The organism is Klebsiella sp. w6 (genome assembly GCF_033100215.1).
GTDB lineage: Bacteria > Pseudomonadota > Gammaproteobacteria > Enterobacterales > Enterobacteriaceae > Klebsiella > Klebsiella variicola.
In genome coordinates this window covers 1,719,321-1,776,991 of the sequence record NZ_CP136907.1, presented here as the reverse complement: position 1 = coordinate 1,776,991, position 57,671 = coordinate 1,719,321, and the positions used below count along the sequence as shown (strand labels likewise).

The window sequence follows — 57,671 nt, the reverse complement described above, 5'->3', positions numbered from 1 at the left end:
TTCAGCGTCTCCACCACCTCCTGGACGGTGTCGCACACTGAGCCCATGGCGATAATCACCCGCTCGGCATCCGGCGCGCCGTGGTAATTAAACAGGTGATATTCCCGCCCGGTCAGCGCGGTGATCTTCGCCATATAGCTTTCCACCAGATCGGGCAGCGCGAGGTAGAAGCGGTTACCCGCCTCCCGCTCCTGGAAGTAGATATCCGGATTTTGCGCGGTGCCGCGGATCACCGGATGATCCGGGTGCAGCGCCTGCCGACGAAAGCGCTCCAGCGCCGGGCGGTCCAGCAGCGTCGCCAGTTGCTCATACGCCAGCACCTCAATCTTCTGTATTTCGTGCGAGGTGCGAAAGCCGTCGAAAAAGTTGATAAACGGGATCCGCCCGGCGATCGCCGCCAGGTGCGCCACCGCCGACAGGTCCATCACCTGCTGAACGTTATTCTCCACCAGCATGGCGCAGCCGGTCTGGCGTACCGCCATCACGTCCTGATGGTCGCCAAAAATATTCAGCGAATTGGTCGCCAGCGCCCGCGCGCTGACGTGAAAAACACCCGGCAGCAGTTCACCGGCAATTTTGTACAAATTGGGGATCATCAGCAGCAGCCCCTGCGACGCGGTGTAGGTGGTGGTGAGCGCTCCCGCCTGCAGCGCGCCGTGCACCGCCCCGGCGGCACCGGCTTCGGATTGCATTTCCATCAGGCGCACCGGCTGGCCAAACAGATTCTTTTTCCCCTTAGCGGCCCATTCATCGACATTTTCCGCCATCGGCGTGGAGGGGGTGATGGGGTAGATGGCCGCCACGTCGGTAAAGGCGTAGGAGATCCAGGCCGCCGCCGTGTTGCCATCCATTGTTTTCATGTTTCCGGACATCGTTCAATCCTCAAAGGTGAGCGTTCTCTTTACCGCGGCAGCCCGCGGCAAACCCTGTCACCTCTCCAAGCACAGCCTGTGCCAGCTCGCGAATTGCCGCCTGTCACTCATCAATTCAACAGGTTAAGGGAAGAAACGCGCAGGCCCGTCCGGCGGGATTGCGGGGAATAAGACACTGTGCGCGACAAGCTGTTGAACAGGTGACAAAGCGCCGCGCCGGGCCCGTGGCGGGAAATTGTTCTGTTTCGCACATTTGGTAGCGTTATTGTGCCGTTTGCTCAGCCTCCCGGCGCGGCTGCTTTACAAAAAACCATTATTTATCAAATAACTGAGCAAAAATTCGCAGCTGGTACGTTCCCTGCACTTCTCTGCTGGCAAACACTCAACAACAGGAGAAGTCACCATGACCATGCGTCAATGCGCTATCTACGGTAAAGGCGGTATCGGTAAATCCACCACCACCCAGAATCTCGTCGCGGCCCTCGCCGAGATGGGTAAGAAAGTGATGATCGTCGGCTGCGATCCGAAAGCGGATTCCACCCGTCTGATCCTCCACGCTAAAGCCCAGAACACCATCATGGAGATGGCGGCGGAAGTGGGCTCGGTCGAGGATCTGGAGCTCGAAGACGTTCTGCAAATCGGCTATGGCGATGTCCGTTGCGCCGAATCCGGCGGCCCGGAGCCAGGCGTCGGCTGCGCCGGACGCGGGGTGATCACCGCCATCAACTTCCTCGAGGAAGAAGGCGCCTATGAAGAAGATTTGGATTTCGTCTTCTATGACGTCCTCGGCGACGTGGTCTGCGGCGGCTTCGCTATGCCGATCCGCGAAAACAAAGCCCAGGAGATCTACATCGTCTGCTCCGGCGAGATGATGGCGATGTATGCCGCCAACAATATCTCCAAAGGGATCGTGAAGTACGCCAAATCCGGCAAGGTGCGCCTCGGCGGCCTGATCTGTAACTCGCGCAAAACCGACCGGGAAGACGAACTGATCATCGCCCTGGCGGAGAAGCTTGGCACGCAGATGATCCACTTCGTTCCCCGCGACAACATTGTGCAGCGCGCGGAGATCCGCCGGATGACGGTGATCGAGTACGACCCGACCTGTCAGCAGGCGAATGAATATCGTCAACTGGCGCAGAAGATCGTCAATAACACCAAAAAAGTGGTGCCGACGCCGTGCACCATGGACGAGCTGGAATCGCTGCTGATGGAGTTCGGCATCATGGAAGAAGAAGACACCAGCATCATTGGTAAAACCGCCGCTGAAGAAAACGCGGCCTGAGCACAGGATCCTCACCATGACCAACGCAACAGGCGAACGTAACCTTGCGCTCATCCAGGAAGTCCTGGAGGTGTTTCCCGAAACCGCGCGCAAAGAGCGCAGAAAGCACATGATGATCAGCGATCCGCAGATGGAGAGCGTCGGCAAGTGCATTATCTCGAACCGTAAATCGCAGCCCGGGGTGATGACCGTGCGCGGCTGCGCCTATGCGGGCTCGAAAGGGGTGGTGTTTGGGCCAATCAAAGACATGGCCCATATCTCGCACGGCCCCATCGGCTGCGGCCAGTATTCGCGCGCCGGACGGCGCAACTACTATACCGGCGTCAGCGGTGTCGACAGCTTCGGCACCCTGAACTTCACCTCTGATTTTCAGGAGCGCGATATTGTTTTCGGCGGCGATAAAAAGCTGACCAAACTGATCGAAGAGATGGAGCTGCTGTTCCCGCTGACCAAAGGGATCACCATCCAGTCGGAGTGCCCGGTGGGCCTGATCGGCGATGACATCAGCGCCGTAGCCAACGCCAGCAGCAAGGCGCTGGATAAACCGGTGATCCCGGTGCGCTGCGAAGGCTTTCGCGGCGTATCGCAATCGCTGGGCCACCATATCGCCAACGACGTGGTGCGCGACTGGGTGCTGAACAATCGCGAAGGGCAGCCGTTTGCCAGTACCCCGTACGATGTTGCCATCATTGGCGATTACAACATCGGCGGCGACGCCTGGGCCTCGCGCATTCTGCTGGAAGAGATGGGGCTGCGCGTAGTGGCGCAGTGGTCCGGCGACGGCACCCTGGTGGAGATGGAGAACACCCCATTCGTTAAGCTTAACCTCGTCCACTGCTACCGTTCGATGAACTATATCGCCCGCCATATGGAGGAGAAACATCAGATCCCATGGATGGAATATAACTTCTTCGGCCCGACCAAAATCGCCGAATCGCTGCGCAAGATCGCCGATCAATTTGATGACACCATTCGCGCCAATGCGGAAGCGGTGATCGCCAAATATGAGGGGCAGATGGCGGCCATCATCGCCAAATATCGCCCGCGGCTGGAGGGGCGCAAAGTGCTGCTGTACATGGGGGGGCTGCGACCGCGCCACGTCATCGGCGCCTATGAGGATCTCGGGATGGAGATCATCGCCGCCGGCTACGAGTTTGCCCATAACGATGATTACGACCGCACCCTGCCGGACCTGAAAGAGGGCACCCTGCTGTTTGACGATGCCAGCAGCTATGAGCTGGAGGCCTTCGTCAAAGCGCTGAAACCTGACCTCATCGGCTCCGGGATCAAAGAGAAATATATCTTCCAGAAAATGGGGGTGCCGTTCCGCCAGATGCACTCCTGGGACTATTCCGGCCCCTATCACGGCTATGACGGCTTCGCCATCTTTGCCCGCGATATGGATATGACCCTGAACAATCCGGCGTGGAACGAACTGACTGCCCCGTGGCTGAAGTCTGCGTGATTGCCCCTTCACTGTCCCGTCAGTCCACCGATTTGTGGCGCGGGAGGAGAACACCATGAGCCAAACGATCGATAAAATTCACAGCTGTTATCCGCTGTTTGAACAGGATGAATACCAGACCCTGTTCCAGAATAAAAAGACCCTTGAAGAGGCGCACGACGCGCAGCGTGTGCAGGAGGTTTTTGCCTGGACCACCACCGCCGAGTATGAAGCGCTGAACTTCCAGCGCGAGGCGCTGACCGTCGACCCGGCCAAAGCCTGCCAGCCGCTCGGCGCCGTACTCTGCGCGCTGGGGTTCGCCGGCACCCTGCCCTACGTGCACGGCTCCCAGGGCTGCGTCGCCTATTTTCGCACCTACTTTAACCGCCATTTTAAAGAGCCGGTCGCCTGCGTCTCCGACTCCATGACCGAGGACGCGGCGGTGTTCGGCGGCAACAACAACATGAATCTGGGCCTGCAGAATGCCAGCGCGCTGTATAAACCCGAGATTATCGCCGTCTCCACCACCTGCATGGCCGAGGTGATCGGCGACGATCTGCAGGCGTTTATCGCCAACGCCAAAAAAGAGGGATTTGTTGACGACAGCATCGCCATTCCTTACGCCCATACCCCCAGCTTTATCGGCAGCCATGTCACCGGCTGGGACAATATGTTCGAAGGGTTCGCGAAGACCTTTACCGCTGACTACGCCGGGCAGCCGGGCAAACAGCAAAAGCTCAATCTGGTGACCGGATTTGAGACCTATCTCGGCAACTTCCGCGTGCTGAAGCGGATGATGGCGCAGATGGATGTCCCGTGCAGCCTGCTCTCCGACCCATCAGAGGTGCTCGACACCCCCGCCGACGGCCATTACCGGATGTACGCCGGCGGCACCAGCCAGCAGGAGATCAAAACCGCGCCGGACGCCATTGACACCCTGCTGCTGCAGCCGTGGCAGCTGGTGAAAAGCAAAAAGGTGGTTCAGGAGATGTGGAACCAGCCCGCCACCGAGGTGGCCGTTCCGCTGGGCCTGGCCGCCACCGACGCCCTGCTAATGACCGTCAGTCAGCTGACCGGCAAACCGATCGCCGACGCTCTGACCCTGGAGCGCGGCCGGCTGGTCGACATGATGCTGGATTCCCACACCTGGCTGCATGGCAAAAAATTCGGCCTCTACGGCGATCCGGATTTCGTGATGGGGCTGACGCGCTTCCTGCTGGAGCTGGGCTGCGAGCCGACGGTGATCCTCAGTCATAACGCCAATAAACGCTGGCAAAAAGCGATGAAGAAAATGCTCGATGCCTCGCCGTACGGTCAGGAAAGCGAAGTGTTCATCAACTGCGACCTGTGGCACTTCCGGTCGCTGATGTTCACCCGTCAGCCGGACTTTATGATCGGTAACTCCTACGGCAAGTTTATCCAGCGCGATACCCTGGCAAAGGGCAAAGCCTTCGAAGTGCCGCTGATCCGTCTGGGCTTTCCGCTGTTCGACCGCCATCATCTGCACCGCCAGACCACCTGGGGCTATGAAGGCGCAATGAACATCGTCACGACGCTGGTGAACGCCGTGCTGGAAAAACTGGACCACGACACCAGCCAGTTGGGCAAAACCGATTACAGCTTCGACCTCGTTCGTTAACCATCAGGCGCCCCGCCGCAGGCGGGGCCAGGAGGGAGTATGCCCATCGTGATTTTCCGTGAGCGCGGCGAGGCGCTGTATGCCTATATCGCCAAACAGGATCTGGAGGCCCGGGTGCTCCAGGTCGAACATGACGAGACGGACCGCTGGGGCGGCGCGATTGCCCTCGAAGGGGGACGTCGCTACTACGTCAATCCGCAGCCGGGGCGACCCGTCTTCCCGATAAGCCTGCGCGCCACCCGCAGCACGCTGCTATAAGGAGCTGGAAATGTCCGACAACGATACCCTTTTCTGGCGTCTGCTGGCGCTGTTCCAGACGCTGCCGGAGCTGCAGCCGGTGCAAGTCGTCGACTGGCTGGCGCAGGAGTGCGGCGAAACGTTGACCCCGGCACGGTTAACCACCCTGACGCAGCCTCAGCTGGCCGCCAGCTTTCCTTCGGCGACGGCGGTGATGTCCCCGGCCCGCTGGGCGCGGGTCATCGCCTGCCTGCAGGGGGTGCTGCCCGGCCATTTGCGCATCGCCCGCCCCCCTCAGCGAACGCCGCAGCTGCGGGTCGCATTTTGCTCGCAGGATGGCCTGGCCATCAATGGTCATTTTGGCCAGAACCGGCTGTTTTTTATCTATGCCTTCGATGACCAGGGCGGCTGGCTGGCGGATCTGCGCCGCTATGCGTCTTCTTCTGCGGCGTCGGACGCCAGCGAGATGCGCGCCAGGCTGCTGGAGGATTGCCATCTGCTGTTTTGTCAGGAGATTGGCGGGCCTGCCGCCGCGAGGTTGATCCGCCATCAGATCCATCCGATGAAAGCGCCGCCGGGCACGACGATTCAGGCTCAGTGCGACGCGGTAAGCGCGATGTTGGCCGGTCGGCTGCCGCCGTGGCTGGCGAAGCGCCTCAACCGGGATAACCCTCTGGAGGAACGTGTTTTTTAATCGTTGCGTTTTGCTTGTTGCCCGCCGACCCCGCGGGCCTTTTTTTGCCCCCGCAGGGAACATTCTTTCAGCAAGGCAAGCGCCGCAGGACAGGGACAAAAGTAACAGCCGGGGGTTGGGCGCATCAGGAAAATTGGCGAGAACGCAGGCGCGCATCCAGGACTGGCCGCCAGGACGGCGGCCAGAGGGCGGTCGAGACAAGGATGTCGAGTCCGCCCGTTCCGCCAGATGAAGCCGGAGTGGAGCGGACCGCGCAGCGGCAATTTTCAGCGCCATGCTGGGGGTCATGGGGGGCGGGCGAAACGCCCCCCATGCCGTTCACCCGCAGAGGGCGCAATGAAATAGTGAGGAAGGTCGGTGAACGGAATATTCCACCTTATCGACCCTTCCCGTCATTCGCCAATATGCGGCAATACTGTCGCGGTAAATCCAGTTATCAGCGCGATAAATCATGCCTTCCCCCTGTTTGATTGTTGCCTTTGTCGCAAAACCCACAACCCTTTTCCCTTAAAAATCAACCTCCCTCTCCCTGGAGCGCGAATTGCATCACCTCTCCGGTCTCCCACCGTCAACGAGGTCACTATGAAGGGAAAGGAAATTCTGGCGCTGCTGGACGAACCCGCCTGCGAGCACAACCAGAAGCAAAAATCCGGCTGCAGCGCCCCTAAGCCCGGCGCTACCGCCGGCGGTTGCGCCTTCGACGGCGCGCAGATAACGCTCCTGCCCATCGCCGACGTCGCGCACCTGGTGCACGGCCCCATCGGCTGCGCGGGCAGCTCGTGGGATAACCGCGGCAGCGTCAGCGCCGGCCCGGCCCTCAACCGGCTCGGCTTTACCACCGATCTTAACGAACAGGATGTGATTATGGGCCGCGGCGAGCGCCGCCTGTTCCACGCCGTCCGTCACATCGTCGACCGCTATCATCCGGCGGCGGTCTTTATCTACAACACCTGCGTACCGGCGATGGAGGGGGATGACCTGGAGGCCGTCTGCCAGGCCGCACAGACCGCCACCGGCGTCCCGGTCATCGCCATTGACGCCGCCGGTTTCTACGGCAGTAAAAATCTTGGCAACCGAATGGCGGGCGACGTGATGCTCAGGCAGGTGATTGGCCAGCGCGAACCGGCCCCGTGGCCAGACAACACGCCCTTTGCCCCGGCCCAGCGCCACGATATCGGCCTGATTGGCGAATTCAATATCGCCGGCGAGTTCTGGCAGGTCCAGCCGCTGCTCGACGAGCTGGGGATCCGCGTCCTCGGCAGCCTCTCCGGCGACGGCCGCTTTGCCGAGATCCAAACCCTGCACCGGGCGCAGGCCAATATGCTGGTGTGCTCGCGCGCGCTGATCAACGTCGCCCGGGGGCTGGAGCTGCGCTACGGCACGCCGTGGTTTGAAGGCAGCTTCTACGGGATCCGCGCCACCTCCGACGCCTTGCGCCAGCTGGCGGCGCTGCTGGGGGATGACGACCTGCGCCGCCGCACCGACGCGCTAATCGCCCGCGAAGAGCAGGCGGTGGAGCAGGAGCTGGCGCCGTGGCGCGAGCAGCTCCGTGGGCGCAAAGTGTTGCTCTACACCGGCGGCGTGAAATCCTGGTCGGTGGTCTCGGCCCTGCAGGATCTCGGCATGACCGTGGTGGCCACCGGCACGCGGAAATCCACCGAGGAGGACAAACAGCGGATCCGTGAGCTGATGGGCGACGAGGCGGTGATGCTTGAGGAGGGCAATGCCCGCACCCTGCTCGACGTGGTGTACCGCTATCAGGCCGACCTGATGATCGCCGGCGGACGCAATATGTACACCGCCTGGAAAGCCCGGCTGCCGTTTCTCGATATCAATCAGGAGCGCGAGCACGCCTACGCCGGCTATCAGGGCATCATCACCCTCGCCCGCCAGCTCTGTCTGACCCTCGCCAGCCCCGTCTGGCCGCAAACGCATACCCGCGCCCCGTGGCGCTAGGAGAACACCATGGCAGATATTATCCGCAGTGAAAAACCGCTGGCGGTGAGCCCGATTAAAACCGGGCAACCGCTCGGGGCAATCCTCGCCAGCCTTGGGCTGGCCCAGGCCATCCCGCTGGTCCACGGCGCCCAGGGCTGCAGCGCCTTCGCCAAAGTTTTCTTTATTCAGCATTTCCATGACCCGGTGCCGCTGCAGTCGACGGCCATGGATCCGACCGCCACGATCATGGGGGCCGACGGCAATATCTTCACCGCGCTCGACACCCTCTGCCAGCGCCACAGCCCGCAGGCCATCGTGCTGCTCAGCACCGGTCTGGCGGAAGCGCAGGGCAGCGATATCGCCCGGGTGGTGCGCCAGTTTCGCGAGGCGCATCCGCGCCATAACGGCGTGGCGATCCTCACCGTCAATACCCCGGATTTTTTTGGCTCTATGGAAAACGGCTACAGCGCGGTGATCGAGAGCGTGATCGAGCAGTGGGTCGCGCCGACGCCGCGTCCGGGGCAGCGGCCCCGGCGGGTCAACCTGCTGGTCAGCCACCTCTGTTCGCCAGGGGATATCGAATGGCTGGGCCGCTGCGTGGAGGCCTTTGGCCTGCAGCCGGTGATCCTGCCGGACCTCTCGCAGTCAATGGATGGCCACCTCGGTGAAGGGGATTTTACGCCCCTGACCCAGGGCGGCGCCTCGCTGCGCCAGATTGCCCAGATGGGCCAGAGTCTGGGCAGCTTCGCCATTGGCGTGTCGCTCCAGCGGGCGGCATCGCTCCTGACCCAACGCAGCCGCGGCGACGTGATCGCCCTGCCGCATCTGATGACCCTCGACCATTGCGATGCCTTTATCCATCAGCTGGCGAAGATGTCCGGACGCCGCGTACCGGCCTGGATTGAGCGCCAGCGCGGCCAGCTGCAGGATGCGATGATCGACTGCCATATGTGGCTTCAGGGCCAGCGCATGGCGATGGCGGCGGAGGGCGACCTGCTGGCGGCGTGGTGTGATTTCGCCCGCAGCCAGGGGATGCAGCCCGGCCCGCTGGTCGCCCCCACCAGCCACCCCAGCCTGCGCCAGCTGCCGGTCGAGCAAGTCGTGCCGGGGGATCTTGAGGATCTGCAGCAGCTGCTGAGCCACCAACCCGCCGATCTGCTGGTGGCTAACTCTCACGCCCGCGATCTGGCGGAGCAGTTTGCCCTGCCGCTGATCCGCGTCGGTTTTCCCCTCTTCGACCGGCTCGGTGAGTTTCGTCGGGTCCGCCAGGGGTACGCCGGCATGCGAGATACGCTGTTTGAGCTGGCCAATCTGCTGCGCGACCGCCATCACCACACCGCCCTCTACCGCTCGCCGCTTCGCCAGGGCGCCGCTCCCCAGCCGGCTTCAGGAGACGCTTATGCCGCCCATTAACCGTCAGTTTGATATGGTCCACGCCGACGAGTGGTCGATGAAAGTCGCCTTCGCCAGCTCCGATTACCGCCACGTCGATCAGCATTTCGGCGCCACGCCGCGGCTGGTGGTCTACGGCGTCAAAGCCGACCGGGTCACCCTGCTGCGGGTGGTGGAGTTCCCGGTCGCCAGCGGTCACCAGACCGAGAAGATAGCCGAGCGCATCCACGCCCTTGAGGATTGCGTCACCCTGTTCTGCGTGGCGATTGGCGAGGCGGTTTTTCGCCAGCTGCTGCAGGTGGGCGTCCGCGCCGAACGCGTCCCAGACCAGACCACCATCCTCGGCTTGCTGCAGGAGATCCAACTCTCCTGGTATGAAAAAGCGCAGCGCCGCAGCGCGCGGCAACGCGATCCGCAGCGCTTTAACCGCCTGCTGGAGGAGCCGGCGTGGCGGGAGGAGCCCGACCCGCTCCCCTGATCCTGTCGTTTATGTGACAAAGCCCACAAAACGCCACAACAGTGTCGGCCCTGTCGGGGGCGCTTAACCCGCCAGGTCATTAACAAATAAGGTTTTTATGCGTTGGTATCGCAATTGCTTGGGGGTCAGTACCACCGCCAGTCTGCGGTGTACCGCGCCCCGGCGTTTTCGTCATCATCCCTGGAGCTGACAGCATGTGGAACTACTCCGAGAAAGTGAAAGACCATTTTTTTCATCCCCGCAACGCGCGCGTGGTCGACAACGCCAACGCGGTGGGCGATGTGGGTTCATTAAGCTGCGGCGATGCGCTGCGCCTGATGCTGCGGGTTGATCCGCAGACCGAGATCATCGAGGAGGCGGGCTTCCAGACCTTCGGCTGCGGCAGCGCCATCGCCTCCTCTTCCGCGCTGACGGAGCTGATTATCGGCCACACCCTGACCGAAGCCGGGCAGATCACCAACCAGCAGATCGCCGACTACCTCGACGGTCTGCCGCCGGAAAAAATGCACTGCTCGGTGATGGGCCAGGAAGCGCTGCGTGCGGCCATCGCCCATTTTCGCGGCGAAAGCCTTGAGGAGGAGCATGAGGAGGGCAAGCTGATCTGTAAATGCTTCGGCGTCGACGAAGGGCATATTCGCCGGGCCGTGGTGAACAACGGCCTGACCACCCTCGAAGAAGTGATCAACTACACCAAAGCCGGCGGCGGCTGCACGGCCTGCCATGAAAAAATTGAGCTGGCGCTGGCGGCGATCCTCGCCCAACAGCCGCCAGCGCCCCTGCCAGCGGAGACGGCCCACGATGCGCACTGGCAAAGCGTGGTCGATACCATCAACGAACTGCGCCCGCACATTCAGGCCGACGGCGGCGACATGACGTTGCTCAACGTCACCCCGCGTCAGGTGACCGTCAGCCTCTCCGGCAGCTGCAGCGGCTGCATGATGACCGACATGACCCTCGCCTGGCTGCAGCAAAAGCTGATGGAGCGTACCGGAACTTACATGGACGTGGTGGCGGCCCCGGCCGCGGTTAACTAACCCAAGGGGGATACGATGAAACCTGTTTATCTCGATAACAACGCCACCACCCGTCTCGACCCGATGGTTCTCGACGCGATGATGCCCTTTTTAACCGACTTTTACGGCAACCCTTCATCGATACACGATTTTGGTCTGCCGGCGCAGGCGGCCCTTGAACGGGCGCACCAGCAGGTGGCCGTCCTGCTCGGGGCCGACTACCCCAGCGAGATCATCTTTACCTCCTGCGCCACCGAGGCCACCACCACCGCCATCGCCTCGGCGGTGGCCCTGATGCCGGAGCGGCGCGAGATCATCACCAGCGCGGTCGAACATCCCGCCACTCTGGCGGTGTGTGAGCAGCTGGAGCGCCAGGGATACCTGATCCACCGTATCGCCGTGGATCAGCAGGGCGCCCTGGATATGGCGCAATTTCGGGCGGCGCTTAGCCCGCGCGTGGCGCTGGTCAGCATCATGTGGGCCAATAACGAAACCGGCGTCATGTTCCCGGTGCCCGAACTGGCGGAGCTGGCTCATGAGCAGGGCGCGCTGTTTCACTGCGACGCGGTGCAGGTGGTGGGCAAAATCCCGATGGCGCTCAGCCAGACGCGGATCGATATGCTCTCCTGCTCGGCGCATAAATTCCACGGTCCCAAAGGGGTGGGCTGCCTCTGGCTGCGGCGGGGAACGCGTTTTCGCCCGCTGCTGCGCGGCGGCCACCAGGCGCATGGCCGGCGGGCCGGTACAGAAAATATCAGCGGCATTGTCGGGATGGGCGCCGCCAGCGAGCTGGCGCAGGTTCATTTGCCGGGCATGGCGCAGATTAGCCAGCTGCGCGATCGTCTTGAACAGCATCTCCAGGCCACTATCCCGGCGGTGACGGTGATGGGCGGCAGCCAGCCGCGGGTGCCCGGCACCCTCAATCTGGCCTTCGAGTGTATCGAGGGTGAGGCAATCCTGCTGCTGATGAATCAGGCCGGGATCGCCGCCTCCAGCGGCAGCGCCTGCACCTCCGGCTCGCTGGAGCCGTCGCACGTCATGCGGGCAATGAATATCCCCTACACTGCGGCCCACGGCACCATCCGCTTCTCCCTCTCACGCTATACCCGGGAAAAAGAGATCGACTACGTCATCGCCACCCTGCCGTCGGTTATCGACCGGCTGCGCGCCCTGTCGCCCTACTGGCGACAGGGTCAGCCGCACCTGCAGGATGGCGCCTTCACGCCGGTCTACGGCTAAGGCGGGGAGACAATGATGGGACGCGTACTGATTAACGACACTACCCTGCGCGATGGTGAACAGAGTCCCGGCGTGGCCTTTCAGGCCAGCGAAAAGATCGCCATCGCCGAGGCGCTGTACGCGGCGGGGATCGAGGCCATGGAGGTCGGCACCCCGGCGATGGGCGAGGAGGAGTGCGCCCGCATCCGGCAGGTGCGCCGTCAGCTCCCGGGCGCCACGCTGATGACCTGGTGCCGGATGCAGGCGGGAGAAATTCGCCAGAGCGCCGACCTGGGCATGGACTGGGTGGATATCTCCATCCCCGCCTCCGACAAGCTGCGGCAGTACAAACTGCGCGAAGGCTTACCGCTGCTGCTGGAGCGGCTGGCGGCCCTGATCCACCTCGCCCACACCCTTGGCCTGAAGGTCTGCATTGGCTGTGAGGACGCCTCGCGAGCCAGCGACGCGACGCTGCAGGACATTGCCCGCCTGGCCCGGGAGGCGGGAGCCACCCGTCTGCGCTATGCCGATACCGTCGGTATCCTCGACCCGTTCACTACCGCGGCGCAGATCGCCGCCCTGCGCCGCGTCTGGCCCGGCGAACTCGAGATGCACGCCCATAACGATCTGGGCCTGGCTACCGCCAACACCCTGGCGGCGGTGCGCGCCGGGGCCACCAGCGTGAACACCACCGTGCTGGGCCTGGGCGAACGCGCGGGCAACGCGGCGCTGGAGACCGTGGCGCTCGGACTAGAGCGCTGCCTGGAGGTCAAGACCGGCGTGCGTTTCACCGCCCTGCCGGCGCTGTGCGAACAGGTGGCCCTCGCCACCCGCCGCCCGGTGGACCCCCAGCAGCCGCTGGTGGGCGAGCTGGTCTTTACCCACGAATCCGGCGTGCACGTTGCGGCGCTGCTGCGCGACAGCGAGAGCTATCAGGCGATCGACCCCGCCCTGCTGGGCCGCGGCTATCGGCTGGTGCTGGGCAAACACTCCGGTCGCCAGGCGGTTAACGGCGTCTTCGATCGGATGGGTTATCACCTGACATCAGCGCAAATTGACCAGCTGCTGCCAGCGCTCCGTCGCTTTGCCGAAAACGGCAAACGCAGCCCGCGGGATGATGAGCTGGCGGCAATCTACCACGCGCTCTGCGGCGCCGAAACGCTGCAGGCCAGGGGGTGAGTATGGAGTGGTTTTATCAGATCCCCGGCGTGGGCGACCTGCGCTCCGCCGATGCGTTCTTTCAGTTTTTCGCCGTTCCCTATCAGCCCGAGCGCCTGGCGCACTGCAGCCTGCCGGTGCTGGCCACCTTTCACCGCAAGCTGAAGGCGGAAGTGCCTCTGCTCAACCAGCTGGAGGATAACCCGCGCGCGCACTGGCTGCTGGCGCGCCGACTGCTGGCGGAGAGTTATCAGCAACAGTTCGAGGAGAACACGCCATGAGACCCCGATTTACCTTTAGCGAAGCGGTCCGCGTCGTGCGCGCCATCCGTAACGATGGCACCTATGCGGGCCTGCCGTCCGGCGCCCTGCTGGTGCGCCGGGGCAGCATCGGCTATGTCCGCGACTGGGGAGTATTCTTGCAGGACCAGATCATCTACCAGATCCACTTCCCGGACTGCGACCGGGTGGTCGGCTGTCGCGAACAGGAGCTGATTGCCGGCGATCGGCCCTGGCTGGCCGGCAATCTGCAGTATGGCGATAGCGTAATCTGTCAGACGGCGCTGGCGATGCAGGGCGAGATGGTGGTCAGCGTAGGTCAGTTGGGGCGCATCGAAGCCACCGACCGGGGCGAGCATGGCGACGGCTATATCGTCGACTTCGGCGGCCGCTGGTTCCAGGTCCCGGTAAGCGCGCTGGCGCTGGCAGAGGAGGAAGAATAATGGAGCCCTGGCAACGATTTGGCCGGCAGCGGCTGGCGCAGAGCCGCTGGAACTGCGAGCCGGCGGCCATCGCCGCGGTCGACCGGCAGGCCTTCGAGGCGGCCTGGCAGCGCCAGGCCCAGATGGAGCAGGTTATTGTCGCCCAGATTGCGCCGGAGGCGATCCCCGCCGCGCTGCAGGAGGGCCTCGCCACTTCGCTGGGCGCCTGGCTGGATGAGGGAGGATTTACGCCAGCGGAGCGGGCGGCGATCGTCCTGCACCACGCCCGGCTGGAAACCGCCTTCGCCGGGATTGCCAGCCAGGCGCCGCGGCCGGATCCCGCCACGGTGCAGGCCTGGTATCTGCGGCATCAGGCGCAGTTTATGCGCCCGGAACAGCGCCTGACCCGCCATCTGCTGCTCACCGTCGATGGCGACGACCAGGCGGTTTACTCGCGTATACGGGAGCTTCATGGGCAAATCGAAGCCTCCCGCGAGGCGTTTGCGCCGCTGGCCCAGCGACACTCCCACTGCCCGAGCGCGCTGGACGGCGGACTGCTGGGCTGGATCGGCCGGGGGCTGCTCTATCCGCAGCTGGAGGAGGCGCTGTTTGCGCTGGCGGAAAATGCGCTGAGCGCGCCGGTGGCCAGCGAGCTCGGCTGGCATCTGGTCTGGTGTGAGGCCATTCGCCCTGCCGCGCCGATGACGCCTGAGCAGGCGCTGGAAAGCGCCCGCGATTACCTCAGTCAACAGAGCCAGCGCCGCCACCAGCGCCAGTGGCTGGCCGAGATGCTAGCGCGCCAGCCGGGGCTGTGCGGGTAGCCGACAGGCTACCCGCCATCGCCTACAGCAGATGCGGTTTAATCTCCTCAAGCCAGGTCGCCAGCCGCGCGTCGGTCTCGTCGAACTGGTTATCCTGGTCCAGCACCAGTCCGACAAAGCGATCCCCCTCCAGCGCCGATGAGGCGCTGAACTCATACCCCTCGTTCGGCCAGCTGCCGATCATCGTCGCCCCGCGGGCACGCAGGGCGTCGTACAGCGGCCGCAGCCCGCTGGCGAAGTTATCCGGATAGCCACGCTGATCGCCGAGGCCAAACAGCGCCACCGTTTTCCCCTGCAGGCTAACGTCGCCGAGGTTGCGGATAAACTCGGCCCACGACTCGCTCTCGCCCCCGGCCTCGAGGCCCGGCAGCTGGCCGTCGCCCAGCGTCGGCGTCCCCAACAGCAGGGCCGGGTAGGCCAGCAGGTCCGCCAGCGTGGCGCGGTTAATATTGACCGGGGCGGCGGCGGCCTCCCCCAGCTGCTTGTGGATCATTTTCGCGATCTTGCGGGTTTTACCGGTATCGGTACCAAAGAAAATGCCAATGTTCGCCATAGTACGCTCCTGTCGGAATGGTGTTGAAAAAAGGAATGACGACAGAGGTATTGCGAAGGCTGTGCCAGGTTGCCCTGCACCGCGACGGCCCATCCCTGCCCCATCAGGATCGCTTCGCCTCACAATGCCGCGCGCCAAAGGCGCACCCGGCGGGGCGAAAGGTAAAAATCCGTGAATTTTCCCCCTGTCGGATCAATGTTTCGCGTGGTCGTTCCGATAAGGGCGCACACTTTGCATGGTTATCCGTGTTCGGCTTACCCCGCCGCGTTTTGCGCACGGTGTCGGACAATTTGTCATAACTGCGACACAGGAGTTTGCGATGACCCTGAATATGATGCTCGATAACGCCGCGCCGGAGGCCATCGCCGGCGCGCTGATTCAACAACATCCGGGGCTGTTTTTTACCATGGTGGAACAGGCCTCGGTGGCCATCTCCCTCACCGATGCCAGCGCCAGGATCATTTACGCCAACCCGGCGTTTTGCCGCCAGACCGGCTATTCGCTGGCGCAATTGTTAAACCAGAACCCGCGCCTGCTGGCCAGCAGCCAGACGCCGCGCGAGATCTATCAGGAGATGTGGCATACCCTGCTCCAGCGTCAGCCCTGGCGCGGCCAGCTGATTAATCAGCGTCGGGACGGCGGCCTGTACCTGGTGGAGATTGACATCACCCCGGTGCTTAGCCCGCAAGGGGAACTGGAGCATTATCTGGCGATGCAGCGGGATATCAGCGTCAGCTACACCCTCGAGCAGCGGCTGCGCAACCATATGACCCTGATGGAGGCGGTGCTGAATAATATCCCCGCCGCCGTGGTGGTGGTGGACGAGCAGGATCGGGTGGTGATGGACAACCTCGCCTACAAAACCTTCTGCGCTGACTGCGGCGGCCGGGAGCTGCTCACCGAGCTGCAGGTCTCCCCTGGCCGGATGACGCCCGGCGTGGAGGCGATCCTGCCGGTAGCGCTGCGCGGGGCCGCGCGCTGGCTGTCGGTAACCTGCTGGCCGTTGCCCGGCGTCAGTGAAGAGGCCAGCCGCTACTTTATCGACAGCGCGCTGGCGCGGACCCTGGTGGTGATCGCCGACTGTACCCAGCAGCGTCAGCAGCAGGAGCAAGGACGCCTTGACCGGCTGAAGCAGCAAATGACCGCCGGCAAGCTGCTGGCGGCGATCCGCGAGTCGCTGGACGCCGCGCTGATCCAGCTGAACTGCCCGATTAATATGCTGGCGGCAGCCCGTCGGCTGAACGGCGAGGGAAGCGGGAATGTGGCGCTGGAGGCCGCCTGGCGTGAAGGGGAAGAGGCGATGGCGCGGCTCCAGCGCTGTCGCCCATCGCTGGAACTCGAAAACCCCGCCGTCTGGCCGCTGCAGCCCTTTTTCGACGATCTGTGCGCCCTCTACCGTACCCGCTTCGATCCCGACGGGCTGCAGGTCGACATGGCCTCACCGCATCTGATCGGCTTTGGCCAGCGCACCCCGCTGCTGGCGTGCTTAAGCCTGTGGCTCGACCGCACCCTGGCCCTCGCCGCCGAACTCCCCTCCGTGCCGCTGGCGATGCAGCTCTATGCCGAGGAGAACGACGGCTGGCTGTCGCTGTACCTGACTGATAACGTACCGCTGCTGCAGGTGCGCTACGCCCACTCCCCCGACGCGCTGAACTCGCCGGGCAAAGGCATGGAGCTGCGGCTGATCCAGACCCTGGTGGCGCATCATCGCGGGGCCATTGAGCTGGCTTCCCGACCGCAGGGCGGCACCTGCCTGACCCTGCGTTTCCCGCTGTTTAACACCCTGACCGGAGGTGAAGCATGATCCCTGAATCCGACCCGGACACCACCGTCAGACGCTTCGACCTCTCTCAGCAGTTCACCGCCATGCAGCGGATAAGCGTGGTGCTGAGCCGGGCCACCGAGGCCAGCAAAACGTTGCAGGAGGTGCTCAGCGTATTGCACAACGATGCCTTTATGCAGCACGGGATGATCTGCCTGTACGACAGCGAGCAGGAGATCCTCAGTATCGAAGCGCTGCAGCAAACCGGCCAGCAGCCCCTCCCCGGCAGCACACAGATCCGCTATCGCCCCGGCGAGGGACTGGTGGGGACCGTGCTGGCCCAGGGGCAGTCGCTGGTGCTGCCCCGGGTCGCCGACGATCAGCGTTTTCTCGACCGCCTGAGCCTCTACGATTACGATCTGCCGTTTATCGCCGTACCGTTGATGGGGCCCAACGCCCGGCCAATAGGGGTGCTGGCAGCCCAGCCGATGGCGCGCCAGGAAGAGCGGCTGCCGGCCTGCACCCGTTTTCTCGAAACCGTCGCCAACCTCGTCGCCCAGACCATCCGGCTGATGATCCTTCCGGCCTCACCCGCCCTGTCGAGCCGCCAGCCGCCGAAGGTGGAACGGCCGCCGGCCTGCTCGTCGTCCCGCGGCGTGGGCCTTGACAATATGGTCGGCAAGAGCCCGGCGATGCGCCAGATCGTGGAGGTGATCCGTCAGGTTTCGCGCTGGGACACCACCGTGCTGGTGCGCGGCGAAAGCGGCACCGGGAAAGAGCTGATCGCCAACGCCATCCATCACCATTCGCCACGGGCTGGCGCCGCCTTCGTCAAATTTAACTGCGCGGCGCTGCCGGACACCCTGCTGGAAAGCGAACTGTTCGGCCATGAGAAAGGCGCCTTTACCGGGGCGGTGCGTCAGCGTAAAGGACGTTTTGAGCTGGCGGATGGCGGCACCCTGTTCCTCGATGAGATTGGTGAAAGCAGCGCCTCGTTCCAGGCCAAGCTGCTGCGTATCCTCCAGGAGGGGGAGATGGAGCGGGTCGGCGGCGATGAGACCCTGCGGGTGAATGTCCGCATCATCGCCGCCACCAACCGTCACCTGGAGGAGGAGGTCCGGCTGGGCCATTTCCGCGAGGATCTCTATTATCGTCTGAACGTGATGCCCATCGCCCTGCCCCCGCTGCGCGAGCGTCAGGAGGACATCGCCGAGCTGGCGCACTTCCTGGTGCGCAAAATCGGCCAGCATCAGGGGCGCACGCTGCGGATCAGCGAGGGCGCGATCCGCCTGCTGATGGAGTACAGCTGGCCGGGTAACGTTCGCGAACTGGAGAACTGCCTCGAACGATCGGCGGTGATGTCGGAGAGTGGCCTGATCGATCGCGACGTGATCCTCTTCACTCACCAGGATCGTCCCGCCAAAGCCCTGCCTGCCAGCGGGCCAGCGGAAGACAGCTGGCTGGACAACAGCCTGGACGAACGTCAGCGACTGATCGCCGCGCTGGAAAAAGCCGGCTGGGTGCAGGCCAAGGCGGCACGGCTACTGGGGATGACGCCGCGCCAGGTCGCTTACCGGATCCAGATCATGGATATCACCCTGCCGCGTCTGTAGGCCGCGGTGTCAGGTTCAGGACATTGTCGTCAGTGCGGCAGGAACGCGACAATGTTGTGCCGCAGGGATGCGGGATAATGCTTTATTTTTCAGCCAGATAAAAAATTCGTCTCTGGTACGTCGTTTGCAGCAGGAAGGTATCGCCCAACCATGAAGGTACGACCATGACTTCCTGCTCTTCTTTTTCCGGCGGTAACGCCTGTCAGTCGGCGGACGCCAGCGCGTTAGCGCCGCGGGTGGCCGACAAGGTCGCCGCGCACCCCTGCTACTCCCGCAGCGGGCACCACCGTTTCGCCCGGATGCATCTTCCGGTCGCCCCGGCCTGCAATCTGCAGTGCAACTACTGCAACCGTAAATTCGACTGCAGCAATGAGTCCCGTCCCGGGGTGTCATCGACGCTGCTGACCCCCGAGCAGGCGGTGTTGAAAGTGCGCCAGGTGGCCCAGGCCATCCCGCAGCTGTCGGTGGTCGGCATAGCCGGGCCCGGCGATCCGCTGGCCAATATGACCCGCACCTTCCGCACCCTGGAGCTGGTCCGCGACCAGCTTCCGGATCTCAAATTATGCCTGTCGACCAATGGGCTGATGCTGCCCGACGCGGTCGAACGCCTGCTGGAGGTCGGCGTGGATCACGTCACGGTGACCATCAATACCCTGGATGCCGATATCGCCGGGCAAATCTATGCCTGGCTGTGGCTCGACGGCGAACGCTACCGCGGCCAGGAAGCCGGGGAGATCCTGATTGCCCGCCAGCTTGAAGGGGTCCGCAGGCTGACCGCCGCGGGGGTGCTGGTCAAGATAAACTCGGTGCTGATCCCGGGGATCAACGACGGCGGCATGGCCGAGGTCGGCCGTCGTTTGCGGGAAAGCGGCGCGTTTATTCACAATATTATGCCGCTGATTGCCAGACCGGAGCACGGCACGGTCTTTGGTCTCAACGGCCAGCCGGAGCCGGACGCCGGGATGCTCGCCGCGATCCGCAGCCAGTGCGGGGAGGTGATGCCGCAGATGACCCACTGCCATCAGTGCCGTGCCGACGCCATCGGCATGCTGGGCGAAGATCGCAGCCAGCAGTTCACCCGGCTGCCGGACCCGGACAGCCTCCCCGACTGGCTGCCCATCCTCCACCAGCGCGCAGAACTTCATGCCAGCCTCGCCACGCAGGGGGAGTCGGACGCGGATGACGCCTGTCTGGTGGCCGTGGCCTCCCGCCACGGCGAGGTCATTGACTGTCATTTTGGCCATGCCGACCGCTTCTCGATCTACAGCCTGTCGGCCGCCGGTATGGTGCTGGTGGGCGAGCGCTTTACACCGAAATATTGCCGCGGCGAAGAGGAGTGTGAGCCACAGGAGAACGAGGCCAGACTGGCGGCGCTGCTGGCGCTGCTCGCCGACGTAAAAGCGGTGTTCTGCGTGCGTATCGGCCATACGCCATGGCAGCAGCTGGAATTGCAGGGCATTGAGCCGCAGGTGGACGGCGCGTGGCGTTCGGTCGCCGAGGTGCTGCCTGCCTGGTGGCAGCGGCGGCGCCAGAGCCTGGCGGCATCGCGTCTGCGTCAGGGGGTCGCCTGATGGCGCCGGTCGACTGGTTGACCCGCCTGTGGCGATTGTATCACGCCGGAAAAGGCTGCTTTCCGCTGCGGATGGGGCTGACTCCCGCGGCATGGCGGTCGCTGCAGCAGCGGCTGGGCGAGGTGGCGACGCCGCTGGACAGCGCGACGCTGAGCCGCCGTCGGCTGATGACCGAGCTGAATGCTACCCGCGACGAAGAGCGTCGGCAGCTGGGGCAGTGGCTGACGGAGTGGATGGCGCCGGGGGCCGAACCGATGGCGCAGATCGTCGCCGAGGTAGCGCTGGCGTTTAACCATCTGTGGGAGGATCTGGGACTCGATTCGCGGGCGGAACTGGGCCGGCTGATGAGCGACTGCTTTCCACTGCTGGTGGTGCAGAACGTCCACCATATGCGCTGGAAAAAGTTCTTTTACCGCCAGCGCTGCCTGCAATCGCAGGGGGAGATTGTCTGCCGATCGCCGAGCTGCGACGAATGCCTGGAGCGCAGCCTCTGCTTCGAACCGCCGCCGCAATAAACAAGCCGCAGCTCCCCCTGCGGCTGACCCAACCACACACGCATTTAACCCCTTTACGCGGGTTTCTGCCGGGTGGCGCTTCGCTTACCCGGCCTACAAAGCCATTTATATATCACAAGGTTAACCATCACCGTAGGCCCGGCAAGCGCCGCGCCGCCGGGCAATATATCAGGCTCCGTGCCCAGCATGTTGCCGGGTGGCGGCTGCGCCTGACCCGGCCTACAACCCCAAATCACCACTGGATCAGGGGCCGCTGAAACTGCCGGTGCTGGCGGCCTCAAAATCGCTGAGACGTTCCCGGCAGGCCGGGGCAGCCCGCATGGATGCGGGCTGAGGGCCGTGTTTTGCAGGGACGCTGCCTCGGCCCGACCCGAAGCCTGCAGGGATAAGTCGAAGGTACCACGCAGTGGCGATTTTGCTGGCCGGAGCCCGGGGGTACAGGGGGCGGCGGCGGCTGGCCGCCCCCTGTGCGCTCCCAGCGCCATGAGAGACATCACGCAGAAGACTAACCGGGAGCGCAATGTGCGCTGAAGCCACTAATAACATAAAGGATCGCACGATGGTACTTCCCCTCACCCTAACCCTCTCCCGGAGGGAAAGGGAACCGTCCGGCCGTCGTTTCCGTGGCCAACATATTGCCGGGTGGCGGCTGCGCCTGACCCGGCCTACAACCCCAAATCACCACTGGATCAGGGGCCGCTGAAACTGCCGGTGCTGGCGGCCTCAAAATCGCTGAGACGTTCCCGGCAGGCCGGGGCAGCCCGCATGGATGCGGGCTGAGGGCCGTGTTTTGCACGGACGCTGCCTCGGCCCGACCCGAAGCCTGCAGGGATAAGTCGAAGGTACCACGCAGTGGCGATTTTGCCGGCCGGAGCCCGGGGGTACAGGGGGCGGCGGCGACTGGCCGCCCCCTGTGCGCTCCCTGCGCCATGAGAGACATCACGCAGAAGACTAACCGGGAGCGCAAACTACGCTGAAGCCACAGATAACATAAACAACCACACTGCAATGCTTCCCCTCACCCTAACCCTCTCCCGGAGGGAGAGGGAACCGTCCGGTCGTCGTTTCCGTGCCCAACATATTGCCGGGTGGCGGCGGCGCCTGACCCGGCCTACAACCCCAAATCACCACTGGATCAGGGGCCACTGAAACTGCCGGTGCTGGCGGCCTCAAAATCGCTGAGACGTTCCCGGCAGGCCGGGGCAGCCCGCATGGATGCGGGCTGAGGGCCGTGTTTTGCAGGGACGCTGCCTCGGCCCGACCCGAAGCCTGCAGGGATAAGTCGAAGGTACCACGAAGTGGCGATTTTGCTGGCCGGAGCCCGGGGGTACAGGGGGCGGCGGCGACTGGCCGCCCCCTGTGCGCTCCCAGCACCATAAGAGACATAACGCAGAAGACTAACCGGGAGCGCAAACTACGCTGAAGCCACAGATAACATAAACAACCACACTGCAGTGCTTCCCCTCACCCTAACCCTCTCCCGGAGGGAGAGGGAACCGTCCGGCCGTCGTTTACGTGGCCAACATATTGCCGGGTGGCGGCTGCGCCTGACCCGGCCTACGGAGTCTGAGAACGTGGCAAACCGATAACCGTCTCCACCGCCGCCGGGCAATACATCAGGCTCCGTGTCCAACATGTTGCCGGGTGGCGCTTCGCTTACCCGGCCTACAAAGCCATTTACATATCAGAAGGTTACTCAACACCGTAGGCCCGGCAAGCGCCGCGCCGCCGGGCAAGGACAGCGGGCGCGGAGCCGCTTTTGTGCCGGGTGGCGCTTCGCTTACCCAGCCTACAACCCCAAATCACCACTGGATCAAGGGCCGCTGAAACTGCCGGTGCTGGCGGCCTCAAAATCGCTGAGACGTTCCCGGCAGGCCGGGGCAGCCCGCATGGATGCGGGCTGAGGGCCGTGTTTTGCAGGGACGCTGCCTCGGCCCGACCCGAAGCCTGCAGGGATAAGTCGAAGGTACCACGCAGTGGCGATTTTGCCGGCCGGAGCCCGGGGGTACAGGGGGCGGCGGCGGCTGGCCGCCCCCTGTGCGCTCCCAGCACCATAAGAGACATAACGCAGAAAACTAACCGGGAGCGCAATGTGCGCTGAAGCCACTAATAACATAAAGGATCGCACGATGGTGCTTCCCCTCACCCTAACCCTCTCCCGGAGGGAGAGGGAACCGTCCGGCCGTCGTTTCCGTGGCCAACATATTGCCGGGTGGCGCTTCGCTTACCCGGCCTACATAACCATTAAATTTCAGAAGGTTAACCATCACCGTAGGCCCGGCAAGCGCAGCGCCGCCGGGCAAAAGGTATCGCACCGGGCCAAACGAAAAAAAGCCGGAGGTTTCCCTCCGGCTTTTCTCATTTACATCACGCTATGCCTTAGGCCACATCTTCATACTGCGGCACCGGGTTGCGGAAGCTTTTGGTCACGCAGGCCAGATAGACCAGACCGATACCGGCCCAGATCAGGCCCAGAATCATCGAGCTCTCTTCCAGGTTGACCCACAGCGCGCCAACGGTCAGGGCGCCGCACATCGGCAGGAACAGATACTGGAAGTGGTCTTTCAGCGTCTTGTTGCGTTTCTCACGGATCCAGAACTGCGAAATCACCGACAGGTTAACGAAGGTAAACGCCACCAGCGCACCAAAGTTAATCAGCGCCGTCGCCATCACCAGGTCGAAGTTAATCGCCAGCAGCGCAATAGCGCCGACCAGGATGATGTTCATCGCCGGGGTGCGCCAGGTCGGGTGAACATAGCCGAAGAAGCTTTTCGGGAACACGCCGTCGCGGCCCATCACGTACATCAGACGCGCCACGCCAGCGTGCGCCGCCATACCGGAAGCCAGCACGGTGATGGTGGAGAAGATCAGCGCGCCAACCTGGAAGGCTTTACCTGCTACGTAGAGCATAATTTCCGGCTGTGACGCATCCGGATCTTTAAAGCGCGAGATGTCCGGGAAGTACAGCTGCAGGAAGTAGGTGGCAAAGATGAAGATCAGGCCGCCAATCAGCGCGGTCAGGAAGATCGCCCGCGGGATGACGCGCTCTGCATCTTTGGTCTCTTCAGACAGGTTGCTGATGCCGTCGAAGCCGGTAAACGAGAAGCACAGGATCGTCGCCCCGGTAATCATCGGGATCACGTGCGCGTCACCGGACCAGAACGGACGGCTGCTGGCCAGCGTACCGGCGCCTTCGCCTTCAAACACGCCATAAATCACCATGCCGAGAATAACGGCAATCAGCACCACCTGCAGCACCACGATCACGGTGTTGAAGTTGGCCACGGATTTAATACTGCGCAGGTTAAAGGCGGTCATAAAGGCGACCAGTGCGATAACAAACACCCACGACGGAATCGAAGGCACCAGCGCTTCAAAATAGATTTTCGCCAGCAGAATGTTGATCATCGGCGCGAACAGGTAGTCGAGCAGCGAGGACCAACCCACCATAAAGCCAACGGTCGGGCTGATGGATTTCTGCGCATAGGTATACGCCGAGCCGGCAGAAGGGTAACGACGTACCAGCTTGCCATAGCTCAGGGCAGTAAACAGAATGGCGATTAACGCAAAGGCGTAGGCCGTCGGCACGTGACCGTCGGTCATACCAGAGACGATACCAAACGTATCGAACAGCGTCATCGGCTGCATATAGGCCAGGCCCATCATTACAACCGGAACTAACGTAAGCGTTTTACGTAATTCCACGCGAGAGGTATTTGGAGTAGCGTTATGCGACATAGTTATCCCCTTTTACGGTGAACGCCAGCGCGTAAGCAAAAAATTGCCCCATTTCTTTCTATTCCTCAGCGACAACGACTGTCGGTTTTTAGTAAATATCTATCCGGTACGAAGCCCGGCCTCTTGGTATTGAATGATGTGTCTTTCGACCAAAAAAATAACCGACACTTTTAAAAAAAGCGTCGGCTAGTCTCTGGTTTTCAGGCCGCATATTTTGCAACAAATTCAACGGCGTTGACAAGATGTTATGAAGTTCATTGCGTAAGCGTATTTTTTAACGTGCTAATATCTATACGATTTCCGTATGATAAATTGTAAAAATAGCACTATTTGCTAATAGCGTTTCCCGCCACCATTTGCTGGCCAAACCGCAGGTGGCGTCATTCCAGGCGATCCAGGCATGCTGGCGGGGCGACAGCCCGCGAACCGCCATGCTGATGAGCTCGCCGCTCTCCAGCAGCCCCTGCACCTGGTAACGCGGCAGACAGCCCCAGCCCAGCCCCATGCGCAGCAGCGCCAGCTGCCCCGCGGCGTCACACACCGTCAGGGTCTCCTGATCGCTGAGCAGCGCCCCGCCCTCGCCGGTGGCCACCGCCCGATAACGGCGCAGGGTCCGCCAGCTCAGCGGAGCGCGGTGTCGCGCCAGCGGATGCTGCGGGGAAACCACCAGCAGCAGCTCCAGCTCGCCGAGGGGGAGATAATCATAACCGCTCAGCGGCGGCGGCTCGCCAAGGGCGCCCAGCAGCAGATCGGCCTGCCCGTCGGTCAGCGGCCGCCAGTCCAGCAGCGAGGGGTTCTGCGTGAAGTGCAGCCGGGTCAGCGGCTGTTGTTGATAAAATGCGGCAATCAGCGGCGAAAGCTGCGTCACGGGAAAAGTGCAGTCCACCGCCAGGCGGAGGGTGTGTTCCCACCCCTGCTGCAGCTTGACCGCCCGGATCTCCAGTTCGCGGGCGATATGCAGCACTTCCCGCCCTTTCTCCAGCAGCATTTGTCCGGTGGGGGTAAAGCGCGCGCGGTGACCGCTGCGGTCGAGCAGCTGGATATTGAGATCGCTTTCCAGCCGATGAACGGTGTAGCTCAGCGCCGAGGGCGTTTTAAAGAGCTTTGCCGACGCGGCGGCAAAGCTCCCCTCTTTTTCCAGCGCGTCGAGGATCACGAGGACATCCAGCAGTGGTTTCATCGCTACCCCCTTACGGTATGCGAATCACCGCTGGCAGATCACTCCATCGGCATCACCAGCGGATCGGGGTACTGGTACTCAAACCCCAGCTCATTGCAGATACGATTGCCATCCACAATCTTGCCCTGACCGCCGTCCGGGCTGTCGCTGAACACCGGCGGCGGCAGCCCCAGCTCACGGGCCATCTGCGGATAAAAGAGGCCGCGCGCCGGATGGCGGGGCGCACATAGATTATAGATGTGCCCGCCCTTAGGGGCCTGCAACAGCAGTTCGATAGCGGCCACCACATCCTGCAAATGCACCAGATTGACCACGTGCTGGCCATCCGGCGCCGACTTGCCGGCAAAAAAACGTCCCGGATGACGGGAAGGCCCCACCAGCCCGGCCAGACGCAGAATATCCACCGAGGTTCCCGGCAGGTTGTGCAGCCAGTCCTCCAGCTCCTTGAGCACCTGCCCGCTGGCGGTTTGCGGCAGACGCGGGGAGTTCTCTTTCACCGTGCCATTGACGTTGCCATACACCGAGGTGGAACTGGTGAAGACGATCCGCGGAATATGGTGCGCCAGCGCGGTATCGACAATCTCCTGCACCGCCTGCAGATAAAACCCTTCTCCCGCCCCGGTACGCCGGGCCGGCAGCGTGATCACCAGCGCATCGACGTTCATCAGCGCGTCGAGGTCCTCGGTATCACAGACCAGCTGCGGCTCCAGGCGCAGCGGATAGCTGTCAATCCCGCACATCCGCGCCGCCTCCACGCCATCCTGCGTGGTTTTACTGCCGGTGACCTGCCAGCCTCGCGCCATCAATGACAGCGCCAGCGGCATCCCCAGCCATCCCAAACCGACTATCGCGACCTTTTTCATCCCAGGCTCCTGACTCTTTCGCTGTGCTGATTACAGGCTACGCCAGCCAGCGGCAACTGACAATTTCTTCGCTCAATGTGAAATGAATTAATGATAGAAAAAAGCCCTTGCTTTCTGCGGCGGAAGTGGTTTAGGTTAAAGGACATCAAATGCATAGTCATTCACAGAGAATTTTTATGAACCGCGTTCAATTTAAACACCACCATCATCACCATCATCCTGACTAGTCTTTCAGGCGATGTGTGCTGGAAGACATTTGGATCTTCCAGTGGTGCATGAACGCGCAGAGAGCCCCCGGAAGATTCACTTCCGGGGGCTTTTTTTTGGACCAAATTCGGACAGATTCAGACAGGTATTCAGAGGAAAAGAACAATGTTAGACAACACCCGTTTACGCATAGCTATTCAGAAATCAGGCCGTTTAAGCGAAGATTCACGCGAATTACTCAGCCGCTGCGGCATTAAAGTCAATTTGCACACCCAGCGTCTGATTGCGCTGGCGGAAAATATGCCAATCGACATTCTGCGCGTGCGTGATGACGATATCCCGGGCCTGGTGATGGACGGTGTTGTCGACCTCGGCATTATCGGCGAAAACGTGCTGGAAGAAGAGCTGCTCAGCCGCCGCGCTCAGGGCGAAGACCCGCGCTACTTCACCCTGCGCCGTCTCGACTTCGGCGGCTGCCGCCTGTCGCTGGCGACCCCGGTGGATGAAGCCTGGAACGGCCCGGCGGCGCTGGATGGCAAACGCATCGCCACCTCTTACCCACACCTGCTGAAGCGTTACCTCGATCAAAAAGGTATCTCCTTTAAATCCTGTCTGCTGAACGGCTCCGTGGAAGTGGCGCCGCGCGCCGGCCTCGCCGACGCCATCTGCGACCTCGTCTCCACCGGCGCCACCCTGGAAGCCAACGGCCTGCGCGAAGTGGAAGTGATCTACCGCTCCAAAGCCTGCCTGATCCAGCGCGACGGCGAGATGGCCGACGCCAAACAGCAGCTGATTGACCGCCTGCTGACCCGTATTCAGGGCGTGATCCAGGCCCGCGAGTCGAAATACATCATGATGCACGCTCCGACCGAACGCCTGGAAGAAGTGGTTGCCCTGCTGCCGGGCGCCGAGCGTCCGACTATTCTGCCGCTGGCAGGCGACAAGCAGCGCGTGGCGATGCACATGGTCAGCAGCGAAACCCTGTTCTGGGAGACCATGGAAAAACTGAAAGCGCTGGGCGCCAGCTCCATTCTGGTGCTGCCGATTGAGAAGATGATGGAGTAATCGGCCAGCCGGTCACGGGACACACAGGGGAAAACAATCATGAGCTTCAACACAATCATCGACTGGAACGGCTGTAGCGCAGACCAACAGCAACAACTCTTAACGCGCCCGGCGATTTCCGCCTCCGACAGCATCAGTAAAACGGTGGCGGAGATCCTCGATAACGTCAAAGCCAACGGCGACGCGGCGCTGCGCGAATACAGCGCGAAGTTTGATAAAACCACCGTCGCCGCGCTGCAGGTGAGCGAGGCGGAGATCGCCGCCGCCGGCGAACGCCTCAGCGACGAGCTGAAGCAGGCGATGGCGGTGGCGGTGAAAAACATCGAGACCTTCCACAACGCGCAACAGCTGCAGGCGGTGGATGTCGAAACGCTGCCGGGGGTGCGCTGCCAGCAGGTCACCCGCCCTATCGCCTCCGTCGGGCTGTATATTCCGGGCGGCTCGGCGCCGCTGTTCTCCACGGTGCTGATGCTGGCGACGCCGGCGCGCATCGCCGGCTGTCAGCAGGTGGTGCTCTGCTCGCCGCCGCCGATCGCCGATGAGATCCTCTATGCCGCGCAGCTGTGCGGCGTGAAAACCATCTTTAACGTCGGCGGCGCCCAGGCCATCGCCGCCCTGGCTCTCGGGACCGAGTCGGTGCCGAAGGTGGATAAAATCTTTGGCCCGGGTAACGCTTACGTCACGGAAGCCAAACGTCAGGTCAGCCAGCGTCTGGACGGCGCAGCCATCGACATGCCGGCCGGTCCGTCGGAAGTGCTGGTGATCGCCGACAGCGGCGCCACCCCGGACTTTGTCGCCTCCGACCTGCTGTCGCAGGCGGAACACGGCCCGGACTCGCAGGTGATCCTCCTGACCCCGGACGCCGACCTCGGCAGCCGCGTCGCTGAGGCCGTCGAACGCCAGCTGGCCGCCCTGCCGCGCGCGGAAACCGCCCGCGTGGCCCTCTCCGCCAGCCGGATCATCGTGGCCCGCGACCTGGCGCAGTGCGTGGCTATCTCCAACCAGTATGGTCCGGAACACCTGATCATTCAGACCCGTCAGGCCCGCGAGCTGGTGGACAGCATCACCAGCGCCGGTTCGGTTTTCCTCGGCGACTGGTCACCGGAATCCGCGGGTGATTACGCCTCGGGCACCAACCACGTCCTGCCGACCTATGGGTATACCGCCACCTGTTCGAGCCTCGGCCTGGCCGACTTCCAGAAGCGGATGACCGTGCAGGAGCTGTCGCGCGACGGCTTTGCCGCCCTCGCCTCAACGATTGAGATCCTGGCCGCCGCCGAGCGCCTTGACGCCCACAAAAACGCCGTAACGCTGCGCGTTGCCGCCCTGAAGGAGCAAGCATGAGCATTGAAGATTTAGCCCGCGCCAACGTCCGTGCGCTGACCCCGTATCAATCCGCTCGCCGTCTGGGCGGCAAAGGCGACGTCTGGCTGAACGCCAACGAATTCCCGACCGCCGTGGCTTTCCAGCTTACCGCGCAAACGATGAACCGCTATCCGGAGCCGCAGCCGAAGGCAGTCATCGAGAGCTACGCCCGCTACGCCGACGTCAAACCGGAGCAGGTGCTGGTCAGCCGCGGCGCCGACGAAGGGATTGAGCTGCTGATCCGCGCTTTCTGTGAGCCCGGCAAAGACGCGCTACTCTACTGCCCGCCCACCTACGGCATGTACAGCGTCAGCGCCGAGACCATCGGTGTCGAATGCCGCACCGTGCCGACCCTCGCCGACTGGCAGCTCGATCTGCCGGGTATCGAGGCGCAGCTGGACGGCGTGAAGGTGGTCTTTGTCTGCAGCCCGAACAACCCGACCGGTCAGATCATCGATCCGCAGTCGATACGCGACCTGCTGGAGATGACTCGCGATAAAGCCATCGTGGTCGCCGACGAAGCCTATATTGAGTTCTGCCCGCAGGCGACGCTCGCCGGCTGGCTCAGCGACTATCCGCACCTGGTGGTGCTGCGCACGCTGTCCAAAGCCTTCGCCCTCGCCGGCCTGCGCTGCGGCTTCACCCTCGCCAACGCCGAGGTGATCAACGTGCTGCTGAAAGTGATCGCCCCGTACCCGCTCTCCACGCCGGTGGCCGATATCGCCGCCCAGGCCCTGAGCGCGGAAGGGATCGCGGCGATGCGCCAGCGCGTGGCGCAGATCCTCGACGAGCGCCGCTACCTGGTGGAACAGCTGCGCGGCATCGCCTGCGTGGAGCAGGTCTTCGATTCCGAGGCGAACTACGTTCTGGCGCGGATAACCGCCTCCAGCGCAGTGTTTAAATCTTTGTGGGATCAGGGCATTATCTTACGTGACCAGAATAAACAACCTTCATTGAGCGGCTGTTTGCGTATCACTATCGGTACCCGTGCCGAGAGCCAGCGCGTGATTGACGCCTTGACTGCGGAGAATGTATGACCCAGAAGTATCTCTTTATTGACCGTGACGGCACCCTGATTTCCGAACCGCCGGTGGATTTCCAGGTGGACCGTTTCGACAAGCTGGCGTTTGAGCCGCAGGTGATCCCGGCGCTGCTGAAGCTGCAGCAGGAAGGCTATAAGCTGGTGATGATCACCAACCAGGATGGCCTGGGAACCGACAGTCTGCCGCAGGAAGCATTTGATGGCCCGCACAACCTGATGATGCAGATCTTCGCCTCGCAGGGCGTCAATTTCGAAGAGGTGCTGATTTGTCCGCACTTCCCGGGCGACAACTGCGCCTGCCGCAAACCGAAAACGCAGCTGGTGTTGCCGTGGCTGGAAGACGGCGTACTGGATAAAAGCCACAGCTATGTGATTGGCGACCGGGCCACCGACCTTGAGCTGGCGGATAACATGGGGATTACCGGCCTGCGCTATGACCGTGAGACCCTGGACTGGCCGACCATCAGCGAGCAGCTGACCCGCCGCGACCGCTATGCCCACGTCGAGCGCATCACCAAAGAGACCCAGGTGGACGTGAAGGTGTGGCTGGACCGCGAAGGCGGCAGCAAGATCCACACCGGCGTCGGCTTTTTTGACCATATGCTCGACCAAATCGCCACCCATGGCGGCTTCCGCATGGAGATCAACGTCGGCGGCGATCTGTACATCGACGACCACCACACCGTGGAAGATACCGGCCTGGCCCTCGGCGAAGCCCTGAAGCTGGCGCTTGGCGACAAACGCGGCATCAACCGCTTCGGCTTCGTGCTGCCGATGGACGAGTGTCTCGCCCGCTGCGCGCTGGATATCTCCGGCCGTCCGCACCTGGAGTATAAGGCGGACTTCACCTATCAGCGCGTCGGCGATCTGAGCACCGAGATGGTGGAACACTTCTTCCGCTCGCTCTCTTACACCATGGCGGTGACCCTGCACCTGAAAACCAAGGGCAAGAACGATCACCACCGCGTGGAGAGCCTGTTCAAAGCCTTTGGCCGTACGCTGCGCCAGGCGATCCGCGTCCAGGGCGATGCCCTGCCGTCTTCCAAAGGGGTGCTGTGATGAATGTGGTGATCCTTGATACCGGGTGCGCCAACCTCAATTCGGTGAAATCGGCGATTGGCCGCCACGGCTATGAGCCGGTGGTCAGCCGCGATCCGGAGGTGGTATTGCGTGCCGATAAACTGTTTCTTCCCGGCGTCGGCACCGCCCAGGCGGCGATGGACCAGCTGCGCGACCGCGATCTGATCGACCTGATCAAAGCCTGTACCCAGCCGGTGCTGGGGATTTGCCTGGGCATGCAGCTGCTCGGCAAGCGCAGCGAGGAGAACAACGGCGTCGATCTGCTGGGCATTATCGAAGAAGAGGTGCCGAAGATGACCGACCACGGTCTGCCATTGCCGCACATGGGCTGGAACCGGGTGTATGCCAAAGCAGGCGATCGTCTGTTCCGCGGCATTGAAGAAGGCGCGTATTTCTACTTCGTGCACAGCTACGCCATGCCGGTCAACCCGTACACCATCGCCCAGTGCAATTACGGCGAGGCGTTCACCGCCGCGGTGCAGAAAGATAACTTCTTTGGCGTGCAGTTCCACCCGGAGCGCTCCGGGAGCGCCGGGGCGCAGCTGCTGAAAAACTTCCTGGAGATGTGATGATTATTCCTGCTTTAGATTTAATCGACGGCACCGTCGTTCGTCTCCACCAGGGCGATTACGGCCAGCAGCGCGACTATGGCAGCGATCCGCTGCCGCGCCTGCAGTCCTATGCCGCTCAGGGGGCGGAAGTCCTGCACCTGGTCGACCTGACCGGGGCGAAGGATCCGGCGAAACGCCAGATCCCCTTGCTGAAATCGCTGGTCGCCGGCGTTGACGTCCCGGTACAGGTTGGCGGCGGCGTGCGGACCGAAGCGGATGTCGCGGCTCTGCTTGAGGCCGGCGTCGCCCGCGTGGTGGTCGGCTCCACCGCGGTGAAGTCCCCGGAGGAAGTGAAAGGCTGGTTTAAACGCTTTGGCCCTGAACGGCTGGTGCTGGCGCTCGACGTGCGCATTGACGCCGACGGCAACAAGCAGGTGGCGGTCAGCGGCTGGCAGGAAAACTCCGGCGTGACGCTGGAGGAGCTGGTGGAAAGTTATCTGCCGGTCGGCCTGCAGCACGTGCTGTGCACCGATATCTCCCGCGACGGCACGCTGGCAGGCTCTAACGTCTCGCTGTACGAGGAAGTCTGCGCCCGCTACCCGCAGGTGGCGTTTCAGTCATCCGGCGGCATCGGCGATCTTAATGATATTGCCGCGCTGCGCGGCACTGGAGTGCGCGGCGTGATTGTTGGTCGCGCGCTGCTGGAAGGTAAATTCAACGTAACGGAGGCCATTCAATGCTGGCAAAACGGATAATCCCCTGCCTCGACGTCCGCGACGGCCAGGTAGTGAAAGGCGTGCAGTTCCGTAATCACGAGATCATTGGCGACATCGTCCCGCTGGCCAAGCGCTATGCCGACGAAGGGGCCGACGAACTGGTGTTCTATGATATCACCGCCTCCAGCGACGGCCGGGTGGTCGACAAGAGCTGGGTGTCGCGCGTGGCGGAAGTGATCGATATTCCTTTCTGCGTGGCCGGCGGGATCAAATCGCTGGAAGACGCGGCGCAGATCCTCTCCTTCGGCGCCGATAAGATTTCGATTAACTCCCCTGCTCTCGCCGACCCGACGCTGATCACCCGCCTTGCCGACCGCTTTGGCGTGCAGTGCATTGTGGTGGGGATTGATACCTGGTTTGATGCAGAGACCGGCAAATATCACGTCAACCAGTATACCGGCGATGAGACCCGCACCCGGGTGACGCAGTGGGAAACCCTCGACTGGGTGGAGGAAGTGCAGAAGCGCGGCGCGGGCGAGATCGTCCTCAATATGATGAACCAGGACGGGGTGCGCAACGGTTACGACCTGCAGCAGCTGGCGAAGGTTCGCGCGGTGTGCCATGTCCCGCTGATCGCCTCCGGCGGCGCGGGCACCATGGAACATTTCCTCGAAGCCTTCCGCGACGCCAACGTTGACGGCGCGCTGGCGGCCTCGGTATTCCACAAACAGATTATTAATATTGGCGAACTGAAAGCGTACCTGGCGGCACAGGGCGTGGAGATAAGGGTATGTTGACTGAACAGCTGGACTGGGAAAAAACGGACGGCATGATGCCGGCCATCGTGCAGCACGCCGTATCCGGCGAAGTGCTGATGCTGGGCTACATGAACAAGGAGGCGCTGGAGAAAACCGAAGCCACCGGCAAGGTCACCTTTTACTCACGCACCAAACAGCGGCTGTGGACCAAGGGTGAAACCTCGGGCAATGTCCTCAACGTAGTGAGCATCACGCCGGACTGTGATAACGATACGCTGCTGGTGCTGGTGAACCCGATCGGGCCGACCTGCCACAAAGGCACCACCAGCTGCTTCGGCGAAACCGGCCACCAGTGGCTGTTCCTCTATCAGCTGGAGCAGCTGCTGGCCGAGCGTAAGCACGCCGACCCGGAGAGCTCCTACACGGCGAAGCTGTACGCCAGCGGCACCAAGCGTATTGCGCAGAAAGTGGGGGAAGAAGGCGTCGAGACCGCGCTGGCCGCCACGGTGAACGACCGCTTCGAGCTGAAGAATGAGGCGTCGGATTTGATGTATCACCTGCTGGTGCTGCTGCAGGACCAGGGGCTGGATCTCGGGGAAGTGATTGATAATCTGAAGAGTCGTCACTAACGCGTTAACCCCCGCCGCAACGGCGGGGGTAGCTGACCTCAGGATTTGCTTTCCAGCAGCGTATTGTAGAGATTGACGTAAGCGTCAATCATATGGTCGGCAGTAAACATCTCTTCAAAACGACGACGCGAGTTTTCGCCATAGCGGCTGGCGGTTTCATCGTTATGCCAGAGCTCATTCATCGCCTCCACCAGCGCCTGACTGTCATTCGGCGGGATCACACAGCCATTCACTTTGTCCTGGTTAATGAACGAGGTCCCGGTGCCGATCTCGCAGGAGATCAGCGGCCTGGCGAAGCGCGCGCCTTCCAGTAACGTAATGCCAAACGCTTCGGAGCGCAGATGCGAGGGGAAGACCACGCCCCGGCAGAGCTGGAAGAGAATGTATTTATCTTCGTCGTTGAGCATGCCGGTAAACACAACATTGCTCAGCCCGCGTTGCTGCGCCTCACGCCGCACTTCCGCCTCCAGCGGCCCGCCCCCGACGATCACCACCGGCAGCCGGCTACGCTCGGCGGCATCCAGCAGAATGTGCAGCCCTTTGTAGTAGCGGAAAGCGCCGACGAAGAGGAAGAAGTTATCGCCGACGGTTTCCCGCCAGTGCGCCACCCGCTGCGGATCGTGCTGCACGTCATGCTGCTCCAGGCCAAACGGGATCACCACGGTTTTATCCTGATATTTTTTCAGGGTCTGGCTGGAGGCCACGTAGTTGGGCGACGAGGCGACGATGCAGTCTACGCTGGCGAGGAATCGCTCCTGCAGCGGCTGGTACAACTTCATTAACCGTTTTTGTTTCACAATATCCGAGTGATAGGTCACCACCGTTCTGGCGTCAGGCCGCGCCGAGAGATGCAACATATCCATGAATGGAAACGGAAAGTGGTAGTTGATGATGTCGTAATCATCTTTAATCTGCTTAAAACGCTTTAACGCTTTCAACGAAAACGGCGTGGAGGCAATTTCAAAAAGCTGCTTATTATAAATGACCCGATGGTCTTCGTAGGCGACAGGACCTGTCTCTTTGTCCGGGCTAAAAGTAAAAACATCGGCTGCGATTCCCCGGCGGGCGCAGCCCTGACTTAGCTGATAAATGACCTGCTCAATACCGCCGTAGGTATCGGGATAGTAGGTCTTATAGACGTGTAGAACTCTCAACTGACACCCTTAGAGTAATTTATAGGCGTTAATGGTCTGGGTCGTACAGTTCTCCCACGAAAACTGTTTCGCCTGGGCAAGACCGCGCGCGGTGGCGATTTCCCGCCAGCTATCATCCTGCAGGCTCTGCAAAATATGCGCGCTAATCGCGTCTACATCATTAGGATCGGCAACGAGGCCGGCATCGCCAACCACCTCAGGCAAAGAAGTGACATTGGAACATACTACCGGCACACCGCAAGACATCGCTTCAAGAATAGGTAAACCGAATCCCTCATAGAAGGAGGGATAAACAAAGGTTCTGGCCGCCGCGTACAGATAAGGCAGGTCTTCATCCGGGACATAGCCCAGGTAACGGATCCACCCTTCACGCGTACCGCGCTCGACTAACTGCCACAGCACATCGTCTTCCCATCCGCGATAACCGCTGAGGATCAGCGGGTAGCGCATGCGGGTCTCCATCGGCAGCAGCTGATAGGCCTGCAGCAGACCGCGGATATTTTTACGCGGCTCCATGGTGCCGATATATAACGCATACCCCTGCCACGCCAGCTGATATTTCTGCAGGACCGGCAGGCACTCCGCCGGGCTGCGCGGAATATAGTCGCTGCTGCAGGCCAGCTTGGTGGTGACGATCCGATCCGCCGGATAGTTGAACAGGCGGATGATTTCACTGCGCGAGAAGTCGGAGACGGTCAGGATCAGCTTCGCCGAATCCAGGCTCTCGTGCAGGGACTTCTCCATATAGCGAACCCGATCTTTTGGATGATATTCCGGGCAGGTAAAAATGGAGATGTCATGAAACGTGGTCACGGCGCGTTCCAGGCGATGCGGCAGATAGAAATTGGGACCATGGTAAATGTAGTCTTTGTAATCGCGCAATGCCCACGCCTGGCGCCGCGGATGCAGCAGGCGATACGCCTCAATCAGCAGCGGCTGGCGGCGCAGAAACGCCGACAGACGACCATGATTGCTGGCTTTGGTATCGCTTTTATTCTCCACCTGGGGGATCTGATCGATAAACGACGCGCCGTGAAACAGCTTCAGCTCTTCGATTTCACGGGCAACCGCCAGCCGCTTAACCAGCTCCAGGGAATACCGACCGATGCCCGTTAATGGGTATTTAATTGGCTCAGTAGCAAAAATAATTTTCATAACGAACTCATCACAAGGGCCACCGGAGTAGCCCTGTTGATAGCGATTATTGCTTCGCGGCTGGCGCGATAATCGGCAGGTTTTTCAGGAGAAATTCCGCGCTCTGTTTCCAGGTTAACCAGTTGATATTTTCGGAACGAGGATGCGCGTTTTGCTCGTACAGGGCTAACCACTCTTCTACCGCCTTCGCGATATCGGACGGCGCTTCACCGGAGAAATACCAGGCATGTTCCTGAGCAATCTCTTTAAACACCGGAATGTCGCGAATAATCACCGGCAGCTTTTTCTGCGCCGCTTCAATCAACGGCAGGCCAAAGCCTTCTCCCTGCGAGGCAAAGATCAGCGCGCGTGAACGAGCGTATAGCTCGGCCAAAAACTCGTCGCTGATATTCTGCAGCCAGAAGAGCTTTTTGTTCAGCTGCGGATGATGGCGTAATTTTTCGCACAAGCTGTCAACGTTCCAGCCCTGTTTGCCGACGATAAACAAGTTGTAGTCTTTGCCCTCGCGCCACAGTTCCTCGAAGGCGGCGAGCGTCTGGGCGTGGCCTTTGCGCGGCTCCATGGTACCCACCATGATAAATGACGGGGCTGCAGCCATCGCTGCTAACAGCGCCTGTGCATTTTCCGGCATGCCAGTGGACGGTACGCTGGCATCGAGGTCGGCTCCCAGATGGAAGTTGCTGACGGTCAGCAGCGGGTTCGGTTTCACCCAATGGCGATTTTCCGCAATCCACGCTTTCACATCCTCGGCGACGCTGGCAGAGACGCAGATCAGCCGGTCGGCGTGCTCTGCGAGGCAGGACAGCCAGATCGGGAATTCACGCTGAATGCCTTCGATACTCCACTCCGGGCGGCGTAATGGCAGAATATCATGCACCACGAAGCAGGCGAACGCCCCGGCGGCGCGCATGCTGTCAATTTGCGTCACCACCTCCGGGAAGAGATGCGCGGTCAGATCGGTGGCGATAAGCACATCGTCTTTGCTGAACAGCACCGGTTCATCAGCGCCAAATTCGCCCGGGAAATGACTGGACAGATATTGGTTGGCGTAGCGATAACACTCGCCAGGGGTGTAGTAGACAGCGGAAACCTCGTAACCCGGCACGCCAGATTTCAGTAATTCGCTGAGGATACTGCGCGAGACGCGCTGGATCCCGGTCTTCGCGTCATGTTTCGCCAGAACCGAAATGTCCACCAGCAGCTTGCGGGAATGGCGCTTAAAGCTATTGCGCGCAACCGCCCATGCCAGACCAAGACGGTCGACTTCGCTCAGCGCATCGATTTTCTGCATCGTCTGGATACGGGAGGCGGTCACGCTTTCCGCCTGCCCGGCATTCGCCTCTTGGGACGACTGCAGCAGACGAGTGAAACCCTCGATCGCCAGATGGGCGGTATTGGCCCACGAGAATTTGGCCGACTGCGCGAGAGCATGCGCTTTCAGCTCACGATAAAAAGCCTCATCGGTCAGCGCCTTCTCCATGACCCGGCGAATGTCCTGCACATCATGCGGATTGAACATGGCATCTTCCCAGCCAATGACTTCCGGCAGGCTGGTAATGTTTGAACCCAGGGTCGCGGCCCCACAGCGCATCGCTTCCAGCGGCGGCAGGCCGAATCCCTCATGCAGCGACGGGAACACAAACAGTTTGCAAAGGTTGTACAAGGCAATCAGATCGTCGTCGGTCAGGAAGCCGGTAAAGATAAGCTGGCTGCGTGACAGGCCATAGCTTTCCGCCAGACGCAGAATACGCTCCAGATCTTCAGGATGCACTTTATACGCGAGCACCATCGGATAGCGCTGCTGCAGTTCGGCAGGCAGCATGCTGTAAGCATGAATAAGCGCTTCAATGTTTTTCCGCGGCTCGATCATCGCCAGCGTTAGGATAAACTCATCCGGCAGGCTGTATTTGTCTTTTAAAGACTGAATACGCTCAGCAGAATAATCGATCACCGCAAACTCTTCGCCCACCGCCGAGGAGATGTTCAGTACCCGATCGCTGGCGATGTCGGTATATTCGATCACTTCCTGAGCTGCCGACTGCGAAATAGCGAAGATCGCGTCTGCCCGCTCAAATTCCGCCAGCTTGTTCATATAAAACTCACGGAAATTCGGATCGCCGAGGTAACGCTCTTTATTTAACAGCGGGATCAGATCGTGGCATACACACACCGTCTTCCACGGCACATTATCCGCCGGAATAGACACGGTATAACTATCCCCATGGCCTTCGAAGAAGCTAATAACATAGACGATATCAGGCGCGATATTGGCGATAGCGATATCGCGGGCCGCCTGGGCTGCCTTGCTACGACCGTGGTTTTCGATGTTGCAATAGGCCGTTGGCGCAACGGCGGAGAAGATGAACATATCTTCATCCGTCAGCAGGTCCCGATAGGCCATTTTGACATCATTGATATTATCAATGGGGTACATACCATTGATCAAAATACTGACGCGATGCTCACCGGCATTTTCAATAATGGCGCGGCTCATGGCCAGGGTACTGCGACCGATACCGCGGAATTTACTTTCCGACTGGTAACCCTGGACATCAATCAAAATATGCAAGTTAATCTCCTTATTTATTTTTCGTTAGTTTGAGATAAATTTCATAAACCTCCGGAGGTAAAAGCTCCGGATGCATCACTTGCAGTTCAGTCTGCGATAAAATCTGCGCATCAGCCTGATACTGACTGTGCGGCAGTGGATTCATACGACGATACAAACGATAGGCAGGCTGATAAAGGCCCAGCTTATGTAAACCATTTACCGCGGTATGTTTTACCTGCGGATGTTTTCTCATAAATGAGAAAACAAACCGCAGGACGCGCTTAATAAAATGTTTACACCGCTGCACGAAACCATACTGCCTCAGCAAATGGATCTGCAGGCCCAGATAACGATAACCTTTGGTCATTCTCCAGGAACGGCTGCGATGGATTTTTTCGATTTCCTGGCGAAGCTGCTGGTTTTCGTTGCTTAAATGGTGGATCTCCCGGTTAGCGGCTTCCAGTCGCTGCAGTAGCTCAGCGGTTTCAGGGGGCAACTCGGGCTGAACGTCAGCCTGGGCGTGCGCTTGTGCCGACTGCAACAGCGCCGCCAGCTGCTCCATATTCTCACCAAGCCAGGCGAGTTCATGGCTGACTTCCACAGGTTGTTGAGCTTTCTCGACTAACGCATCCTGAGCGGCCTGCAGCTGAGCCATCTGCTTTTCCAGAGTATGGATTTGGCCGCGCAACGCTTCTGAGCCGGCGCTTTCATGACGCACCCGGGACTGGAGCTCCAGCAGCACCGTCTCCTGAGCGATGATCCACTGTTCCGTCGCCCCGCGCTGCTGTTCAGCTGACGGCAGCTTCGCTTTCTTCTCGAACAGCGCCAACAGCAGGGCAAAGTTCCAGCGTTCAACCGGCTCCTGCCAGACCGCATACAGCCAGTTAGACCACGGCTGGGGCAGATTAAACGGATGAACAGGCGCCGAGCGCCAGAAACCAGTCCAGCTTTTGTTTTCGGCAAACAGCTCATTCACAAACACGAAGAACGACTGGACAAGGTTCGTCGGCCAGCTGCAGTCCTGCGGCGTGGTAACGATAGAGCCGAAGTCGATTAAGCGGGCATGCTGTCGGGCATCGACCATCACGTTCCACGGGCGTACATCGTCATGCCAGAACCCTTGTTTCTCCAGCGCCGCTAAGGAACGAAGCAAGCTACCGAGGATTTTTTCACGATCGATCTCCTCCCCGGCTGCCAGCATATCGCTCAGCAAACGACCCGGGAGTTTTTCCATCACCAGCCAGCCAGACTGAGCATTTTCGCCGTGGGCCAGTAATGCGGGCGCGTCAAAGCCCGCTGGCGGTTGCGCCAGGAACTTTATTTCATTATGCAGTTCATGTTTATTACGCTGGCTCTCTTCCGCCGTCAGGATGCCGTGGGGCATGTCGTAATAGAAAAACTTGCATACATAATCTTCGCCAAAGAAGTAGCGACGGCTGCGCTTATGCGCGAGGCCGGCCCCGGCATAGGGCTGATTCTGCCAGTGCTGGAACGGCTGATTAAAATCGTTGATCAGCACCCGGTGGTTGCTGACCAGGTACATCGGGCGCGGTACGGGGGATAAATGGGTGTCAAACTCACCGATCAGGCGATAAAACGCGCACTGCTCAATCAGTTCGCGCGGGTCGTCCGGCTGAGAAACGCCCCAGTAAAGCGGTTCTTCTTTCACCGCCAGCTCAAGGATCACCGCCTGGGTGACATCGGCCAGGCGCGAGAGCAGACGTTTAACTTCATCGATACCATGAAGGTGAACAATATGGTGAAACACGCTTAAGCCAATGGCCAGATCAAACTCGCCCTCTTCCAGCGCGGCGATCACCTCTTCAATTCTGCCTACCCGGAACTCGGCGGCAAAATCGGGGTTCTCTTCGGCCAGCGCACGGCACACGTTAATATTTTCCTGCTGGAAATCGATACCAACGATAGTCGCGCCTTTGCTTGCCAGACTCAGGCTAAAAAAGCCCTGCGCGCAGCCCAGATCGAGAACGTTAAGCGGGCGCCCCAGCGCACGGGATAAGTTATCGTACTGTTCGGTAATCAAATCGAGGCGTTGATTACAATCACGAGCGGCGTCGCCATCCCATTCGGGATGGCCAAAAATAGTTTGATAAATCTCAGGTAATTCGCTAACCAGCGTGTTTAAGTCTTTAGTCATGGAATCGTTTTTCTCAACGTCATTGGTAGCTAGTAAAGGACGACTTAAGATCGATGACACCCCAGAAATCCATGCTCTTGGTCACATGTAAAATAATGGAGTCGTAACGTCTGTCCAGCGGCGTCATATCCGTCTGTGGGTTGCCGGCAGAGATACCAAATGACAGCAGGTAATCGCCACTGTTTAAATCAACCGGAAGGCTAAATTTAAAGACCCGAACATCGCCGCGGGAAACCGAAATATTTTCCCGCCCTTCAGAGGCGAGGAAAGAGTTGGTTCCGTAGAGGAATAAGCCATCGAGGGTCTTAATCAGGATGCCTGGCACCACGCAATCAAAATCGTATTCAAACACGACCTTCATCAGAAAATCGGTCTGCTGATTGCCCGTCAGTGAGGGAGGAAAATCAACCCCGGCGCTCTGGATATGATAATCGATGATTTTCGCGCCACCCTGCCCCCAGCGATATTCTTCCGGACGGTAGCCTGGGCGCGTGTGGTACACATCTTCAATCTCATCGAGAGACATCTGGCTTTCGCCACTGGCTGACGAGATAGCCGTTGCGCTTTTTGTCGCGCTGTCTTTATCGGGTTTGCCAAACAGCTCATCCAGGTAACGGTTGGTCACGTCGCGGGCGGTGCCGTCCATGCAGATGTCACCATTTTTGAGGAAAATGGCGCGGTCGCAGTGCTTGACGATATCCCCGGCGCTGTGGGAAACCAGTAGCAGCGTGGTCCCCTGCTTTTTGAAGTCCGCGATGCGAGCATAGCATTTCGCCTGAAAACGGGAGTCACCCACGGAGAGCGCTTCATCGACGATCAGAATATCCGGCCGGGAGGCCGTGGCGACAGCGAACGCCAGGCGCATTTGCATGCCGCTGGAATAGATGCGCACGGGTTCTTCAATGTAGTCGCCAATATCGGCGAAGGCTTCGATCTCCGGCATTAAGCGCTCGATCTCTTCCCGGCCCAGGCCCATCATCAGCCCGGACATATACACGTTCTGCCGGCCGGTAAAGTCAGGATGGAAGCCCATGCCCAGCTCCAGCAGCGCGGCGACGCGCCCCTGGATTTCAATGCTGCCTTTGGTGGGCTGAGTGGTGCCAGTCAGCAGCTTCAGTAACGTACTTTTACCTGCGCCGTTCACCCCAACAATGCCGACCGCTTCACCGGGTTCAATGCTGAAATTGATATCTTTCAATACCCATTTCTTGCTGTGCCGCGGCTTATCGCCCGGCAGTAGTTTCTCAATGACCCGGTTCCATTTAGATGGATAATATTTATACGCCTTGCCGACGTGCTGAACTTTGATACTCATGATTAAATCTCGTCCACAATATCAGCGGCATGTTTTTTAAATAAACGCCAGGCAAATAAAAACAGAATGACCGACACCACTGTGACCGGAAGCAGCGCCATCCAGTTAGGGCTCTGGTGATAGAGCATCACGTTCTGGTAGGAACCGATAATGGTCGCCATCGGGTTATATGCCAGCAGACCTGATACCCATTCCGGCAGCGTTTTGGATACGTAAACAATCGGCGTAAACCAGAACCAAAACTGCAGCAGGATATTGACGAACTGCCCGACGTCGCGGACAAAAACGTTCAGCACCCCGAGGATAATCCCCAGGCCAAGAGTAAACAGCATCTGGACGATCAGCACCGGAATGATTTCAAAGAAAATCATGCCCGGGAAATTGCCCGTGACGATCAGAAACAGTACAAACAGACCAAAAATGATCAGGAAGTTAATGAACGCCGAGGCGGTGACAATGATCGGTAAACAGATCCGCGGAAAGCTCAGTTTCTTGAGGATATTGGCATTGGTCAGAAAAACGTTGACCAGATTGCCGAGCGTTTCCGTAAACAACCCCCAGGTTAATACCCCGGAACAGAGGTAGATACTGTAGGCAAAAGGACCATCCATGCCCGCCAGGCGGGCACGCATTAACTCTGAAAAAATTAATGTATAGACGGAAATCATGGCGATCGGCTGTAAGATCAACCATGCCGCGCCTAAAAAACTGGTCTGGTAACGGGACTGAAAGTCCCGTTTAACGCTGTCAATAATAAAGCCACGGTAGCGATAGATCGCTGAAAACATAGGACTCAAAGCGATTCCTCTTTTAACAGGTTGAGCAGCTCGGCGGTTTTCTCATTCATTAACGCAGTATCCGCTCTGGACTCCACGTTCAGACGCACCACCGGCTCGGTATTGGACGTGCGCAGGTTAAAGCGCCACTCAGGGTATTCAATACTGATACCGTCCGTTGTGTCGATGTGTGCGGCCGCCGGCTCATACTGCGCACGGATGCGCGCTATCGCCTCCGCCGCATTCCCCAGCTTGCGGTTGATCTCCCCCGACGCCGGGAACGCCGCCTGGCGGTCCGCCACCAGCGATTTCAGCGAGCTGTTCTTCAGGCACAGCAGCTCCGCCACCAGCAGCCACGGGATCATCCCGCTGTCGCAGTAGGCGAAGTCGCGGAAGTAATGGTGCGCGCTCATCTCCCCGCCGTAGATGGCGTCTTCCTGGCGCATCCGCTCCTTGATGAACGCATGCCCCGTCTTCGACATCACCGGCTGGCCGCCGCTGCGGGTCACGATGTCCACCGTGTTCCACGTCAGACGCGGGTCGTGAATGATTTTCGCCCCCGGCTGCTTCTGCAGGAACGCTTCCGCCAGCAGGCCGACAATGTAGTACCCCTCGATAAACGACGCCTCGTCATCGAACAGGAAGCAGCGGTCGAAGTCGCCGTCAAAGGCGATACCCATGTCCGCCTGATGCGCACGCACCGCATCGGCGGTGTCCTGACGGCACTCCGGCAGCAGCGGGTTCGGGATACCGTTCGGGAAATGGCCGTCCGGCTGGTGATGCACCTTGATAAAGGTCACCGGCGCCCCGGCCGCCGCGAAGCGTTTCTCCACCTCATCAATCACGTGCCCCGCCGCCCCGTTGCCGGAGTTCACCACCAGCTTCAGCGGACGGGTGAAGTTCGCCAGGTCCACGTAGCCCATCAGGTGGTCGACGTACTCCTTCAGCACCGAAATCTGACGCAGGGTCCCGCGACGCGCCGGGTCCACCGGCGGGAACTGGTTCTCCTCCGCCAGGCGCTGGATATCCCGCAGGCCGGTGTCGCCGCTGATGGGCTTCGCGTTCTCGCGCACCAGCTTCATGCCGTTGTAGTTCATCGGGTTATGGCTCGCCGTCACCTCGATGCCGCCGTCCACCCCGAGGTGGAAGGTGGCGAAGTAAATCTCTTCCGTGCCGCTCAGGCCGATATCCAGCACGTCGGTGCCGGCGTCCATCAGCCCGCGGGCCAGCGCCAGCTTCAGCGACTCGCTGGTGAGGCGCACATCGCCCCCCACCACTATCTTCCCGGGTTTCAGAAATTCGCCATAGGCGCGGCCGATACGGTAGGCGATGTCCTCGTTCAGCTCCTCGCCCAGTTCACCACGGATGTCATAAGCCTTAAAGCATGTTAACTGTGTCATTCTGCGTTTTGTCCCGAAAAAATTAGCAACGACCATACTGGTCTTTAATACGAATAATGTCGTCCTCGCCGAGGTACGACCCCGACTGGATCTCCAGCACTTCCAGCGGAATACGGCCCGGGTTTTCCAGGCTGTGCTCGGCGCCAATCGGAATAAAGGTGGACTGGTTCTCGGTCAGCAGGAACTGCTTGCCGTTGACCGTCACCTGGCCGGTGCCGGCGAGAATGACCCAGTGCTCGGCGCGGTGGTGGTGCATCTGCATCGAGAAGGCGCCGCCCGGTTTCACGGTGATACGGTTGACGTTGAAGCGCGGGGTCTGGACCACCACGTCGCAGCGGCCCCAGGGACGGTAAATCTCGCGGTGGCGCTTGTACTCGCTGCGCTGGTTCTGCTTGAGGAACTCGACCGCCTTCTTCACGTCCTGGGAACGCTCGCGGTTCATCACCAGCACGGCGTCCTTGGTGCTGACAATCACCAGGTTCTCCACGCCGATGGCCGCCACCAGCTTCTCGTCGCTGTTGATGTAGCAGTTTTCGCTGTTGTGCACCCAGGCGTCACCGCTGAGGACGTTACCCTGCTCGTCTTTCGGGCTGACCTCCCACAGGGCGGACCAGGAGCCGACGTCGCTCCAGTCGGCATCGAGACCGACCACCACCGCGTCGGCGGTTTTCTCCATCACCGCGTAGTCCACGGACTCGTCCGGGCACTCGCAGAAAATGTCATGCGGAATGCTGATGAAGTCGCTGCCGTTGTCGGCGGCATTGACCGCGGCCTGGCAGGCTTCGAGGATATCCGGGCGGAATTTGGCCAGCTCGGAGAGGTATTTTTTGGCGCGGAACATAAACATGCCGCTGTTCCAGTAGTACTCCCCGGAGGCGAGGTAGGCCTCAGCGCGCTCGCGGTCCGGCTTCTCCACGAAGCGGGCCACCTGGTACGGGGTGTGGGCGCTGTCGGTGAGGGCCACGCCGCGCTGGATGTAACCGTAGCCGGTTTCCGGGGCGTTCGGCACGATACCGAAGGTGACCAGATGGCCTTCATCGGCATACTGCTCGGCGACGCGGATGGCGTCGTGGAAGACCGGCTGGTTATTGATGATATGGTCGGCGGCGAGGACCAGCATCAGCGGGTCGTCGCCGTGACGGGTGGCCTGGAGGGCCGCCAGGGCGATGGCCGGGGCGGTGTTGCGCCCGACCGGCTCAAGAATAATGTTGTTGGACAGCTTGTTGAGCTGGCGCAGCTGTTCAGCCACCAGGAAGCGGTGCTCTTCGTTACAGATGACCATCGGTTCATGGATTTCAAGGCCCGAGAGTCGGGTGATGGTTTCCTGCAGCATGGAGTTCTGCCCGTACAGCCGGAGGAACTGTTTCGGGTAAAGCTCGCGAGACATCGGCCAGAGACGACTGCCGGTACCACCAGCCATAATTACAGGAAGTAACATAATGAAATCCTTAAATAAATAATTGCTTTATTTTACTATCAATCAATCGACCGTCAGGTGGCGTGGCCTTTTTGAGGCACGCTACCGCCATTGGCTGTCGCAACCAAAATGCGTACTGCTCCCGTGCTCCAGGCTAAGCGCCACCCTCTTTCGCTTCAGGCTGTCGGCAGATCGTTCAGTCAGCAGCTACAATGACAGCCTGGCGGAACGCGTGTCCTGAAAACCTAAAAGCAGAGATATACCTTCAGGCATATCTCTGCTTTTAACATGCATCTTCCCTCACCTGGCCGCCAAACGCACCACACTTTCCGCATTTGCCGCCGGGTTAACCATCAGGACTTTCTCATTTACGCAGGGCAAAACACATGCCCTTACCGCCACCGAAAAAAGCGCAACGGGCGCCCAGCCGATGCTGGCAACCGTCAGAAAGGAGCGTTTACGACGTGGGGAAAGATAAGAAGAGACATCGCCTTCGCCGCCAGGGAGACCACGCGCATTCAGGCTTGATGGCCCTGTGCACACAACTACGGCGCTATGTTCCGATAGGTGGGATAAACGACTCATGCCTCTACACTGCACATTCCACAAAGAAAATCGTGCGCAGATTATAGCGCTGGTCGGCGGGAATAAAAATAAAAAAGCCTACTGATTAATGGATTACTCAAATGACACACATCATAAACATTCATTAAACAAGCAAAAAAAGAGCAATTTATTGATATCCATGAAGAAAAGAAAGCCACCATTGCGCGCTTTTAGCCCGTTTGATAAATAAACCGGGCACAAAAAATATAACTTTAAACAAACTTATGCCGGGCTCAATGGGTATTTGTTGCCTTTGTGTTTAGCCACAAATCGCTAAACCGCTGACAAGTCACAAGGTTATTATTCGGATGCTAACAGTCAAATGAGAAACGTTGTTATTTATCACCTTTTGCCACGGTTATTTTGCCAGAAAAAACGTCCTTCACCTCACGTCTGGCGGAGATGACGCGGCAAAGCAAGTGATCCCAACCGCAAGCCAGTGTAAAATCGGCACTTATGTAGAACGGGATATCCACACCCCGGAGGAAAAATATGAAGTTTTTGGTCACTGGTGCCGCAGGTTTTATCGGCTTTCATATCGCGCAGCGCCTGCTGAATGAAGGGCATGATGTTGTCGGGATCGACAACATGAACGACTATTATGACGTCAGCCTGAAGCAGGCCCGTCTGGATCGCCTGGCATCGCCGGCATTCCATTTCCAGCAGCTGGATCTGGCCGACCGGGAAGGTATGGCAAAGCTGTTCGCCGCAGAGCAATTTGATCGCGTGATCCACCTGGCCGCCCAGGCCGGTGTGCGTTACTCGCTGGAAAATCCGTATGCCTATGCGGACGCTAACCTGATGGGTTATCTGAACATTCTGGAAGGCTGCCGCCATACCAAAGTGAAACACCTGGTGTACGCCTCCTCCAGCTCGGTTTACGGCCTCAACCGTAAAATGCCGTTCTCTACCGAAGATTCCGTCGATCATCCGGTCTCCCTGTATGCCGCCACCAAGAAAGCCAATGAGCTGATGGCGCATACCTATTCCCATCTGTACAGCATCCCGACCACCGGGCTGCGCTTCTTTACGGTCTATGGCCCCTGGGGCCGCCCGGATATGGCGCTGTTCAAGTTCACGAAAGCGATGCTGGAAGGGAAAAGTATTGACGTCTACAACTACGGCAAAATGAAGCGCGACTTTACCTATATCGACGACATCGTCGAGGCGGTGGTGCGTGTTCAGGATGTGATCCCGCAGGCTAATGCCGACTGGACCGTTGAGAGCGGTTCCCCGGCCACCAGTTCCGCGCCATATCGGGTCTATAACATTGGCAACAGCTCGCCGGTGGAACTGATGGACTACATCACCGCCCTGGAAGAGGCGCTGGGGATGGAAGCGAAGAAGAATATGATGCCGATCCAGCCGGGCGATGTGCTGGACACCAGCGCAGACACCCAACCGCTATATGACCTGGTGGGTTTCAAGCCGCAGACGTCAGTGAAGGAAGGCGTGAAGAACTTCGTCGAGTGGTATAAGGATTACTATCAGATCTAATCCCCTGCCCTGCCGCAATCGTCAGGTTGCGGCAACCTCTTCTATGGAACCTCCGTTATCCTGACTATATGTCGACGGAATGCACATTCATTGTTTTATATATAATATTTTGTGCTATAGACAGATTTTTTGCCTTTTTTCTCGCACGCCTGAAACCAGTTTCATCCAGCCTTTTTCAAAAAAGCAAATATCCGCGCGCCAGGCACTCAAACTTTTCTGTCATCCATCCCAATTTGGTGAGTGGAAACAGCATTATATGCTGATTGAGCAAAAACATTACTCTCTGTAGGAATTTTCCTAAATCCAGGATATGTTAGAGCAAGCCATGCAACAGAACAAAACTGGTGCATTGCTTATCAAACTAATAATTCAATCAACATACGCTCTGTGGTAGATATTATGGAAAACCTATTTTTCTTAGTGGTGGCTGCCATACTACTTGCTGTTTCCGTTTATTTCTTGATTTCTTATTTAAAAGACAGAAAGAAAACGAAACTGACGTTTAATAAACGCAAGTGGTAAGGACCGCTCCGTATTGCAATTAGATTAAGATAACATTAAGAGATAAAAAAATGATATTACAGAATGAGCGTTCATTCTGCGTTTTGGTGTGGCATTAAGGCAAGAAAAAATAGTGTTAATCGCGCCCTGTTCATCATATTTCCATAGGGCATAAATAACAAAAGCCTGCGTTGCAGGCTTTGTTTTACCTCCCGGCGCTTATCTCCGGCATCTACATCACAGTGACGGTAGCTCTTCACAAGGTAAGTTTAACTTATCGGACCTGTTTTCAACCCGCAACGGGTTTCGTGCAGGATCGTTAGGCCCATCACAATTTATGAGGTAGACAATTCATTACAAAGCATACAGGCTTATGGTGTTGACATTCTCAATGTCGTCAAAGATGAGCCTAAAAAATGTCATAACTAGAGTCGCATGACATCATGATAGCCAGTAAAAATATTTTTCTTCGACATAAGCTTGTTAAGGAGCAACATCAGGAGAGAACAAAATATTGCTGCTATATATGTGATGTCCTGCTTAGTTGACTAGAAAAACTGATGATAAAGGCCATCAGTTTTTCATATTGGTAATCTCTTTATTCTTTTAAAGGCTCGAGAGTTACACTCTTAACCAATTACTCTATACATTCGCAATGTGTTACATATCATCCAGTAAATATAACCTTCATGATTCTGTATTTGCTAAAAAACTTACTAATTATTTTCTTTTGCATTAATGCAAGAATGGTCGCTACGGAAACTGCAAAGACATATTTAATTATAAAGTTTACGCTGGGGTTATAGCGGTAAAAGTACTCGACCACCGGAATATGCCACAAATAGATCCAGATTGTATTTGATGACATACTAAATAAAATAGATGGCAATCTTGCGGCAGGAAGGTATTTCTCAATAGCATAGAAGATCACTATAGTCATAACGACTGAATAAGATATATAATAAAGAGTAGGTGGATATTTGTAAACTTGCGGTCCATACACCACTTCGTGAGCAAGATAGTTATATATTACATATGTAATAAATACTGCTAAAAAAACAAAAAAAGCAAATAAAATTTGAATTTTATTATACGTTAAAAATTTATAACCGAGAATAAACACGGCGCCATATGAAATAGTAGGTAAAATTACATCGCTCAAGAAAGAGTATCGGTCACCAGGATAATCCTCACTTGTAAAAACAAATATACAAAGGCTCAACAATAGAACCAAAAGTGCTAGCAACGTCGTCAAATATCCATTTAGATTTTTTATACAATAAGCATAAAATGGAGATAAAATAGAAATTATTAAAAAAACCTTTATGATCCAAACATAACCAAAACCATCCAGTAGAAATGTTGAAGTGATATTATTAACCGTCAACAGATCCATAAATTTCAAAGGTTTAAACACATAAAGAACGAAAAAAAACATTATCAAAAAAGCCCATACGGGGAAAACAAGCCGTTGAAATCGAGAAAGTGAATAAGTTGCAAAACTAACATTACTAGCTTTTGATAAATAATATGACACACCTGAAACAAAAATCATCATTGGGACATCAAAAGTCCTAAACTGGAACAGAATTCCTGGAGGGTTAACATGGGCAAGAATAATGAGCAAAAGCCCCATAACTCTCATTATATCAATAGTCATATTTCTTTGCATTAAATCATCTCCCGAAAGTAACCATTTAATCTCATTATACATTCAAATCATGCATGCCATATGAATAAAGTTCTTTCATTATTATACTTAAAGTTATTAATAAATATTACTCACCATTGAGATTCTATTACCCCCATGTTTTTCAACGGCTTTTCGCGCATTAAAATCGATCCACCACGGAGATGAGAAATAAATGTCCATAGAATCATATTATATATTGAATAAGTTTATCTAATAGCATTGATTATTTTATAGATAGATAAAGATAATAATATATAAATAAAACTGGTGACACTGTTGTCACCAGTTTTGATTTGGTTAATCGTTACCAAACAGATCGCGGGTGTATACTTTGTCCGCCACATCCGCCAGCTCTTCCGCCATACGGTTAGAGATTATCACATCCGCCTCTTGTTTGAAGGCATCCAGGTCGCGCACGACGCGGGAGTTAAAGAACTCATCTTCCTGCATCACCGGTTCATAGATAATAACCGGAATACCTTTCGCCTTGATGCGCTTCATAATGCCCTGAATAGAAGAGGCACGGAAGTTGTCCGAACCACTCTTCATGATCAGGCGATACACACCCACCACTTTCGGCTTACGGGCGAGAATAGAATCCGCGATAAAGTCTTTACGGGTACGGTTAGCATCCACGATAGCCGCGATGATATTGTTCGGGACCGATTCGTAGTTCGCCAGCAGCTGCTTGGTATCTTTTGGCAGGCAGTAGCCGCCATAGCCAAAGGACGGGTTGTTGTAGTGGTTGCCGATACGCGGATCCAGGCATACCCCTTCGATAATCTGCTTGCTGTTCAGCCCCTGGCTTTCAGCATAGCTGTCGAGCTCGTTGAAATAGGCAACGCGCAGCGCCAGATAGGTGTTCGCGAACAGTTTGATCGCTTCCGCTTCAGTTGAGTCGGTAAACAGGGTCGGGATATCCTGCTTAATCGCGCCTTCTTTCAGCAGGTCAGCGAAACGTTCAGCACGCGCAGAGCGCTCACCAATAACAATGCGCGACGGGTGCAGGTTGTCGTACAGCGCACGGCCTTCACGCAGGAACTCAGGAGAGAAAATAACATTATCAATCCCTAAACGTTCTTTGATGTCACGGGTGAACCCCACCGGGATGGTCGATTTAATGATCATCACCGCGTTCGGGTTGATCTCTGTGACATCGCGAATAACCGCTTCCACTGTAGAGGTGTTGAAGTAGTTGGTTTTGGGATCATAATCGGTCGGCGTCGCAATGATCACGTAGTCAGCATTACGATAGGCGTCGTGCTTGTCCGTGGTGGCACGGAAATTTAACGGTTTTTCTGCCAGATATTCCTGAATCTCTTTATCCACAATCGGAGAGATCTTCTGGTTAAGCATATCCACTTTGGCCTGTACGATATCCAGAGCAACCACTTCGTGGTTTTGCGCAATCAGGACACCGTTCGATAAACCAACATAACCTGTACCGGAAATAGTAATTTTCATTCGATTACACTTTAATCAGTTAACTGGGTAATGGCGGATAGCCACGAATTTAAACATTGCTGTGGGCGGTTTTACGCTTTGACCAGTGGGATGTCAAGAATAAGCCATAAGGTCAATAATACGATTAAAATCTGACCCTATGGCTTCCATTATGGATAATGCATTACTTGAGAAGAGCTAAAATCTCTTCGGTTTTTGCATTCATTAATGCAGTATCCGCTCTGGATTCCACATTCAGACGCACCACCGGCTCGGTATTGGACGTGCGCAGGTTAAAGCGCCACTCAGGGTATTCAATACTGATACCGTCCGTTGTGTCGATGTGTGCGGCCGCCGGCTCATACTGCGCACGGATGCGCGCTATCGCCTCCGCCGCATTCCCCAGCTTGCGGTTGATCTCCCCCGACGCCGGGAACGCCGCCTGGCGGTCCGCCACCAGCGATTTCAGCGAGCTGTTCTTCAGGCACAGCAGCTCCGCCACCAGCAGCCACGGGATCATCCCGCTGTCGCAGTAGGCGAAGTCGCGGAAGTAATGGTGCGCGCTCATCTCCCCGCCGTAGATGGCGTCTTCCTGGCGCATCCGCTCCTTGATGAACGCATGCCCCGTCTTCGACATCACCGGCTGGCCGCCGCTGCGGGTCACGATGTCCACCGTGTTCCACGTCAGACGCGGGTCGTGAATGATTTTCGCCCCCGGCTGCTTCTGCAGGAACGCTTCCGCCAGCAGGCCGACAATGTAGTACCCCTCGATAAACGACGCCTCGTCATCGAACAGGAAGCAGCGGTCGAAGTCGCCGTCAAAGGCGATACCCATGTCCGCCTGATGCGCACGCACCGCATCGGCGGTGTCCTGACGGCACTCCGGCAGCAGCGGGTTCGGGATACCGTTCGGGAAATGGCCGTCCGGCTGGTGATGCACCTTGATAAAGGTCACCGGCGCCCCGGCCGCCGCGAAGCGTTTCTCCACCTCATCAATCACGTGCCCCGCCGCCCCGTTGCCGGAGTTCACCACCAGCTTCAGCGGACGGGTGAAGTTCGCCAGGTCCACGTAGCCCATCAGGTGGTCGACGTACTCCTTCAGCACCGAAATCTGACGCAGGGTCCCGCGACGCGCCGGGTCCACCGGCGGGAACTGGTTCTCCTCCGCCAGGCGCTGGATATCCCGCAGGCCGGTGTCGCCGCTGATGGGCTTCGCGTTCTCGCGCACCAGCTTCATGCCGTTGTAGTTCATCGGGTTATGGCTCGCCGTCACCTCGATGCCGCCGTCCACCCCGAGGTGGAAGGTGGCGAAGTAAATCTCTTCCGTGCCGCTCAGGCCGATATCCAGCACGTCGGTGCCGGCGTCCATCAGCCCGCGGGCCAGCGCCAGCTTCAGCGACTCGCTGGTGAGGCGCACATCGCCCCCCACCACTATCTTCCCGGGTTTCAGAAATTCGCCATAGGCGCGGCCGATACGGTAGGCGATGTCCTCGTTCAGCTCCTCGCCCAGTTCACCACGGATGTCATAAGCCTTAAAGCATGTTAACTGTGTCATTCTGCGTTTTGTCCCGAAAAAATTAGCAACGACCATACTGGTCTTTAATACGAATAATGTCGTCCTCGCCGAGGTACGACCCCGACTGGATCTCCAGCACTTCCAGCGGAATACGGCCCGGGTTTTCCAGGCTGTGCTCGGCGCCAATCGGAATAAAGGTGGACTGGTTCTCGGTCAGCAGGAACTGCTTGCCGTTGACCGTCACCTGGCCGGTGCCGGCGAGAATGACCCAGTGCTCGGCGCGGTGGTGGTGCATCTGCATCGAGAAGGCGCCGCCCGGTTTCACGGTGATACGGTTGACGTTGAAGCGCGGGGTCTGGACCACCACGTCGCAGCGGCCCCAGGGACGGTAAATCTCGCGGTGGCGCTTGTACTCGCTGCGCTGGTTCTGCTTGAGGAACTCGACCGCCTTCTTCACGTCCTGGGAACGCTCGCGGTTCATCACCAGCACGGCGTCCTTGGTGCTGACAATCACCAGGTTCTCCACGCCGATGGCCGCCACCAGCTTCTCGTCGCTGTTGATGTAGCAGTTTTCGCTGTTGTGCACCCAGGCGTCACCGCTGAGGACGTTACCCTGCTCGTCTTTCGGGCTGACCTCCCACAGGGCGGACCAGGAGCCGACGTCGCTCCAGTCGGCATCGAGACCGACCACCACCGCGTCGGCGGTTTTCTCCATCACCGCGTAGTCCACGGACTCGTCCGGGCACTCGCAGAAAATGTCATGCGGAATGCTGATGAAGTCGCTGCCGTTGTCGGCGGCATTGACCGCGGCCTGGCAGGCTTCGAGGATATCCGGGCGGAATTTGGCCAGCTCGGAGAGGTATTTTTTGGCGCGGAACATAAACATGCCGCTGTTCCAGTAGTACTCCCCGGAGGCGAGGTAGGCCTCAGCGCGCTCGCGGTCCGGCTTCTCCACGAAGCGGGCCACCTGGTACGGGGTGTGGGCGCTGTCGGTGAGGGCCACGCCGCGCTGGATGTAACCGTAGCCGGTTTCCGGGGCGTTCGGCACGATACCGAAGGTGACCAGATGGCCTTCATCGGCATACTGCTCGGCGACGCGGATGGCGTCGTGGAAGACCGGCTGGTTATTGATGATATGGTCGGCGGCGAGGACCAGCATCAGCGGGTCGTCGCCGTGGCGGGTGGCCTGAAGAGCCGCCAGGGCGATGGCCGGGGCGGTGTTGCGCCCGACCGGCTCAAGAATAATGTTGTTGGACAGCTTGTTGAGCTGGCGCAGCTGTTCGGCCACCAGGAAGCGGTGCTCTTCGTTACAGATGACCATCGGTTCATGGATTTCAAGGCCCGAGAGTCGGGTGATGGTTTCCTGCAGCATGGAGTTCTGCCCGTACAGCCGGAGGAACTGTTTCGGGTAAAGCTCGCGAGACATCGGCCAGAGACGACTGCCGGTACCGCCAGCCATTATCACAGGAAGTAACATATTAATTTCCTTTAATTAAAACCCTGTTATTTAACACCCAGTAATTTACTGAGGCCAGAAGCAGATTAATATAGGCGTACAAGATAATAAATATGGCAAATTCTTAAAAAGGTTAAAAATTAGATATTAGAAATATTTTTAGAAAGGAAATGCTTAAGGTCAGGTTGCAACATTAAATATAAAATTAAAAACAGTCAGGCCAATGGCCTGACTGTGTGAAGAAATTTATTCCAACCACTCTGTGTGGAATACACCTTCTTTATCAGTACGCTTATAAGTGTGTGCACCAAAGTAATCACGCTGAGCCTGAATCAGGTTAGCTGGCAGAACTGCGGAACGGTAGCTGTCGTAGTAAGCAATTGCGGCAGAGAACGTCGGTACCGGAATACCATTCTGCACAGCATAAGCAACGACATCACGCAGCGCCTGCTGATAGTCATCAGCGATCTGTTTGAAGTACGGTGCCAGCAGGAGGTTAGCAATGCCAGCGTTTTGCGCATAAGCATCGGTGATCTTCTGCAGGAACTGCGCACGAATGATACAGCCAGCGCGGAAAATCTTAGCGATCTCGCCGTAGTTAAGATCCCAGTTGTATTCATCGGAAGCAGCACGCAGCTGGGAGAAGCCCTGAGCATAGGAAACGATTTTACCGAGGTACAACGCGCGACGCACTTTTTCGATAAATTCAGCTTTATCTCCGGCCGGCTGAGCCTGCGGACCACTCAGCACTTTCGACGCGGCTACACGCTGGTCTTTTAGCGAAGAGATATAACGAGCAAATACGGACTCGGTAATAAGAGACAGAGGTTCGCCGAGATCCAGTGAGCTCTGGCTGGTCCACTTGCCGGTACCTTTGTTTGCAGCTTCATCAAGAATGACATCAACGAGGTATTTACCCTCTTCATCCTTTTTGGTGAAGATATCTTTGGTAATGTCGATCAGGTAGCTGCTCAGCTCGCCTTCATTCCATTCGGTGAAGGTTTGCGCCAGCTCTTCGTTGGAAAGCGCCAGACCGCCTTTCAACAGCGCATAAGCTTCAGCAATCAGCTGCATGTCGCCATACTCGATGCCGTTATGAACCATCTTCACATAATGGCCAGCGCCGTCAGCACCGATATAGGTGACACATGGCTCACCGTCTTCTGCAACCGCCGCGATCTGCTTCAGAATTGGAGCAACCAGTTCATAGGCTTCTTTTTGACCACCTGGCATGATGGAAGGCCCTTTCAGAGCCCCCTCTTCACCACCGGAAACACCGGTACCGATAAAGTTAAAACCTTCGGCAGACAGTTCGCGGTTACGACGGATGGTGTCCTGGAAGAAGGTGTTGCCGCCATCAATGATGATGTCGCCTTTATCGAGGTAAGGCTTCAGGGAATCGATGGCGCTGTCAGTACCAGCCCCAGCCTTCACCATCAACAGGATACGACGTGGTGTTTCGAGGGATTCAACAAACTCTTGTACTGTGTAGTAAGGAACCAGTTTCTTGCCTGGATTCTCGGCAATCACTTCTTCGGTCTTTTCACGGGAGCGGTTGAAAACGGAGACGGTATAACCACGGCTTTCGATGTTCAGCGCAAGGTTCCGCCCCATCACTGCCATACCGACAACCCCGATCTGTTGCTTGGACATTACATACTCCTGTCAGGTGTGGTCACTGCGACAAACTCGCAGCTTATATGTGATGATAATGTTAGCCCAAAGTACATAGAGCTCATAGTGAAAATTCATTATAAAGCACAAGAAAAAAATTATGTATTAAAAATGAACAGAGCAAACTTTAAGCGCATTACAAATCTAATATGCCGATTTATTAACAAAACCTTTAAAAACAGTCAGAAAAATAATTTTGAGATCTAACCATACACTCCAGCTTCTAATGTACATAAGATCATACTCGATACGTTTTTCCATTTTTTCAAGTGTATCGGTTTCACCTCTCCATCCATTGATTTGTGCCAAGCCGGTAATTCCTGGTTTTACTTTATGGCGCAACATATAACCTTGTATTAATGATCGATATTGCTCGTTATGAGAAACAGCATGCGGTCGAGGTCCAACAACAGACATTTGACCGAATAAAACATTAAAAAATTGAGGGAGTTCATCTAAAGAAGTTCTCCGAAGAAACTTACCAACTTTGGTAACACGAACATCATTTTTTGTAGCTTGAATAACTTTAGTGTCATTTTCCATAACGGTCATTGAGCGAAACTTCCAAACTCTTATAGGTTTACCATCCATACCGTAACGGATCTGGCGGAATATAACGGGGCCGGGTGAAGTCACTTTGACTATAACTGCAATAATGCATAATACTGGAGATATAAGAAGTAAAATAATTGAAGAAACAACGACATCTTCAATCCGTTTAAAGACCATATTAATACCATTGAGTGGAGTATCAAACAACGGAACTACCGGTACACCATTAATTTCTTCAGTTCGAGATTGCAATATATTGAAAGTAAAAACATCAGGAATAAGTAACACAGAGCATGTGGTATCCGTTAATTGAGAAATAATATCCCTCAATCTTGTTTCGTCTTTCATGCTCATTGCTATATATATACGATCAATTTTTCCTGAGCGAGCGTCTTCAACAAGTTCAGAGAGCGTCCCTCCATATGGGACATCCTCATAACCATCAATTTTAATATCGTCATAGACACCTTTAACAACAAACCCAAGCCAAGGAGCATTTTGAAAAGTTCTTAAAAGATTCAATCCAGCAGGTAACGAGCCTGCCACGGCAACTTTTCTCGTATTATAACCAATTTTTCTCAACATCCCCAAAATAATACGAATCGAAAGTCTACAAATAAACAAACCAAAACATACTATAAAAAACCATTGTAGAAAAATAATATAATCGATATTTAAATCTGCTAGTAGAGAAAAGCCACCTAATGAAAGCA

49 protein-coding genes and 1 other annotated feature (2 of these 50 cut by a window edge) are annotated in these 57,671 nt (G+C 58.2%); of the genes, 29 read left to right on the top strand and 20 right to left on the bottom strand.

Annotated features, from left to right (window positions below; genetic code table 11):
* Positions 1-872, bottom strand: the 5' portion of a protein-coding gene (gene nifJ / locus R0140_RS08505; protein WP_044613653.1) for a pyruvate:ferredoxin (flavodoxin) oxidoreductase. Its footprint begins 2,644 nt before the window's first position; 872 of the gene's 3,516 nt are visible here — the first part of the coding sequence; the start codon lies at positions 870-872; its stop codon lies beyond the left edge, outside the window.
* A 403-nt stretch (positions 873-1,275) separates the two neighbouring features.
* Between nifJ and nifH the strand changes: the two genes are divergently transcribed.
* From nifH to nifM, 14 genes are all read left to right on the top strand, one after another.
* Complete coding sequence (gene nifH / locus R0140_RS08500) at positions 1,276-2,157, top strand: nitrogenase iron protein (RefSeq protein ID WP_004203553.1); 882 nt, start codon at positions 1,276-1,278, stop codon at positions 2,155-2,157.
* Positions 2,158-2,173: 16 nt separating this feature from the next.
* Entirely contained in the window at positions 2,174-3,622 is a 1,449-nt protein-coding gene (gene nifD, locus R0140_RS08495) for a nitrogenase molybdenum-iron protein alpha chain (RefSeq protein WP_012541112.1), read from the top strand.
* Positions 3,623-3,677: 55 nt separating this feature from the next.
* Positions 3,678-5,240, top strand: a complete 1,563-nt coding sequence (nifK, locus tag R0140_RS08490; protein ID WP_008804133.1) for a nitrogenase molybdenum-iron protein subunit beta — start codon at positions 3,678-3,680, stop codon at positions 5,238-5,240.
* A gap of 39 nt (positions 5,241-5,279) precedes the next feature.
* The gene (gene nifT / locus R0140_RS08485) at positions 5,280-5,498 is read left to right on the top strand and encodes a putative nitrogen fixation protein NifT (RefSeq protein WP_004203557.1); all 219 of its coding nucleotides are present in this window, start codon (positions 5,280-5,282) and stop codon (positions 5,496-5,498) included.
* A 10-nt stretch (positions 5,499-5,508) separates the two neighbouring features.
* Positions 5,509-6,171, top strand: a complete 663-nt coding sequence (locus tag R0140_RS08480) for a NifB/NifX family molybdenum-iron cluster-binding protein (RefSeq protein ID WP_012967614.1) — start codon at positions 5,509-5,511, stop codon at positions 6,169-6,171.
* A 582-nt stretch (positions 6,172-6,753) separates the two neighbouring features.
* Entirely contained in the window at positions 6,754-8,127 is a 1,374-nt protein-coding gene (gene nifE / locus R0140_RS08475; protein ID WP_060619957.1) for a nitrogenase iron-molybdenum cofactor biosynthesis protein NifE, read from the top strand.
* Between the two features lie 9 nt (positions 8,128-8,136).
* Positions 8,137-9,522 (top strand): nitrogenase iron-molybdenum cofactor biosynthesis protein NifN, encoded by a 1,386-nt coding sequence (nifN, locus tag R0140_RS08470; RefSeq protein WP_032740069.1) that lies wholly within the window; start codon positions 8,137-8,139, stop codon positions 9,520-9,522.
* Positions 9,509-9,979 carry a NifB/NifX family molybdenum-iron cluster-binding protein gene (locus tag R0140_RS08465; RefSeq protein ID WP_008804129.1) on the top strand — a complete coding sequence of 157 codons (471 nt, stop codon included), beginning with the start codon at positions 9,509-9,511 and terminating at the stop codon, positions 9,977-9,979. The genes nifN and R0140_RS08465 overlap by 14 nt, the downstream gene beginning before the upstream one ends.
* Positions 9,980-10,173: 194 nt before the next feature.
* The gene (nifU, locus tag R0140_RS08460) at positions 10,174-11,013 is read left to right on the top strand and encodes a Fe-S cluster assembly protein NifU (protein WP_008804128.1); all 840 of its coding nucleotides are present in this window, start codon (positions 10,174-10,176) and stop codon (positions 11,011-11,013) included.
* Positions 11,014-11,028: 15 nt separating this feature from the next.
* Complete coding sequence (gene nifS / locus R0140_RS08455; RefSeq protein WP_032740071.1) at positions 11,029-12,231, top strand: cysteine desulfurase NifS; 1,203 nt, start codon at positions 11,029-11,031, stop codon at positions 12,229-12,231.
* A 15-nt stretch (positions 12,232-12,246) separates the two neighbouring features.
* Positions 12,247-13,389, top strand: a complete 1,143-nt coding sequence (gene nifV, locus R0140_RS08450; RefSeq protein ID WP_032733504.1) for a homocitrate synthase — start codon at positions 12,247-12,249, stop codon at positions 13,387-13,389.
* 2 nt (positions 13,390-13,391) lie between these two features.
* Entirely contained in the window at positions 13,392-13,649 is a 258-nt protein-coding gene (locus R0140_RS08445) for a nitrogenase-stabilizing/protective protein NifW (RefSeq protein WP_008804125.1), read from the top strand.
* On the top strand, positions 13,646-14,089 hold the full coding sequence (locus tag R0140_RS08440) for a nitrogen fixation protein NifZ (protein ID WP_012541106.1): 444 nt from the start codon (positions 13,646-13,648) through the stop codon (positions 14,087-14,089). The genes R0140_RS08445 and R0140_RS08440 overlap by 4 nt, the downstream gene beginning before the upstream one ends.
* A complete protein-coding gene (nifM, locus tag R0140_RS08435) occupies positions 14,089-14,889 on the top strand; it encodes a nitrogen fixation protein NifM (RefSeq protein ID WP_032735994.1) in 801 nt (266 codons plus the stop codon). The genes R0140_RS08440 and nifM overlap by 1 nt, the downstream gene beginning before the upstream one ends.
* 22 nt (positions 14,890-14,911) lie before the next feature.
* Here the strand turns inward: nifM and R0140_RS08430 are convergent, their stop codons facing one another.
* Entirely contained in the window at positions 14,912-15,442 is a 531-nt protein-coding gene (locus R0140_RS08430; protein WP_008804122.1) for a flavodoxin, read from the bottom strand.
* Between the two features lie 319 nt (positions 15,443-15,761).
* Between R0140_RS08430 and nifL the strand changes: the two genes are divergently transcribed.
* The 4 genes from nifL (at position 15,762) to R0140_RS08410 (ending at position 20,903) form a co-directional block, all read left to right on the top strand.
* Positions 15,762-17,246, top strand: coding sequence for a nitrogen fixation negative regulator NifL (nifL, locus tag R0140_RS08425; RefSeq protein ID WP_008804121.1), 1,485 nt, complete (start codon positions 15,762-15,764; stop codon positions 17,244-17,246).
* Positions 17,243-18,817 (top strand): nif-specific transcriptional activator NifA, encoded by a 1,575-nt coding sequence (gene nifA, locus R0140_RS08420; RefSeq protein ID WP_008804120.1) that lies wholly within the window; start codon positions 17,243-17,245, stop codon positions 18,815-18,817. The genes nifL and nifA overlap by 4 nt, the downstream gene beginning before the upstream one ends.
* Positions 18,818-18,981: 164 nt before the next feature.
* Positions 18,982-20,388: a nitrogenase cofactor biosynthesis protein NifB gene (nifB, locus tag R0140_RS08415; protein ID WP_080923688.1), complete on the top strand. Its 1,407-nt coding sequence runs from the start codon at positions 18,982-18,984 to the stop codon at positions 20,386-20,388.
* Positions 20,388-20,903 (top strand): nitrogen fixation protein NifQ, encoded by a 516-nt coding sequence (locus tag R0140_RS08410; protein WP_064160550.1) that lies wholly within the window; start codon positions 20,388-20,390, stop codon positions 20,901-20,903. The genes nifB and R0140_RS08410 overlap by 1 nt, the downstream gene beginning before the upstream one ends.
* A 2,379-nt stretch (positions 20,904-23,282) precedes the next feature.
* Here R0140_RS08410 and plaP read toward each other — a convergent pair.
* The 4 genes from plaP to R0140_RS08395 form a co-directional block, all read right to left on the bottom strand.
* Positions 23,283-24,641, bottom strand: a complete 1,359-nt coding sequence (gene plaP / locus R0140_RS08405) for a putrescine/proton symporter PlaP (protein ID WP_004148994.1) — start codon at positions 24,639-24,641, stop codon at positions 23,283-23,285.
* Positions 24,631-24,693: a membrane protein YoeI gene (yoeI, locus tag R0140_RS27800; RefSeq protein WP_096335043.1), complete on the bottom strand. Its 63-nt coding sequence runs from the start codon at positions 24,691-24,693 to the stop codon at positions 24,631-24,633. Before yoeI ends, plaP begins: the two co-directional genes overlap by 11 nt.
* Positions 24,694-24,930: 237 nt before the next feature.
* Entirely contained in the window at positions 24,931-25,821 is an 891-nt protein-coding gene (locus tag R0140_RS08400) for a LysR family transcriptional regulator (RefSeq protein WP_317703967.1), read from the bottom strand.
* Positions 25,822-25,859: 38 nt separating this feature from the next.
* Positions 25,860-26,684, bottom strand: a complete 825-nt coding sequence (locus R0140_RS08395) for an SDR family oxidoreductase (RefSeq protein ID WP_008804116.1) — start codon at positions 26,682-26,684, stop codon at positions 25,860-25,862.
* Between the two features lie 176 nt (positions 26,685-26,860).
* Between R0140_RS08395 and hisL the strand changes: the two genes are divergently transcribed.
* The 9 genes from hisL (at position 26,861) to hisIE (ending at position 34,097) form a co-directional block, all read left to right on the top strand.
* Complete coding sequence (hisL, locus tag R0140_RS08390) at positions 26,861-26,911, top strand: his operon leader peptide (protein ID WP_004899375.1); 51 nt, start codon at positions 26,861-26,863, stop codon at positions 26,909-26,911.
* Positions 26,887-27,009, top strand: a sequence feature (His leader region). Its footprint overlaps the gene before it by 25 nt.
* A gap of 47 nt (positions 27,010-27,056) precedes the next feature.
* Positions 27,057-27,956: an ATP phosphoribosyltransferase gene (gene hisG / locus R0140_RS08385; protein ID WP_002912152.1), complete on the top strand. Its 900-nt coding sequence runs from the start codon at positions 27,057-27,059 to the stop codon at positions 27,954-27,956.
* Between the two features lie 39 nt (positions 27,957-27,995).
* A complete protein-coding gene (gene hisD / locus R0140_RS08380) occupies positions 27,996-29,300 on the top strand; it encodes a histidinol dehydrogenase (RefSeq protein ID WP_008804115.1) in 1,305 nt (434 codons plus the stop codon).
* Positions 29,297-30,358 (top strand): histidinol-phosphate transaminase, encoded by a 1,062-nt coding sequence (gene hisC, locus R0140_RS08375; protein ID WP_012967604.1) that lies wholly within the window; start codon positions 29,297-29,299, stop codon positions 30,356-30,358. Before hisD ends, hisC begins: the two co-directional genes overlap by 4 nt.
* Positions 30,355-31,422, top strand: a complete 1,068-nt coding sequence (gene hisB / locus R0140_RS08370; protein ID WP_008804114.1) for a bifunctional histidinol-phosphatase/imidazoleglycerol-phosphate dehydratase HisB — start codon at positions 30,355-30,357, stop codon at positions 31,420-31,422. The genes hisC and hisB overlap by 4 nt, the downstream gene beginning before the upstream one ends.
* Complete coding sequence (hisH, locus tag R0140_RS08365; protein WP_008804113.1) at positions 31,422-32,012, top strand: imidazole glycerol phosphate synthase subunit HisH; 591 nt, start codon at positions 31,422-31,424, stop codon at positions 32,010-32,012. The genes hisB and hisH overlap by 1 nt, the downstream gene beginning before the upstream one ends.
* Positions 32,012-32,749 carry a 1-(5-phosphoribosyl)-5-[(5-phosphoribosylamino)methylideneamino]imidazole-4-carboxamide isomerase gene (hisA, locus tag R0140_RS08360; protein WP_004200373.1) on the top strand — a complete coding sequence of 246 codons (738 nt, stop codon included), beginning with the start codon at positions 32,012-32,014 and terminating at the stop codon, positions 32,747-32,749. The genes hisH and hisA overlap by 1 nt, the downstream gene beginning before the upstream one ends.
* Entirely contained in the window at positions 32,731-33,507 is a 777-nt protein-coding gene (gene hisF / locus R0140_RS08355) for an imidazole glycerol phosphate synthase subunit HisF (protein ID WP_008804112.1), read from the top strand. Before hisA ends, hisF begins: the two co-directional genes overlap by 19 nt.
* Positions 33,501-34,097 (top strand): bifunctional phosphoribosyl-AMP cyclohydrolase/phosphoribosyl-ATP diphosphatase HisIE, encoded by a 597-nt coding sequence (hisIE, locus tag R0140_RS08350; protein WP_008804111.1) that lies wholly within the window; start codon positions 33,501-33,503, stop codon positions 34,095-34,097. The genes hisF and hisIE overlap by 7 nt, the downstream gene beginning before the upstream one ends.
* 38 nt (positions 34,098-34,135) lie before the next feature.
* Here the strand turns inward: hisIE and wbdC are convergent, their stop codons facing one another.
* Genes wbdC through R0140_RS08310 form a run of 8 tightly spaced genes read right to left on the bottom strand, consistent with a single transcriptional unit; the run spans position 34,136 to position 46,041 of the window.
* Entirely contained in the window at positions 34,136-35,251 is a 1,116-nt protein-coding gene (gene wbdC, locus R0140_RS08345; protein WP_064176560.1) for an N-acetyl-alpha-D-glucosaminyl-diphospho-ditrans,octacis-undecaprenol 3-alpha-mannosyltransferase WbdC, read from the bottom strand.
* A gap of 9 nt (positions 35,252-35,260) precedes the next feature.
* A complete protein-coding gene (locus R0140_RS08340) occupies positions 35,261-36,406 on the bottom strand; it encodes a glycosyltransferase family 4 protein (RefSeq protein WP_008804110.1) in 1,146 nt (381 codons plus the stop codon).
* Between the two features lie 46 nt (positions 36,407-36,452).
* Positions 36,453-38,975, bottom strand: a complete 2,523-nt coding sequence (wbdA, locus tag R0140_RS08335) for a polymannosyl GlcNAc-diphospho-ditrans,octacis-undecaprenol 2,3-alpha-mannosylpolymerase WbdA (RefSeq protein WP_110214909.1) — start codon at positions 38,973-38,975, stop codon at positions 36,453-36,455.
* Between the two features lie 10 nt (positions 38,976-38,985).
* On the bottom strand, positions 38,986-41,112 hold the full coding sequence (locus R0140_RS08330; RefSeq protein WP_194391620.1) for a class I SAM-dependent methyltransferase: 2,127 nt from the start codon (positions 41,110-41,112) through the stop codon (positions 38,986-38,988).
* Between the two features lie 19 nt (positions 41,113-41,131).
* Positions 41,132-42,427: an O9 family O-antigen export ABC transporter ATP-binding subunit gene (wzt, locus tag R0140_RS08325; protein WP_012541096.1), complete on the bottom strand. Its 1,296-nt coding sequence runs from the start codon at positions 42,425-42,427 to the stop codon at positions 41,132-41,134.
* Positions 42,428-42,429: 2 nt separating this feature from the next.
* Positions 42,430-43,215 (bottom strand): O9 family O-antigen export ABC transporter permease subunit, encoded by a 786-nt coding sequence (gene wzm, locus R0140_RS08320; RefSeq protein WP_012541095.1) that lies wholly within the window; start codon positions 43,213-43,215, stop codon positions 42,430-42,432.
* Positions 43,216-43,220: 5 nt separating this feature from the next.
* On the bottom strand, positions 43,221-44,603 hold the full coding sequence (gene rfbK, locus R0140_RS08315) for an O9 family phosphomannomutase RfbK (protein ID WP_012967600.1): 1,383 nt from the start codon (positions 44,601-44,603) through the stop codon (positions 43,221-43,223).
* Between the two features lie 22 nt (positions 44,604-44,625).
* Positions 44,626-46,041 (bottom strand): mannose-1-phosphate guanylyltransferase/mannose-6-phosphate isomerase, encoded by a 1,416-nt coding sequence (locus tag R0140_RS08310; RefSeq protein WP_012967599.1) that lies wholly within the window; start codon positions 46,039-46,041, stop codon positions 44,626-44,628.
* A 1,077-nt stretch (positions 46,042-47,118) separates the two neighbouring features.
* Here R0140_RS08310 and R0140_RS08305 point away from each other — a divergent pair.
* Together R0140_RS08305 and R0140_RS08300 are read left to right on the top strand one after the other, a co-directional pair.
* On the top strand, positions 47,119-48,123 hold the full coding sequence (locus tag R0140_RS08305; RefSeq protein WP_008804104.1) for an NAD-dependent epimerase: 1,005 nt from the start codon (positions 47,119-47,121) through the stop codon (positions 48,121-48,123).
* Positions 48,124-48,522: 399 nt separating this feature from the next.
* Complete coding sequence (locus R0140_RS08300; protein ID WP_004144151.1) at positions 48,523-48,645, top strand: small membrane protein; 123 nt, start codon at positions 48,523-48,525, stop codon at positions 48,643-48,645.
* A 646-nt stretch (positions 48,646-49,291) separates the two neighbouring features.
* Here R0140_RS08300 and R0140_RS08295 read toward each other — a convergent pair.
* The 6 genes from R0140_RS08295 to wcaJ all read right to left on the bottom strand — a co-directional run.
* Positions 49,292-50,296, bottom strand: coding sequence for an acyltransferase family protein (locus R0140_RS08295; protein ID WP_233443935.1), 1,005 nt, complete (start codon positions 50,294-50,296; stop codon positions 49,292-49,294).
* A 318-nt stretch (positions 50,297-50,614) separates the two neighbouring features.
* Positions 50,615-51,781, bottom strand: a complete 1,167-nt coding sequence (gene ugd / locus R0140_RS08290; RefSeq protein WP_000704907.1) for a UDP-glucose 6-dehydrogenase — start codon at positions 51,779-51,781, stop codon at positions 50,615-50,617.
* A 163-nt stretch (positions 51,782-51,944) separates the two neighbouring features.
* A complete protein-coding gene (gene rfbK / locus R0140_RS08285; protein WP_004899416.1) occupies positions 51,945-53,315 on the bottom strand; it encodes an O9 family phosphomannomutase RfbK in 1,371 nt (456 codons plus the stop codon).
* Positions 53,316-53,337: 22 nt separating this feature from the next.
* Positions 53,338-54,753: a mannose-1-phosphate guanylyltransferase/mannose-6-phosphate isomerase gene (locus R0140_RS08280; protein WP_012967599.1), complete on the bottom strand. Its 1,416-nt coding sequence runs from the start codon at positions 54,751-54,753 to the stop codon at positions 53,338-53,340.
* A 225-nt stretch (positions 54,754-54,978) separates the two neighbouring features.
* Positions 54,979-56,385 (bottom strand): NADP-dependent phosphogluconate dehydrogenase, encoded by a 1,407-nt coding sequence (gene gndA / locus R0140_RS08275; RefSeq protein WP_000043543.1) that lies wholly within the window; start codon positions 56,383-56,385, stop codon positions 54,979-54,981.
* Between the two features lie 165 nt (positions 56,386-56,550).
* Positions 56,551-57,671: the 3' portion of an undecaprenyl-phosphate glucose phosphotransferase gene (gene wcaJ / locus R0140_RS08270; RefSeq protein ID WP_012541089.1), read on the bottom strand. Its footprint extends 277 nt past the window's final position; the window shows 1,121 of its 1,398 coding nt (coding positions 278-1,398); its start codon lies beyond the right edge, outside the window; its stop codon occupies positions 56,551-56,553.

Coding starts and splice junctions, on each gene's coding strand:
- R0140_RS08480 (WP_012967614.1), top strand. CDS start 5,509: ATGTCCGACAACGATACCCTTTTCTGGCGTCTGCTGGCGCTGTTCCAG.
- hisD (WP_008804115.1), top strand. CDS start 27,996: ATGAGCTTCAACACAATCATCGACTGGAACGGCTGTAGCGCAGACCAA.
- hisB (WP_008804114.1), top strand. CDS start 30,355: ATGACCCAGAAGTATCTCTTTATTGACCGTGACGGCACCCTGATTTCC.
- R0140_RS08410 (WP_064160550.1), top strand. CDS start 20,388: ATGGCGCCGGTCGACTGGTTGACCCGCCTGTGGCGATTGTATCACGCC.
- hisF (WP_008804112.1), top strand. CDS start 32,731: ATGCTGGCAAAACGGATAATCCCCTGCCTCGACGTCCGCGACGGCCAG.
- R0140_RS08300 (WP_004144151.1), top strand. CDS start 48,523: ATGGAAAACCTATTTTTCTTAGTGGTGGCTGCCATACTACTTGCTGTT.
- R0140_RS08440 (WP_012541106.1), top strand. CDS start 13,646: ATGAGACCCCGATTTACCTTTAGCGAAGCGGTCCGCGTCGTGCGCGCC.
- ugd (WP_000704907.1), bottom strand. CDS start 51,781: ATGAAAATTACTATTTCCGGTACAGGTTATGTTGGTTTATCGAACGGT.
- R0140_RS08310 (WP_012967599.1), bottom strand. CDS start 46,041: ATGTTACTTCCTGTAATTATGGCTGGTGGTACCGGCAGTCGTCTCTGG.
- gndA (WP_000043543.1), bottom strand. CDS start 56,385: ATGTCCAAGCAACAGATCGGGGTTGTCGGTATGGCAGTGATGGGGCGG.
- nifA (WP_008804120.1), top strand. CDS start 17,243: ATGATCCCTGAATCCGACCCGGACACCACCGTCAGACGCTTCGACCTC.
- R0140_RS08280 (WP_012967599.1), bottom strand. CDS start 54,753: ATGTTACTTCCTGTGATAATGGCTGGCGGTACCGGCAGTCGTCTCTGG.
- nifE (WP_060619957.1), top strand. CDS start 6,754: ATGAAGGGAAAGGAAATTCTGGCGCTGCTGGACGAACCCGCCTGCGAG.
- wzm (WP_012541095.1), bottom strand. CDS start 43,215: ATGTTTTCAGCGATCTATCGCTACCGTGGCTTTATTATTGACAGCGTT.
- R0140_RS08465 (WP_008804129.1), top strand. CDS start 9,509: ATGCCGCCCATTAACCGTCAGTTTGATATGGTCCACGCCGACGAGTGG.
- hisG (WP_002912152.1), top strand. CDS start 27,057: ATGTTAGACAACACCCGTTTACGCATAGCTATTCAGAAATCAGGCCGT.
- R0140_RS08305 (WP_008804104.1), top strand. CDS start 47,119: ATGAAGTTTTTGGTCACTGGTGCCGCAGGTTTTATCGGCTTTCATATC.
- nifH (WP_004203553.1), top strand. CDS start 1,276: ATGACCATGCGTCAATGCGCTATCTACGGTAAAGGCGGTATCGGTAAA.
- nifN (WP_032740069.1), top strand. CDS start 8,137: ATGGCAGATATTATCCGCAGTGAAAAACCGCTGGCGGTGAGCCCGATT.
- nifD (WP_012541112.1), top strand. CDS start 2,174: ATGACCAACGCAACAGGCGAACGTAACCTTGCGCTCATCCAGGAAGTC.
- hisA (WP_004200373.1), top strand. CDS start 32,012: ATGATTATTCCTGCTTTAGATTTAATCGACGGCACCGTCGTTCGTCTC.
- nifS (WP_032740071.1), top strand. CDS start 11,029: ATGAAACCTGTTTATCTCGATAACAACGCCACCACCCGTCTCGACCCG.
- R0140_RS08430 (WP_008804122.1), bottom strand. CDS start 15,442: ATGGCGAACATTGGCATTTTCTTTGGTACCGATACCGGTAAAACCCGC.
- nifU (WP_008804128.1), top strand. CDS start 10,174: ATGTGGAACTACTCCGAGAAAGTGAAAGACCATTTTTTTCATCCCCGC.
- nifM (WP_032735994.1), top strand. CDS start 14,089: ATGGAGCCCTGGCAACGATTTGGCCGGCAGCGGCTGGCGCAGAGCCGC.
- wzt (WP_012541096.1), bottom strand. CDS start 42,427: ATGAGTATCAAAGTTCAGCACGTCGGCAAGGCGTATAAATATTATCCA.
- rfbK (WP_004899416.1), bottom strand. CDS start 53,315: ATGACACAGTTAACATGCTTTAAGGCTTATGACATCCGTGGTGAACTG.
- hisC (WP_012967604.1), top strand. CDS start 29,297: ATGAGCATTGAAGATTTAGCCCGCGCCAACGTCCGTGCGCTGACCCCG.
- nifB (WP_080923688.1), top strand. CDS start 18,982: ATGACTTCCTGCTCTTCTTTTTCCGGCGGTAACGCCTGTCAGTCGGCG.
- nifV (WP_032733504.1), top strand. CDS start 12,247: ATGGGACGCGTACTGATTAACGACACTACCCTGCGCGATGGTGAACAG.
- nifL (WP_008804121.1), top strand. CDS start 15,762: ATGACCCTGAATATGATGCTCGATAACGCCGCGCCGGAGGCCATCGCC.
- nifK (WP_008804133.1), top strand. CDS start 3,678: ATGAGCCAAACGATCGATAAAATTCACAGCTGTTATCCGCTGTTTGAA.
- R0140_RS08400 (WP_317703967.1), bottom strand. CDS start 25,821: ATGAAACCACTGCTGGATGTCCTCGTGATCCTCGACGCGCTGGAAAAA.
- R0140_RS08340 (WP_008804110.1), bottom strand. CDS start 36,406: ATGAAAATTATTTTTGCTACTGAGCCAATTAAATACCCATTAACGGGC.
- R0140_RS08295 (WP_233443935.1), bottom strand. CDS start 50,296: ATGCAAAGAAATATGACTATTGATATAATGAGAGTTATGGGGCTTTTG.
- nifT (WP_004203557.1), top strand. CDS start 5,280: ATGCCCATCGTGATTTTCCGTGAGCGCGGCGAGGCGCTGTATGCCTAT.
- R0140_RS08395 (WP_008804116.1), bottom strand. CDS start 26,684: ATGAAAAAGGTCGCGATAGTCGGTTTGGGATGGCTGGGGATGCCGCTG.
- hisH (WP_008804113.1), top strand. CDS start 31,422: ATGAATGTGGTGATCCTTGATACCGGGTGCGCCAACCTCAATTCGGTG.
- plaP (WP_004148994.1), bottom strand. CDS start 24,641: ATGTCGCATAACGCTACTCCAAATACCTCTCGCGTGGAATTACGTAAA.
- hisIE (WP_008804111.1), top strand. CDS start 33,501: ATGTTGACTGAACAGCTGGACTGGGAAAAAACGGACGGCATGATGCCG.
- R0140_RS08330 (WP_194391620.1), bottom strand. CDS start 41,112: ATGACTAAAGACTTAAACACGCTGGTTAGCGAATTACCTGAGATTTAT.
- rfbK (WP_012967600.1), bottom strand. CDS start 44,603: ATGACACAGTTAACATGCTTTAAGGCTTATGACATCCGTGGTGAACTG.
- R0140_RS08445 (WP_008804125.1), top strand. CDS start 13,392: ATGGAGTGGTTTTATCAGATCCCCGGCGTGGGCGACCTGCGCTCCGCC.